Source organism: Paenibacillus sp. NEAU-GSW1 (genome assembly GCF_009737085.1).
Lineage (GTDB): Bacteria > Bacillota > Bacilli > Paenibacillales > Paenibacillaceae > Pristimantibacillus.
Window position 1 is genome coordinate 1 of sequence record NZ_WOVL01000029.1, and the last position, 56,805, is coordinate 56,805.

At 46.8% G+C, this 56,805-nt stretch carries 60 protein-coding genes and 2 pseudogenes (1 of these 62 only partly in view); 13 read left to right on the top strand and 49 right to left on the bottom strand.

The genetic code is table 11. The features are described from left to right. The 5 genes from GOM71_RS19430 to GOM71_RS19450 form a co-directional block, all read right to left on the bottom strand. Positions 1–268: transposase (locus GOM71_RS19430; RefSeq protein WP_173275832.1), on the bottom strand; the 268-nt coding region annotated here is incomplete at its 3' end. 327 nt (positions 269–595) lie between these two features. After that, entirely contained in the window at positions 596–1,039 is a 444-nt protein-coding gene (locus GOM71_RS19435; protein WP_156284059.1) for a cell wall hydrolase, read from the bottom strand. A 54-nt stretch (positions 1,040–1,093) separates the two neighbouring features. Further along, a complete protein-coding gene (locus GOM71_RS19440) occupies positions 1,094–1,594 on the bottom strand; it encodes a DUF3600 domain-containing protein (RefSeq protein WP_156284061.1) in 501 nt (166 codons plus the stop codon). Further along, the gene (locus tag GOM71_RS19445; protein ID WP_156284063.1) at positions 1,584–2,147 is read right to left on the bottom strand and encodes a sigma-70 family RNA polymerase sigma factor; all 564 of its coding nucleotides are present in this window, start codon (positions 2,145–2,147) and stop codon (positions 1,584–1,586) included. The genes GOM71_RS19440 and GOM71_RS19445 overlap by 11 nt, the downstream gene beginning before the upstream one ends. Positions 2,148–2,382: 235 nt before the next feature. Continuing rightward, complete coding sequence (locus GOM71_RS19450) at positions 2,383–2,922, bottom strand: DUF4269 domain-containing protein (protein ID WP_367649715.1); 540 nt, start codon at positions 2,920–2,922, stop codon at positions 2,383–2,385. Between the two features lie 154 nt (positions 2,923–3,076). Here GOM71_RS19450 and GOM71_RS19455 point away from each other — a divergent pair, with 154 nt between their 5' ends. After that, positions 3,077–3,286 carry an H-type small acid-soluble spore protein gene (locus tag GOM71_RS19455; RefSeq protein WP_367649710.1) on the top strand — a complete coding sequence of 70 codons (210 nt, stop codon included), beginning with the start codon at positions 3,077–3,079 and terminating at the stop codon, positions 3,284–3,286. Positions 3,287–3,936: 650 nt separating this feature from the next. Here GOM71_RS19455 and GOM71_RS19460 read toward each other — a convergent pair. After that, positions 3,937–4,653, bottom strand: a complete 717-nt coding sequence (locus tag GOM71_RS19460) for a 3-ketoacyl-ACP reductase (protein WP_156284067.1) — start codon at positions 4,651–4,653, stop codon at positions 3,937–3,939. Positions 4,654–4,833: 180 nt separating this feature from the next. Here GOM71_RS19460 and GOM71_RS19465 point away from each other — a divergent pair, with 180 nt between their 5' ends. Further along, entirely contained in the window at positions 4,834–5,196 is a 363-nt protein-coding gene (locus GOM71_RS19465) for a winged helix-turn-helix transcriptional regulator (protein WP_156284068.1), read from the top strand. Between the two features lie 11 nt (positions 5,197–5,207). Here the strand turns inward: GOM71_RS19465 and GOM71_RS19470 are convergent, their stop codons facing one another. Together GOM71_RS19470 and GOM71_RS19475 are read right to left on the bottom strand one after the other, a co-directional pair. Then, entirely contained in the window at positions 5,208–5,600 is a 393-nt protein-coding gene (locus GOM71_RS19470; RefSeq protein ID WP_156284070.1) for a DUF302 domain-containing protein, read from the bottom strand. 123 nt (positions 5,601–5,723) lie between these two features. Then, positions 5,724–7,067, bottom strand: coding sequence for an FAD-binding oxidoreductase (locus GOM71_RS19475; protein WP_367649711.1), 1,344 nt, complete (start codon positions 7,065–7,067; stop codon positions 5,724–5,726). A 238-nt stretch (positions 7,068–7,305) separates the two neighbouring features. Between GOM71_RS19475 and GOM71_RS19480 the strand changes: the two genes are divergently transcribed. Continuing rightward, positions 7,306–7,737 carry a hypothetical protein gene (locus tag GOM71_RS19480; RefSeq protein WP_173275834.1) on the top strand — a complete coding sequence of 144 codons (432 nt, stop codon included), beginning with the start codon at positions 7,306–7,308 and terminating at the stop codon, positions 7,735–7,737. A 190-nt stretch (positions 7,738–7,927) separates the two neighbouring features. Here the strand turns inward: GOM71_RS19480 and GOM71_RS19485 are convergent, their stop codons facing one another. Next, positions 7,928–8,599: a hypothetical protein gene (locus tag GOM71_RS19485; protein ID WP_156284074.1), complete on the bottom strand. Its 672-nt coding sequence runs from the start codon at positions 8,597–8,599 to the stop codon at positions 7,928–7,930. 445 nt (positions 8,600–9,044) lie between these two features. On the opposite strand from GOM71_RS19485, the pseudogene GOM71_RS25180 reads away from it, so the two are divergent. Then, a pseudogene (locus tag GOM71_RS25180) lies at positions 9,045–9,262 on the top strand (IS1380 family transposase); the annotation flags it as partial. 139 nt (positions 9,263–9,401) lie between these two features. On the opposite strand, the gene GOM71_RS19490 reads toward GOM71_RS25180, so the two are convergent. The 15 genes from GOM71_RS19490 to GOM71_RS19555 form a co-directional block, all read right to left on the bottom strand. Next, on the bottom strand, positions 9,402–9,983 hold the full coding sequence (locus tag GOM71_RS19490; protein WP_156284076.1) for an LOG family protein: 582 nt from the start codon (positions 9,981–9,983) through the stop codon (positions 9,402–9,404). Between the two features lie 26 nt (positions 9,984–10,009). Beyond that, complete coding sequence (locus GOM71_RS19495) at positions 10,010–11,287, bottom strand: FAD-binding protein (protein WP_156284079.1); 1,278 nt, start codon at positions 11,285–11,287, stop codon at positions 10,010–10,012. A 250-nt stretch (positions 11,288–11,537) separates the two neighbouring features. Then, positions 11,538–11,975: a DUF6376 family protein gene (locus GOM71_RS19500; RefSeq protein WP_156284081.1), complete on the bottom strand. Its 438-nt coding sequence runs from the start codon at positions 11,973–11,975 to the stop codon at positions 11,538–11,540. 204 nt (positions 11,976–12,179) lie between these two features. Beyond that, the gene (locus GOM71_RS19505) at positions 12,180–12,908 is read right to left on the bottom strand and encodes a sugar phosphate nucleotidyltransferase (protein ID WP_156284084.1); all 729 of its coding nucleotides are present in this window, start codon (positions 12,906–12,908) and stop codon (positions 12,180–12,182) included. A 155-nt stretch (positions 12,909–13,063) separates the two neighbouring features. Further along, a complete protein-coding gene (locus GOM71_RS19510) occupies positions 13,064–13,606 on the bottom strand; it encodes a hypothetical protein (RefSeq protein ID WP_156284086.1) in 543 nt (180 codons plus the stop codon). A gap of 228 nt (positions 13,607–13,834) precedes the next feature. Then, the gene (locus tag GOM71_RS19515; protein WP_156284088.1) at positions 13,835–15,010 is read right to left on the bottom strand and encodes a serine hydrolase domain-containing protein; all 1,176 of its coding nucleotides are present in this window, start codon (positions 15,008–15,010) and stop codon (positions 13,835–13,837) included. Between the two features lie 95 nt (positions 15,011–15,105). Beyond that, positions 15,106–15,243, bottom strand: coding sequence for an avidin-fold protein (locus GOM71_RS25185; RefSeq protein ID WP_483311056.1), 138 nt, complete (start codon positions 15,241–15,243; stop codon positions 15,106–15,108). A 30-nt stretch (positions 15,244–15,273) separates the two neighbouring features. Continuing rightward, positions 15,274–15,528, bottom strand: coding sequence for a YolD-like family protein (locus GOM71_RS19520; RefSeq protein ID WP_156284090.1), 255 nt, complete (start codon positions 15,526–15,528; stop codon positions 15,274–15,276). 259 nt (positions 15,529–15,787) lie between these two features. Continuing rightward, positions 15,788–16,006: a MarR family transcriptional regulator gene (locus GOM71_RS19525; RefSeq protein ID WP_156284092.1), complete on the bottom strand. Its 219-nt coding sequence runs from the start codon at positions 16,004–16,006 to the stop codon at positions 15,788–15,790. A 139-nt stretch (positions 16,007–16,145) separates the two neighbouring features. Further along, positions 16,146–16,862, bottom strand: coding sequence for an MFS transporter (locus GOM71_RS19530; RefSeq protein WP_156284094.1), 717 nt, complete (start codon positions 16,860–16,862; stop codon positions 16,146–16,148). 374 nt (positions 16,863–17,236) lie between these two features. Then, entirely contained in the window at positions 17,237–17,707 is a 471-nt protein-coding gene (locus tag GOM71_RS19535; protein WP_156284096.1) for a GNAT family N-acetyltransferase, read from the bottom strand. A gap of 153 nt (positions 17,708–17,860) precedes the next feature. Next, positions 17,861–18,238 carry a hypothetical protein gene (locus GOM71_RS19540; protein ID WP_156284100.1) on the bottom strand — a complete coding sequence of 126 codons (378 nt, stop codon included), beginning with the start codon at positions 18,236–18,238 and terminating at the stop codon, positions 17,861–17,863. 185 nt (positions 18,239–18,423) lie between these two features. Next, positions 18,424–18,669: a hypothetical protein gene (locus GOM71_RS19545; protein WP_156284102.1), complete on the bottom strand. Its 246-nt coding sequence runs from the start codon at positions 18,667–18,669 to the stop codon at positions 18,424–18,426. A 188-nt stretch (positions 18,670–18,857) separates the two neighbouring features. Beyond that, positions 18,858–19,046, bottom strand: coding sequence for a hypothetical protein (locus tag GOM71_RS19550; protein ID WP_156284104.1), 189 nt, complete (start codon positions 19,044–19,046; stop codon positions 18,858–18,860). Further along, positions 19,043–20,074, bottom strand: coding sequence for a TIR domain-containing protein (locus GOM71_RS19555; protein WP_253944935.1), 1,032 nt, complete (start codon positions 20,072–20,074; stop codon positions 19,043–19,045). Before GOM71_RS19555 ends, GOM71_RS19550 begins: the two co-directional genes overlap by 4 nt. A 185-nt stretch (positions 20,075–20,259) precedes the next feature. Between GOM71_RS19555 and wsfD the strand changes: the two genes are divergently transcribed. Beyond that, positions 20,260–22,311, top strand: coding sequence for a glycan biosynthesis hexose transferase WsfD (gene wsfD / locus GOM71_RS19560; RefSeq protein WP_156284108.1), 2,052 nt, complete (start codon positions 20,260–20,262; stop codon positions 22,309–22,311). Positions 22,312–22,397: 86 nt separating this feature from the next. Here the strand turns inward: wsfD and GOM71_RS19565 are convergent, their stop codons facing one another. The 4 genes from GOM71_RS19565 to GOM71_RS19575 form a co-directional block, all read right to left on the bottom strand. Further along, positions 22,398–23,018, bottom strand: coding sequence for a hypothetical protein (locus GOM71_RS19565; RefSeq protein WP_156284114.1), 621 nt, complete (start codon positions 23,016–23,018; stop codon positions 22,398–22,400). A 579-nt stretch (positions 23,019–23,597) separates the two neighbouring features. Continuing rightward, positions 23,598–23,720: a hypothetical protein gene (locus tag GOM71_RS24755; protein WP_301539651.1), complete on the bottom strand. Its 123-nt coding sequence runs from the start codon at positions 23,718–23,720 to the stop codon at positions 23,598–23,600. Further along, positions 23,713–24,246 carry a GNAT family N-acetyltransferase gene (locus GOM71_RS19570; RefSeq protein ID WP_156284115.1) on the bottom strand — a complete coding sequence of 178 codons (534 nt, stop codon included), beginning with the start codon at positions 24,244–24,246 and terminating at the stop codon, positions 23,713–23,715. The genes GOM71_RS24755 and GOM71_RS19570 overlap by 8 nt, the downstream gene beginning before the upstream one ends. A 107-nt stretch (positions 24,247–24,353) precedes the next feature. Then, a complete protein-coding gene (locus GOM71_RS19575; protein ID WP_156284117.1) occupies positions 24,354–26,456 on the bottom strand; it encodes a transglycosylase domain-containing protein in 2,103 nt (700 codons plus the stop codon). Between the two features lie 204 nt (positions 26,457–26,660). Between GOM71_RS19575 and spoVB the strand changes: the two genes are divergently transcribed. Then, complete coding sequence (gene spoVB, locus GOM71_RS19580; protein ID WP_156284119.1) at positions 26,661–28,208, top strand: stage V sporulation protein B; 1,548 nt, start codon at positions 26,661–26,663, stop codon at positions 28,206–28,208. A 66-nt stretch (positions 28,209–28,274) separates the two neighbouring features. On the opposite strand, the gene GOM71_RS19585 is transcribed toward spoVB, so the two are convergent. Genes GOM71_RS19585 through GOM71_RS19605 form a run of 5 tightly spaced genes read right to left on the bottom strand, consistent with a single transcriptional unit; the run spans position 28,275 to position 36,166 of the window. Beyond that, the gene (locus GOM71_RS19585; RefSeq protein ID WP_156284121.1) at positions 28,275–29,504 is read right to left on the bottom strand and encodes a VWA domain-containing protein; all 1,230 of its coding nucleotides are present in this window, start codon (positions 29,502–29,504) and stop codon (positions 28,275–28,277) included. A gap of 3 nt (positions 29,505–29,507) precedes the next feature. Further along, the gene (locus tag GOM71_RS19590) at positions 29,508–31,856 is read right to left on the bottom strand and encodes a DUF5682 family protein (protein ID WP_156284123.1); all 2,349 of its coding nucleotides are present in this window, start codon (positions 31,854–31,856) and stop codon (positions 29,508–29,510) included. After that, on the bottom strand, positions 31,814–32,908 hold the full coding sequence (locus GOM71_RS19595; protein WP_156284124.1) for an ATP-binding protein: 1,095 nt from the start codon (positions 32,906–32,908) through the stop codon (positions 31,814–31,816). Before GOM71_RS19595 ends, GOM71_RS19590 begins: the two co-directional genes overlap by 43 nt. Next, positions 32,884–34,701, bottom strand: coding sequence for a HEAT repeat domain-containing protein (locus tag GOM71_RS19600; RefSeq protein ID WP_156284125.1), 1,818 nt, complete (start codon positions 34,699–34,701; stop codon positions 32,884–32,886). Before GOM71_RS19600 ends, GOM71_RS19595 begins: the two co-directional genes overlap by 25 nt. Positions 34,702–34,714: 13 nt before the next feature. Next, positions 34,715–36,166: an SWIM zinc finger family protein gene (locus GOM71_RS19605; RefSeq protein WP_156284126.1), complete on the bottom strand. Its 1,452-nt coding sequence runs from the start codon at positions 36,164–36,166 to the stop codon at positions 34,715–34,717. A gap of 270 nt (positions 36,167–36,436) precedes the next feature. On the opposite strand from GOM71_RS19605, the gene GOM71_RS19610 reads away from it, so the two are divergent. Then, the gene (locus GOM71_RS19610) at positions 36,437–37,171 is read left to right on the top strand and encodes an EcsC family protein (protein WP_156284128.1); all 735 of its coding nucleotides are present in this window, start codon (positions 36,437–36,439) and stop codon (positions 37,169–37,171) included. A gap of 90 nt (positions 37,172–37,261) precedes the next feature. Here GOM71_RS19610 and GOM71_RS24160 read toward each other — a convergent pair whose 3' ends face one another. The 6 genes from GOM71_RS24160 to GOM71_RS19640 all read right to left on the bottom strand — a co-directional run bounded on the left by GOM71_RS24160 (position 37,262) and on the right by GOM71_RS19640 (position 41,985). Beyond that, positions 37,262–37,630 (bottom strand): hypothetical protein, encoded by a 369-nt coding sequence (locus GOM71_RS24160; protein ID WP_216651785.1) that lies wholly within the window; start codon positions 37,628–37,630, stop codon positions 37,262–37,264. A gap of 311 nt (positions 37,631–37,941) precedes the next feature. Beyond that, positions 37,942–38,430, bottom strand: coding sequence for a hypothetical protein (locus GOM71_RS19620; RefSeq protein WP_216651786.1), 489 nt, complete (start codon positions 38,428–38,430; stop codon positions 37,942–37,944). Positions 38,431–38,695: 265 nt separating this feature from the next. Next, a complete protein-coding gene (locus GOM71_RS19625) occupies positions 38,696–39,091 on the bottom strand; it encodes a hypothetical protein (RefSeq protein ID WP_156284133.1) in 396 nt (131 codons plus the stop codon). 75 nt (positions 39,092–39,166) lie between these two features. Continuing rightward, positions 39,167–40,375 (bottom strand): MFS transporter, encoded by a 1,209-nt coding sequence (locus tag GOM71_RS19630; RefSeq protein ID WP_253944936.1) that lies wholly within the window; start codon positions 40,373–40,375, stop codon positions 39,167–39,169. Between the two features lie 27 nt (positions 40,376–40,402). Beyond that, positions 40,403–40,948, bottom strand: coding sequence for an OsmC family protein (locus GOM71_RS19635; protein WP_156284135.1), 546 nt, complete (start codon positions 40,946–40,948; stop codon positions 40,403–40,405). Between the two features lie 158 nt (positions 40,949–41,106). Continuing rightward, positions 41,107–41,985 (bottom strand): LysR family transcriptional regulator, encoded by an 879-nt coding sequence (locus tag GOM71_RS19640; RefSeq protein ID WP_156284137.1) that lies wholly within the window; start codon positions 41,983–41,985, stop codon positions 41,107–41,109. Between the two features lie 112 nt (positions 41,986–42,097). Between GOM71_RS19640 and GOM71_RS19645 the strand changes: the two genes are divergently transcribed. Continuing rightward, positions 42,098–43,483 carry an MFS transporter gene (locus tag GOM71_RS19645; RefSeq protein ID WP_156284139.1) on the top strand — a complete coding sequence of 462 codons (1,386 nt, stop codon included), beginning with the start codon at positions 42,098–42,100 and terminating at the stop codon, positions 43,481–43,483. A 12-nt stretch (positions 43,484–43,495) separates the two neighbouring features. On the opposite strand, the gene GOM71_RS19650 is transcribed toward GOM71_RS19645, so the two are convergent. The 4 genes and pseudogenes from GOM71_RS19650 to GOM71_RS19665 all read right to left on the bottom strand — a co-directional run bounded on the left by GOM71_RS19650 (position 43,496) and on the right by GOM71_RS19665 (position 47,004). Beyond that, positions 43,496–43,744 carry a glutaredoxin family protein gene (locus tag GOM71_RS19650; RefSeq protein ID WP_253944937.1) on the bottom strand — a complete coding sequence of 83 codons (249 nt, stop codon included), beginning with the start codon at positions 43,742–43,744 and terminating at the stop codon, positions 43,496–43,498. Positions 43,745–43,893: 149 nt separating this feature from the next. Continuing rightward, positions 43,894–44,921 (bottom strand): annotated as a pseudogene (locus tag GOM71_RS25190) (transposase); the annotation flags it as partial. Between the two features lie 447 nt (positions 44,922–45,368). Further along, entirely contained in the window at positions 45,369–45,605 is a 237-nt protein-coding gene (locus tag GOM71_RS19660; RefSeq protein ID WP_156284141.1) for a ferredoxin, read from the bottom strand. 127 nt (positions 45,606–45,732) lie between these two features. Beyond that, positions 45,733–47,004 (bottom strand): DNA polymerase IV, encoded by a 1,272-nt coding sequence (locus GOM71_RS19665; protein WP_483311057.1) that lies wholly within the window; start codon positions 47,002–47,004, stop codon positions 45,733–45,735. A gap of 197 nt (positions 47,005–47,201) precedes the next feature. Here GOM71_RS19665 and cimA point away from each other — a divergent pair, with 197 nt between their 5' ends. Further along, a complete protein-coding gene (gene cimA / locus GOM71_RS19670; protein WP_156284143.1) occupies positions 47,202–48,818 on the top strand; it encodes a citramalate synthase in 1,617 nt (538 codons plus the stop codon). A gap of 46 nt (positions 48,819–48,864) precedes the next feature. Here the strand turns inward: cimA and GOM71_RS19675 are convergent, their stop codons facing one another. Further along, entirely contained in the window at positions 48,865–49,395 is a 531-nt protein-coding gene (locus tag GOM71_RS19675; protein WP_156284145.1) for a TlpA family protein disulfide reductase, read from the bottom strand. A gap of 118 nt (positions 49,396–49,513) precedes the next feature. Between GOM71_RS19675 and GOM71_RS19680 the strand changes: the two genes are divergently transcribed. Beyond that, positions 49,514–49,969, top strand: a complete 456-nt coding sequence (locus GOM71_RS19680; RefSeq protein ID WP_173275840.1) for a M67 family metallopeptidase — start codon at positions 49,514–49,516, stop codon at positions 49,967–49,969. On the opposite strand, the gene GOM71_RS19685 is transcribed toward GOM71_RS19680, so the two are convergent. From GOM71_RS19685 to GOM71_RS19695, 3 genes are read right to left on the bottom strand one after another with little or no spacing between them, the layout of a single operon-like run. After that, on the bottom strand, positions 49,955–50,689 hold the full coding sequence (locus GOM71_RS19685; RefSeq protein ID WP_156284149.1) for a 3'-5' exonuclease: 735 nt from the start codon (positions 50,687–50,689) through the stop codon (positions 49,955–49,957). The two genes, GOM71_RS19680 and GOM71_RS19685, sit on opposite strands and share 15 nt — an antisense overlap. A 17-nt stretch (positions 50,690–50,706) precedes the next feature. Further along, on the bottom strand, positions 50,707–51,774 hold the full coding sequence (locus GOM71_RS19690) for a DUF294 nucleotidyltransferase-like domain-containing protein (RefSeq protein ID WP_156284150.1): 1,068 nt from the start codon (positions 51,772–51,774) through the stop codon (positions 50,707–50,709). A 48-nt stretch (positions 51,775–51,822) separates the two neighbouring features. Further along, entirely contained in the window at positions 51,823–53,181 is a 1,359-nt protein-coding gene (locus GOM71_RS19695) for an ammonium transporter (protein ID WP_367649713.1), read from the bottom strand. Between the two features lie 428 nt (positions 53,182–53,609). Between GOM71_RS19695 and GOM71_RS19700 the strand changes: the two genes are divergently transcribed. Next, a complete protein-coding gene (locus GOM71_RS19700; RefSeq protein WP_156284151.1) occupies positions 53,610–54,041 on the top strand; it encodes a MerR family transcriptional regulator in 432 nt (143 codons plus the stop codon). Between the two features lie 57 nt (positions 54,042–54,098). After that, positions 54,099–54,782: a zinc metallopeptidase gene (locus GOM71_RS19705; protein WP_156284152.1), complete on the top strand. Its 684-nt coding sequence runs from the start codon at positions 54,099–54,101 to the stop codon at positions 54,780–54,782. 65 nt (positions 54,783–54,847) lie between these two features. On the opposite strand, the gene gltC is transcribed toward GOM71_RS19705, so the two are convergent. Then, on the bottom strand, positions 54,848–55,747 hold the full coding sequence (gene gltC / locus GOM71_RS19710) for a glutamate biosynthesis transcriptional regulator GltC (protein ID WP_156284155.1): 900 nt from the start codon (positions 55,745–55,747) through the stop codon (positions 54,848–54,850). Between the two features lie 88 nt (positions 55,748–55,835). Beyond that, positions 55,836–56,477, bottom strand: a complete 642-nt coding sequence (locus GOM71_RS19715; RefSeq protein ID WP_156284157.1) for a rhomboid family intramembrane serine protease — start codon at positions 56,475–56,477, stop codon at positions 55,836–55,838. A gap of 95 nt (positions 56,478–56,572) precedes the next feature. Here GOM71_RS19715 and tpx point away from each other — a divergent pair, with 95 nt between their 5' ends. Continuing rightward, positions 56,573–56,805, top strand: the beginning of a protein-coding gene (gene tpx, locus GOM71_RS19720) for a thiol peroxidase (RefSeq protein ID WP_156284159.1). It continues 265 nt past the right edge of the window; 233 of the gene's 498 nt are visible here — the first part of the coding sequence; its start codon is at positions 56,573–56,575; its stop codon lies off the right edge, out of view.

Consider the following 56,805-nt stretch of genomic DNA (forward strand, 5'->3'; position numbering starts at 1 on the left):
CAAGCCACATGAACATGATGTTTTCACGAACCGCTTTCGCGATTTGGCGAGAAGAGTAAATGCGCTGTGTGTAGGCATAGATGATGACTTTCATGAGCATCTTGGGGTGATAGCTATCCCGGCCACCCCCGGGATAAGCTTTCGTGAAGAGATTCATATCTAAACGATTGACTTCGTCGTTGATGACGCGAACGAGATGATTTTCGGGGATATCTTCCTGCAAGTCCATTGGCCAGGACAGCTGATCCATGGTATATTCTTTATACATAAGAAGCCTCTCTTTACTTAGAATGGGTGGGTGGTACCTCCATTTTAACAAGGGTTGGCTTCTTTTTGTTTGAGCAATTTATGAACAGGTTAAGGGTAGACGGAGCATTTAAATGATTCTGGAGAAGCGTCAGCGTTCGTTTTTGTGAAGGGATCCCAACCTTACCTCGTTGATTCAAAGGAATCCCTGAGCAATGGCGATCGGAAGAACATTTAAATGAGCAGTTTACTGTTTAACCCAGATAAAAAAAGGGGTATCCCATCGTCATTTTCATGACTTATGGGACAGCCCCTCCTTGGAATAGATTCTAATGTCGTTTGACAGCTGTTAAAACGTATTGTAGATATTGTCACATTCTCCCGCGATCGGTTCATAAAAGCAGTGCTTTTTCCACCGTCCTACAAACGGCTGATTATACCAAGTTGGCGGACATGGCCCGGGATTTTCAAACGATCCTGGACGGAAATACCATAGGGAGAATTTGGCTGGCCAATTCCTCTCCCCATTAACAGCCCGTTGCGCCAGACGGCGTTCCCTCTCTCTTGCGTTCTGATAGTACATACCATGCTGCAACGCTTCGAACGCATGCGGTTGGTTGATCATTTGGGGAATGGTTCGGATATCCTTAAAGTCGGAGCAATTCCCTCTTATTCGGTTAATGCCAACATTTCCAACAAGGAGCATGCCCATTTCGCCTTCGGTCTCAGCTTCTGCTCGGAGCAACCTTGCCAACATGTCAACATCCTGTTTCCTGGCCTTTACGACTCCCATCGGCTCACCTCTTTAGATTTCTAGACTCATCATATTGTAGGTGAAGCGGAAGTGTTACTTTGCGGTTCCGTTGATCTTCTCGAAGTACGGAGCCAGCTTGGAGGCGAGTTGCTCAAACTGCTGCTGTTCTTCTGTGGTCAGCTTCTCCTCATGAATGACCCCATTTTCATCGGTTTTCTTCAGCTTTAATTGCATCAACTGCTTGGTCAGCTCCGTATACGCTTTAAATTCATCCTCCGTGAGCTTGCCTTTTGCTGATTGAAGCATTCCCTCAATTTCTTGGTAATCTTCCTTTGTACCGCCATGCTGTTCAATGATTGCAACAGAACCGAATAGATCATCGGCTAGATAGGAAGATGCAAATACGGCAGACGGGATTAATATTGCTACTGCGGCAATACCTGCGAGCATACGTTTTTTCATTGGGGATCTACCTCTCTTTTCATTCAAATAGTGTTGATAGGACTGTCGTACACGTCCGTGCAAATCCGCTGGGTATTCCATCGAATCTGCCACCTGGCGAAGTTCTTCACGCAATTCTTTGTCAATTGACATACGCGTCTCCTCCCGTCATTTCGAATCGTTTCCGAAGTTCTTTCAGTGCCAGATGATGCCTTGATTTCACTGTACCTGAAGGGATCTGCAAAATGTCTGCGATTTCATCCAAAGCATAGTCGTGAAAATAGCGCAGGATGACGACCACACGTAGTTTGTACGACAACTGGCGGACAAGGTTAAACAGCTCATGCTGCATTTCGGACTGCAGGACAGCTTTGTCGGTCCAGTCGAACTGTTCGCAACTCATCTGGCGGTTTCGTTCAAAGAGGCGAATTCGCCGCCAGGCCTTTCTCTTCCAATCCTGGACAAGACGGACTGTGATCCCATGCAACCAAAACCGAAACGGCCGGTTTGAGTCGTAATTATGAAACGACCGCCACAGGTGCATATAAACTTCATTCACGATATCCTCAATGTCCTGTTTGTTGTAGACGAGAAAAGCAACCGTCCGATAGATATCTTGGTATGTTGCCTGATAGACATGCTGAAAGGCTGACTCGTCGCCCGACGTCGCTTTTTCAAGCCATTGAAGTAACTCTTTATCATTCATGGGGGCCCTCCTGAACGTGTTACAACCCTTTATTCGCTCTCATATGGAAAAAGGTTCAGTAAGAAGAGAATAAACTTTGATTCACATAAACATAAAGAGGTAAGGGGAAATCCCCTTACCTCTTCCCAGGCGTACGGCTTCAACTTATATGCTTCCTCATGGTTCCCCATGCTTCGCCAGTCACTGGATCGAGAATCAAGGCTCTAAACTCCAACGAACGAACCACCCTGTTGCATTATGTATACTTAATTACACCTAAATGAGTTCCATGGATTAGAAGCTCATCGTACGGGTCGCCAACTAAACCAAGTACCTGGGCAAAAGCCGGCTCAGTCTTTACACCTTGTTCTTTTAGACGAACAATATCTTTTTTTAAGTGAGGATTCGTCATTAGAATATGTTGTTCGACTATCATATGACGATATGCATTTTGTTTTTCAACTGCAACAGGCTGCGCAAATATTTCAAAATCAAAACCTTTAAACCTGAAATTTGAAATGATTGTAGGTACATTTCTGACGGTCATCTCTGCCAATACAAAACCGTCTAAGTTTTCATATCGTAACTTTACTTCATCCTTAAAAAGCTTGAAATCATGAACTTCCATAATAATGTCTAGGTCGGAACCTTTAATGTCAATCGAGATTGGAATGGTTCCACATAAGGTAGGCTGATATTTAGCAAAGTCATTAAGGATGTTTAATTCATTAATAATTTTGTAAGCACGACGCTGAATTTCATTTCCTGATTTCAAGTATGTGATGGAACGAAAGATAAGTCTCACTCCTAACCAATATATGTATATTCGCCAGCTTAATCATTTTACCAGATCCTAGCTTGAAAACATGCGAAAAAAAACGATGTCGCTTCGTTAGCTCGCGGATAAACAATGGGATCTCTGTAAACACTTTACACGAGGTGATGACATCGTGGAAGCGTACAGAGCGAAAGAGATCGCCGATTCTCCGGATATGATAACCGTATCGTACTTCGGCGTTCCTGTGTTTATCGAACATGTCAACTTGGGAGCCGGCACCGCGAGAATTCATTCGTTGGACAGACCAGACGAGGAGCAAACGGTACCGGTCGAGGTATTAGAAGAAGAATTCAACGACGAATTTGATACCCCGTTCATTTAAGATGCCTCCGGAACTAAAAAGAACAATGTACCCTTCTATTCGATTGGGACATTGTTCTTTTCTCGATACGGGCTTATTCTACTGGGGCATTGACATTTTCCTGCCCGTTGCTTCAAATTCCCGCTCCAATTCCTTGTAATAATCGATTTTCTCGTTAATGGCCTCCAAGTTTGCGAAAAGCAGATCGATCTGCTTTCGGATCAATTGCTTATGGTTCTAGAGCAGTCGTCTGCGCTCAGCGACCGTCTCGTCACCAACATAGCGCAGCTCGGCGAAATGCAGCATACTGGATCATCCAAAGGTCATGATTCATTCATATAACTTCGTGTCCCCGGATTCTCTCCAAATACAGAAAGTGACATCCTCTTTGGTTAACGCCTTGTCACTGAGATACTTTAACAATGTGGCGGGAACTTGCTCGTAAATACCTGGCCATGGTTCGTAATCATCCCTGGCATGTGGACTCATTTTCGAGAGAGGATCGAACCCTTTTGCTATGACACCTTCAGGAACAATTCCTATCCCTTTCTCAAATTTTATCAAAATATTATACCTATCGAAAGATACGACACAATTATTGTTGCAAAAAAAATAAAAGCCCGATTTCTCGGAGCTTTTATTAATGGATGGCATTATTTTGCTTTGGTTATTTATGGGTTTGTCGACCAAAGTCCTGCATGTTTCAATAAAACGCGAGGATGCAGCTTCAGTTGCGCTACGATTAAATCCGCCAAGTCTTCCGGCTGCATCACTTTTTCTGGGTTGCCGTCCGTTAGTTTGAGATTTACCGCCATATCCGTTGCGACCGTACTTGGAGTCAATGTACTTACACGAATGTTTTTCTTACGAACCTCAAGCATTAAGGACTCGCTGAGACCGATAACGGCTGCTTTCGATGCGGTATACGCGCTAGTAAGAGGCGCTCCTCTTTGACCAGCCGTAGACGCAATGTTTATAATGTCACCCGCGTTGCGTTCCATCATCTCTGGCAATACTGCGCGAGTCGCGTAATACACGCCCTTCACGTTGACGTCGATGATATTCGTCCACTCTTCGGGCGTCAGCTCCATGAAGCCGCCGAATTTGCCGATCCCAGCATTGTTGACTAGAATATCAATGGCACCCAGTTCGTCTCGAATGGAGTCAACGGCTGCAGTAATTGACGCAAGATCTGCCACGTCGGCTGTTGCAATGGCAACTTTCACACCGTACGGTTTTAGTTCTTCCGCTACCTTTTGCAAATTTTCAACTGTCCGCCCTATAAGACCTACATGAATTCCTTCTTGTGCAAACGCGATGGAAATAGCTCGTCCGATGCCGCGTCCTGCTCCAGTAATGATCGCTACTTTGCCTGTTACGGGTTGCATCCTGTTTCTCGCTCCTTTAATTTCTTAATCAATATTTGTTACAATGTTGAAGTGCAACAGGAACAAATAGGAATGATTGCTTCACTCCATTCTACTTGTGATCGTTTCAATTGAAAAGTATGCACTTTTTAGAGCGTAAGTTACCGCTAAGTTACTTACGTAGAAAAGGAGAAAAAATAAATGTCCGATACATTGCGAAAAGAAATAAAAGAGCGAATACTCAAACAAGATTATCACTGCGAAAAAGAGCTTACATTATCGGTCTTAAGCGGTAAATGGAAGGTCGTTATCCTGTGGCATCTCGGCGTGGAAGGCCCTCACCGGTTCAGCGAACTTCAAAGGCTGTTTCCGAAAATATCCCACAAAATGCTCACCAATCAGTTGCGCGAACTGATGGAGGATGAGATTGTTGAACGTGAAGTATTTCCTGAAGTTCCGCCGAAGGTTGTATATTCCATGACTGAGCTCGGGATGACAATATTGCCGATCGTTGAGATGATGTACGATTGGGGTAAAAAAAGAATGGAACAGCTCAAACCATAGAGTTAACACGCTCAGATGCTCTTATCAATGCACATAATCAAGCGTCGCTCGACGTCTAATGCGATATCCCGCAGCGCAGCAGCCGATTCTTCTCCGACCATTCCAATCAAATGCGACGGCTTCGGCAATCCGATATTCGTCAGACCTCCATGCTCATACACCGTAATCTTACAGGGTAAAAAATAACCATTTAATACATTTTCGCTTAACACTTTTTTCGCCTCGAATGGATTGCACACCTCAAGCACTTCATAACGTTGGTTAAACTCAATTCCTTTTTCATTTAACTTATCTTGAATGCTAAATCTCCAGAGAACCCCGAATTGTTCTTCCTTCAATGAAAGTTCCAGTGAATGGATGGCCTCATCGACAGATTTACGCGTTTGAACGGTGTAGTGGAACATTTGGATCCTCCTGAGATATTAATGATAAGCATTGTGCTTCCTAAGTAGGATTACCTACGCTCTAAAAAATATGAAAAAGAGTCCCTCAATGTAAGGGACTCCAATTATTAATTCAGCATTTTGTTAAGCTGGCGGAATGCTTTGCGGGTTGTTAAACACATTTGTCGGATCATATTTTGCTTTTACTCTGCGCAGCCTTGGGTAGTTCTTTCCATAATAAACGGGTCCAGAACATTTTATTCCCTGATCCGGTACGTTTATATATGACCCTACGATATAGGGCTGCAGCTTCGTTCTCGTGTTCCGCGCTAAGGCTATATTTCTAGCCGCATTCGATTTTTTTACCCATGAGCTGTTCCACTCCACATAATACTGCGGATCACGCCAGTAGAAAGCAGTAGCTCTAGGTGCGATACGTTTTATAGCTCCACCCCAGTTAAGGAAGTAGAAGCCTGCTGGCGTGCCTCCCTCCGCTTTTTCCAGAAATTCGCGCATATATTTAAAAGCTTTATCCGGGAATGGACGTCTGCCGAAACCGCTGGAGAACTGGTTGCTAAACTTTTGAGTAAGGACTGGATCGGGAGCCAGCAGAAATTTCGTCGCCTGCAAGTATGGGAGATACCGAATGTCTTTCTTAGTTGTCGTTCCGACACTCGTAATAGGCTCTAATAGACGGAGCGCTTCTTTTTTTGATCCAAGGTATACTCCCAGCATACTGACGTTGCCGCCTTTTTTGGGACCGACGGATAACTCGCTGCCCAGTTTATTACTTGTGAAAGGAGCCCATCGCTGCCATGCTTTAACGACTTTTTCGAACTGGCTCCAAGGCCAAGTGATGCTGAAAACAGTAGCCTTGACTGGAGCTTTCCTTACCTTGAATTTGTATTTGGTGTAGATGCCGAAGTTGCCGCCTCCGCCTCCTCGGGAAGCCCATAACAAATCGGAGTTGCGCTTTTTACTGGCGCGAATGATTCTCCCTTTTGCGTCGACCATTTCGAGCGCAAGAAGATTGTCGCTTATAAGTCCAGTCGTCCGTTGGAGCGGTCCAATCCCGCCACCGGGTGTAATTCCGCCAATACCGACCGACGGACTGTCGCCAAATGGAGCCATAAATCCTTGCCGAGCAAGTGTGTCAACAATCCTCCCTACGCGGTTGCCCGTTCCTACAACAGCTGTACTGCATTTTTTATTCAGCTTAATGCTCTTTAGTTCGCTAACATCAATAACAATGCCTCCGTTGACTTGAGAAAGATTCGTCTCTAGCGCATGACGTCCGCTTCTCGCTCGAATAGGCACGTTGTTTTTACGGGCCCATCGAATAGCGTTTGCCACATCCATCGTTTTTTGGGCAAAAACAAATACTTTAGGAAAACGATTCGTATGAGGATCCCAGTTTTTACGAGCCGCCTCATATCCCGGATCCCCCTTAAAAACCACTCGGCCTGTAAGCTTAACTTTTGAATTCACATATTCAACTCCTTATGAGTAAATGTGCATTTCATCGAATAAAGTAGGCAGATTCCATATAACGTATGAAAAGGTACTGCTGCTTGTATGGGCTGGCGCTGAGATCGGAATTATTTTTGAAAAGACCAAAAAAACCGTTATCATTTGACAACAGTCATTCATACTGGAGTATTTTTTGAGTCCTCTTTATCCGTCCTAGGCAAAATGCTATTGTAGTAAACCGTTTACGCCATCAGCATTGTATGTTAGCAGCACAAGTGAGCAATCCATAACTTCCGGCCCTGCCGGGGGCGGGGAAGGCGGCGCAGTACAGTTTAATAACGCTCCCGTTCTTGCAGGCACAGCGTTGTCTTTCACGGCTCCTTCGACAATCAATATTTTAGAATCCGGGCTGTACAGTATTGAATGGGAGGTGTTCCCTCTGCCTCCGGCTGAGCCTGGAATTAGCGTGTTTGCTTTATTCGCAGATTCAGTATTAGTAGCGGGAAGCAATTACGGAAGTCGAGACGACACGAATCCATATACAGGTCAAGTGCTTGCATCATTATCGGCTGGAGTAGCTTTAACGTTAAATCGATTTGATGATACAGGCGGCGGAGTTACATTAAACCCAACCATTATAGGAAATCCAATTATCAATGCTTCAGTTCTGATTGTTAAAATAGGATAATACTTTAACAATGAACTAAAATAGCAGCTGCCGACGGCACGCTGCTCCTCGTGTTGTTTTCCTGTTAACCTCTTCCCCCACGTATTCCCCCAAGCTCGAAGTGTAAACATTTTCTGTTAAATTGCTTTTTATAAATCCTAAACGTTCGTAGCAGCGAATAGCAAATTTAATTGCGAAAAGCCAATTTCGGTCAGTAGGATCCTTCTCCTTCAATCCCATACTTACTACATAAACCGATTTTAATATCGTAACATTTCTCAACTAGCCCCTCAGATGTTAGACGGTATTTTACTAACTCTTCGGAACCTTTTGTTAGTACGATGTAATATAAACTACCCCCCGTATCAGGTAGCCAATTAAATAGTTTTATTAAATTAACCTTACTCAAGCTTTCCGTATCAGCTAACTGGAAATAGAGTACGTAAGCTCCATTTATTTCACTCGTTCCTAAAATACTCTTCTCTACATTAAGCTCAAATGGCAAATTACTACTTTTAAAAGAAACTGAAAGTCCATTAATATATCTCTCTTCTCTCTCATACTCAATAAGCTTCTCGGTATCATCCTGCCGATTTTCAATAATTTGGCTAATGATTATTGGTGAAAAAAAAGCTAAAATGAAGAGAACAATACTGACAGAAAACAGTATTGCCTTCTGCTTTCTCAGCTTCATTAACAACCATACATAACTAGCACTAATTGCTACTAGAAGAATTCCCGAGAAAATTGATTCCGCCACATTCCCTGTTTCAATCCAGACCCCATTAGAAGGCAATTGGAAAATGAGCATAAGCAGTAAATAATAAAACGCCACTCCTGATATAATGCTTAGTACGATAATCAAGATACTTTTTAACCTCACTTAAATCCCCCTCAAAAATCCAATTTCTTAAATATTTCCCGCTTTTTTCAGTGAAATAAAAATCCAGTAAGATTTAAAAAAGTTATTAAATAATATTGATCCTGTTCCCCTCTCATCTATATTGTCAAAATTTGATTATATTCACCATTATACATTTTTCAACTGTCGAATGCTGTCTTATCATACAATCTGAATCCGTGATATAACTATCTGATAACCGTATTATTCTTGAAGAATCCGCCGATTTGCTCAAACGGGCGAAGGCTCCATTAAAATACGGATGATTTCATTGACATGAGCCTTCGATACGCACGGTGCATCACTAACCTGCCGATCCTCGCACGATTAGATGGCGGTAATGATGCTTCTGATAATGTGAATCTACTGCTGGACCAAGAAGCTGACTTTATTATTAAACGGAATCCTCGTAAGGAGTCCGATCTGCCGAGTGACAGAGCGTACCATTGAGCGAGATGGTCAGGCGCTTCTTATTCCTGATGTTGAGTTTTCGCTGAATTGGACAACACTCGAATGCTCAGAGGAACAAGTTGTCGATCTGTACAAAGACCATGCAACAAGTGAGCAGTTCCATAGCGAAATTAAATCTGACTTAACCTCGAACGTCTGCCTTCAGACAAATTCGCAACGAATGACCTCATTTTGCATTCTGGTTCAGAATGGAAGCCAATCCAATGTGCCATGCTGCGATGAATAGTGAGATATCACGGATTCAGGTACGAATAAAAAAAAGCCGCATTTCATGCGACTTCTGCTTTAGACAATTATAGTATATTATTGCAGCTTAAACACGCTGATCATTCAGATACGTTTTGACCGAAGGAGCAACATAATTGGAAAACTGCTCCAGAACACCTGCAGCAGTCGTATCTGTAATGAACATCGAACGATACTTAGACTGCATAAATTGTTCGCGCTGCATCGTTTCAAACATCGAGACAATCGGATCGAAATATTGATTTACATTTAATAAGCCGCACGGTTTTTGATGCAAGCCCAGTTGTCCCCAAGTGAATATTTCAAAATATTCTTCCATCGTTCCGGGACCTCCAGGCAGAGCGATGAAGCCGTCCGCCAATTCCGACATTTTGGCTTTACGTTCGTGCATGGACTCGACCATAATGAGATCGGTAAGACCTTTATGGGCAATTTCGCGGCTTTGGAGGAAGAATGGAAGGATTCCGATCACCTCTCCGCCTTGCTCCAGTACAGCGTCTGCGACAGTTCCCATCAGCCCCACATTCGCTCCGCCATAAATGAGTGTGATCTGACGTTTGGCAAGTTCCTGGCCTAGTTTTACTGCGCTTTCTTTATATATAGGGGAGGCTCCTTCACTGGAGCCGCAGAATACCGCTATTGATTTCATAATCGAATTCTCCAATTCTATTAGCTTTATTGCGCCATCACATAAGTATCCACGAACGAGTTCCGAAACTTCCCTTCAGGATCGTAACGCAGCAGCAGCTGGCGGAAATCAGGCAACCGTTCAAACAGCGATTGCACTCTTCCTGCATCCATTGTGAAAAGCTTCGCCCAGTGAGGGCGCGCTCCGAACGGCTCCAACTCCTTCTCAATAAGCGGAAGAACTTGACGAACGCTCTCCCAATCCTGCTTCCATGTAAAATGGAACCCGACACTGTTTTGCCGGTAGCAAGGACTCATCCAGAAGTTGTCTGCGGCTATTGTACGTACCTCGGAAATAAAAAGATGCGGCGCGATTTGATCGCGCAGTCTGTCGAGAGCGCGCAGTGCCTCATACGCATGCTGCCGTTCCACAAAATACTCGCTTTGCAGCTCATTGCCTGCGCTTGGCGTGAAATCCATGCGAAAATGCGGCAGCCGCTCATGCCATGGACCCGCGACACCTAACTGTTCGCTGCAGTTTACCGCAGATTGACCAGGCACTGGATGGCGTTTTTCCGGAGCGGACAATGCCCCGAAGAAATCGGTTAACGAATCATCTGGATCAGCTGAAAGTTCCCCTCCAGTCTTAACCTTCCGCTTCACCCACACTTGATTAAATGCCGGAGCAGTCCAATCGGTAAACAAACTGACACTGTACGCAGCGGAAAAAATCTCATTCAAACTGCCGTCCAAAGCAGACAATGGAAGCTGGTCGTAAACAGTCTGACTTATATGAAAAGAAGGTACTACGTCGAGCGTAAGCTTCGTTACTACGCCAAGCCCGCCAAGCCCTACAACTGCTCCCTCGAAATCCGGGTCTATTCCGCGTGTAAGAACTACCGCTTCACCGTCGGCTTTCACTAACTCGATAGAACGGACGGCATCTGCCAGTCCGGCGTTCTGATCGCCCGATCCGTGAGTAGCAGTCGCGACTGCGCCGGCCACGCTGATATGCGGCAATGACGCCAAGTTGTGCAGCGCGCAGCCATGTTCGTGTAAATAATGGCACAAATCCCCGTAACGAATACCGCCCTCAACCGTAACTGTCCCTTGCTCCCGATCGAGCTCAATTACCCGATTGAGCTTCCGAAGCGATAACTGGGTGCCGAAGGTGTCGGCGATCCCGTTAAAGGAGTGGCGCGAGCCGAGTACGCGAATGCTTTGGCAACGAACAACGATGTCGCGAACTTCTTCCAGCTTTTCCGGTTCAAGCCATTCCAACGAATTGTAACGGTAATTTCCAGCCCAGTTCAAATTTTGTTCCATATGAGCACCTCCTGTTGTGCGTACGTGGCGGCCAATTCATGTACATCCTGCTCTGCGTAATTTAAACGCATACCTAGAGGTTAATCTATTATGATTAACGTTACAAGGCATAAACTCTCATTAAGCAAAAATAAAAAAGCCGCAAATTATGCGGCTTCTATTGCTGCTTGTCGCTATTTAATAACTTCTGCAACACCTTTTGGGAATGTCTCTTCAAAGCGATTGTTACTTTCGTATATGTCAAACCATGTTATACGCCTAAATTTTCGATTCGATTAATCAAGCTCGTTATGTCGTTGATCGTTGTCAAAATTGGCGAGTTTTCAAGCTGATCCAGTGCAAGATGGCCCTCGGCTAATACTTGGTTAATCTCATCCAACAGCAACTTATTTTTTTCAAGCAATTGTTGATGCAGATCCTTTGCAATTGCCGGCGCTTCGATCAAGTTGAATTGTTCAATCTCCGTTCGTAAAGCAATTAATTGGTCTTCAAGCTTTTGTAACGTATCCGGGTTAGTTGCGGCATCCTGAATCATTTGCGGGGCTTGCTCTGCAAATGCAGTTAAGCTATTAATATGTTCTGTAGCTTGATTCACATAGCCCAACGTGTTATCTGCCTCTTCTATGAACGAGCATGCACTTAATGCCATGGAGGAAACGACAAGTAAGAGGATCATCAATTTTTTCATTTTTTTTATCTTCCTTCCGCTTTGTTTTAAGTTTTTACGTCATTCATGGAAAATGGTTTCCAAATCTCTCCTTCTTTGCGGGGATTGCCACCATAAATCATTCTCGGTCGTTTGCGGAATCTGCTCCAAATCTAGCACTTCTCCTATTTTAGGAATCTTATAAGCGATATTGTGGTTCTCGGCTGCTGCCGAGCCCCTTCTCGCCTAACGTCCTAATGCGTTATTCGTTTTCATCCAATTTTCTTTCGTTCCGGTATCCCAACGTTTTCCTTGATAGGCGATTCCGTATGCTTTTCCTTTTTTCATAACCGTATTTATCGCTTCGGTTAAGTAGATTTCACCGCCATGTTGTTGCAAAGCTTCGATTGCGCTAAATATTTCGTGCGTTGCAACAAATCTTCCGGTCGACGTATATGACGATTCGAAATGGTCGATTGGTTTTTCGATGAATTCATATAATTTGAAAACGGCAGCATTCCATTTTTCTAAAGACAAACAGTTGTATATTTTAAGCTCTTCCTGACCTGCCTCTTCAATCCCCGTCACGATACTTGCATCCATCTGTTCAAAATGTTCAATTAATTGCTTCATGACCGGCACTTTACTTTCGAAAATATCATCTGCATAACAAATACCGAATGGACCTTCCTTCAACGCTTTTTTAGCCAAGTACAAAGCTGGAGCTGTTCCATTTATATTTTCCTGTACGACAAACTGGATATTAGAATTGTCTTTGTAATATTCCTCGATAATTTCTTTCTTGTGTCCAACTACGATAATAATATGATCGATGCCAGATTCCGTCAGCTCCTCGACCACATAATCAATTATCGGTTTGGTTCCGATCGGCAGCATAGGTTTCGGAATTACCTTTGTAATGGGAAGCAGTCTAGTTCCCAAACCTGCGGCTAATATAACAGCTTGTTTAACCATACTTTTTCCTCCGTCGCAATATTCATTTGACCCGCAGCAAGAACGGTCCTACAAAAATAAAAAGCCGCCATCCATGCGACTTTGTGCTAAGCATTGTATTCGCCCTTAGAACAACCGTTCGACTCAAGCCTCTGCAGCCGCTCGGAATCAGGCTTCTATCTAAAGACCTTCCAGTTTAGAATGAGACAGACTAACGCAGCTATATTGAGCGGTTCAAAAATGAGATAAATCGGGCCGTATGTGGCAAGCATAATTAAACCGCCTGCGGCATTTAGTACGGTTAACGTTAAGGCAAAAAAATATGCTTTCATTTTCAACAATTGAATTCCAAGCCAAATACCGCCCGCCATGAAAAGCAAATTTAATAGACCAAAGGAAGTAGAATGAATCGAGATCTGATACATTCCCAGCATACCAGACAATCCTGCTGTAACCAAAATCAGTATGCCAGCAGCTGTCAAAGTTCCAGGCCTTTTATCCGGCATCACATTCGTCTTATCTCTTTCTTTCCCGCCCCAATGATCTTTATTATCCTTATCAACATACGGGGCCCCTCCGATAATAACCGCGGCTAAGACGTTGCCAACCATGCCGGCAAAAAACCAAAGCACAGCATTTTTCCCGCGCCGAGTTGCCATATAAGCGCACATACACGCAACAAAAAATGTTGGTACGATATATTCCCAAATACTATTCATTCAACCTCTGCTTCTCCTTTTGTAGCGGAATCTTTCATGAAACAGGACGAACAGAATTAAGACGCGCCATTCTATACGAGTGAAAAAAACAGCCAATACATATATTATCAAAATATGACATCATATTCTATAGATTGTTTCAAATCAATAGATTCCAATAAAAAAGCCATTCCCCGTAATCTCGGAGAATGACTTGTGCAAGGCTGCAAAGCGAGTGTTTCTTGTGCCTTATAGGGAGCTTACGACAATATTGCGCAGCTTGCGAGTAAGCGAAGTCGTCCCTGCATCTTTTTTCTGGATCATGAACAAAATAGTCAATCCGTCTTGCGGACAATTGCCGAAGTAAGCGCCTAACCAGCCATCCCAGCCATATTCCCCGGGACTTCCGATAATGCCTGCTTTAGTTGTGTCTGTCATAATGCGCATCAGGTTGCCGTAGCTATGCCCGCTGAGCGTATGCCACGACTCATAGCTTTTCTGCTGACGTTCATTTAACGTTGCAGACGTTAAGTACTTAACCGTTCGAGGCCGCAAAATTTGAACGCCGGAAAGGCTTCCGTTATTCATTAACATAGTCGTAAATTTAGCGGAGTCATCAATCGTCGACACCAAACCGGCGCCTCCCGATTCGAATTCAGGGCTGTGATCCATCGGATTATTAATTCCAAGATGATTTCCTGTAAACGCTGTCAAACCGCCCTGACCGTTATCTGCATAGGTCGTAACCAGACGACTTCTTTTATGCTCAGGCAGCCAGAATCCGGTATCCTTCATTTCCAACGGATCAAACAATTCTTTTTGCATAAATTCGCCTAATCGCATGCCGCTTGCGACTTCAATAACCGCACCCAGCACATCGGCCGAGATACCGTATTGCCAGGACGATCCGGGCTGAAAAGAAAGCGGTGCTTCGCCAATCCGGTTCATCGCTTCCAGCGTGCTTAGAGGCGATTCGCCCGATAGGCTCCGATCGATTTCCTTAAGCACTTCCTCAGTTGCTCGGCCGGCTTTGTCGGTGCCGCCATACACCAATCCAGACGTCATGCCAAGCAAGTCATATATATTGACTTCTCTTTCCGCCGGAACCAATTCGCCGTTCTTCTCCACCATTTGGTTTTTGAATCCGGGCAAGAACGTGCTCACCGGATCGAACAAGTCGATTACTCCGCGTTCCAGCAAAATCATCGCGGATACGGCCGTAATTGGCTTTGTCATGGAATATAGTCTAAATATCGAATCTCTCGTAATCGGACGTTCCGTTGCTATGTCAGCCATGCCGTCTTCATGATAGAAAATTTCCTTGCCGTCTTTGATCACCATAAAATTGGCGCCAGCCGCTTCATTGTTGGTAATGCTTGTGCGAAGCGTTGTTTTCAGTTGATGAATGACCGTTGGATCCAACATGATTTAGTTTCCCTTCCTTTCTGCGTCTTATAAACTATCGAATCAAATATTCGATAAAAAATGATAAACTCCTTTGAGCGGTTATGCTAGCGCAACTATATTTCTTCGATTACGGAATATCCTATTGAGCGATCCTTGCAAGTCCATTCCCATTCTTCATGCATTTTCAGTTTACCGTTGTCTAATCGTTCAGGCTTCGATTGTGTTTTGAACGGTTTTAAACACTTTGCCATCGTAATTTAACGAAGTCATAGGTACTCTCCTCAGTATTCCCGCGGATAATTCACACTCATGATATCCATAAACGGTACTTTATTTATTCCTTCCGAGGCTTCTACATGAACCGTGCCCGTTCTAGAATCCATTTTAACGATTTGCCCTTTAACGGGCTCTTCTTTACCCCATACTGACAGTACAATAATGGATTGTTCATGAAATGCTTCTGAAAGCTGATTGCCGATCTCTTCTAATACAAATTCATCTCGTGTCGGTCGTTTTGGAATTTTTGCTTTAGCCATAATCAATTTTTACTCCAATCTCAATAGAAAATGAATGTAGTCGTATACCATTAGAATCTTTACGAACAAACCAACAAGATCATATGTTCGCATGTATCGATAATATAAAAGCCGCTGCAGCCGAACTGTTCAAGCGACTTGATATGGCGCGCGACTCGTTTTCATAAGAAATATCTCTCGGTTTCTCACAGCTATCACCTATTATATCATAAAAATAAAAAAGCAGAGAAACATCGCATGCTTCTCTGCTTTCTACTAATTACTTAGTAGCCGCGATCCACTGTGAGATCCGTTCATAAAAAACGATTTCCTTCTCATTAAGCGCATCGATTATTTTCCGCTGTCCTAATTCAGTGAGAGATAATAATACCCCTCTGTGATCGTTAGGAGACGTTTCTTTTTTCACATATTCCTTCATTTCTAATTGCTTTACAAGGCGGCTGACCGCACTTCGATGCGTAGCAGTTGCTTCTGCCAAAGCAAAGTCTATTGAACCTGTCTCGCCTGGAGGCGATACCGAGGAGTTGTTGAAGAGTAAAGGGGTTTTGACACCTATAAAGGCTTGATCAATTCAATATAAAAAGGACCGCGTATTTGCGCGATCCCTTGCTTTCCTATTATTGTTGGGCGAAAAGTTCATTTAGCATTTTACAAGGATCATGATCATAGTCATTGGAACTACAATATGGTGGCGTATCGGTTGGTTTCTTATTATTAATCGCAAAACTGATATAAGGTTTACCATAGTATTCGGAATCATCTAAACGCTCATAGTCGATGGAGACCCTCACACCATATTTGGCTGGAGGCAGTGCTTTTATTACTTTTTTCAAATCTTCAGCGGAAAGTATATTATCTTGCTTTTGCAACGATATCCTGATTGAATTACTGTCAGCACTCCAATAGCCAAGTGTCTCGGATTTACTCTCCTTCTCATTAAATTCCAATGGAGCGATTTCTTTAGCAAATGTTGAATTCAACTCTCCTATGTAGTCTTGTACATATGGCTTCGCACGATATTTTGAAATGGCATCCATTGTATTAGTCCAGAGCTGAACAGCCGGCATAAACATAAAAGCCGAGACAATGATGATTACAAAAGTTGCTCCAATATAAGTATTTGTTTCAAAGATATAACTGCCTATACGTAAGTAAACGATTAACCCCATTACTGCCAGAACGATGATCCCTGTAATTGTCAGAGCTCGATTCATGCCAAAAAATTTGATTTCATAACTTAAAGCCAAATACAATAAACCAAACAGACATCCGACTCCGATACCTGCCGCGCCAAGCAGGTAAAGGGTTGCCCAAAGTTTTTTTAGATTACGCATAGGCATTCTCCTTATGATGAACTGTAATAAGAACTAACCCCATCATAAGGAGAATTGAATGGTCGTCATAGTTCTAATGTTTCCTAGTACCTTCTGACGTTATTTTTTACTTTTCTTTGAAGCTAACCAGAAAACTAGAATGACTATGGGAATGAAAATGAACCAGGGTATGTTAATCATACTCTGAGTAATAAAGGCAATCACCATCAATCCGATGGCCCCAAGAATGAGCCAGAGACAACCTCTGCCGAACGTTTCCACGCGACAACCATCTCCCTTCTTGACTCCCCTTCTATACCGATATTATGTTCATCGAATTTGATTTATTAAAACAAAACGATTTATTGAAACCAACTCGCTACATGTTTTTCTTGTTATGACACAATGGATAATTCCATAAATATTTCAGCACTATCATTATCGTTGTATTTGGGTATCTCATAAAAGCCGAAGCTTCGAAAAACTGACATCGCTTTATAAGATTGCTTCTCAGTGTCCAACCTCAGCTTTATTAATCCGGCTTGTTTTGCAAATTCTATTATTTGGCTCATCATGCTTTTGCCGTAACCTTTATCTTGATGTTCAGGTAAGACGAAGAACCTCTTTATTTCGCCAATTCTGTTTTCAGAATCAATACCCTTCAAACCTATAGACCCAATAACGCCATACCCTTCCTTCAATAACCAGAATCCGCCTCCAGTCTCAAAATATAGAGGTTCAATACTTCTAATATCTGAATGCGATCCTTCAGGATCAAAGACATATCCTCTGGAAACATACATCGTTTTCATAAACTCTTCCAATTGATACTGGTCTGATCTAACGTATCTCTGCAGCATTGGCATTCCTCTCTCTCGTGGTTAAAAATATTACGCAATCAATGGTTTGGATCATCCATTCGCCAAGTTTATTTTCTCTAAAAGCATAAAACTTTCTCATGTCTTCAACCGTTTTCCAATTGCGAGCTCGTTATAGCTGCCTCAACCGGTTTCGCATTGTCATTTCCGCAAGCTGTCAGGAGGAATAGTGCCGTTATTATGAGCGCTGCAGCATTGAATTTCAACATCAAATCGATCCCTTTTATATGAAGATATCGAATTAGACGGCAACGAAAATGAAATTGTTACAGATTTAAATGCTGTTTTTCTCCAGCCAATATTCATACTCGCCGTCAATGGCGTCGCAATTGTTGCATAGTTCTCCCAAGTATCTTCAACATGATACGGACTCCCTGTGATTAACTCATTATCGTAGAGGACGAATCGATCCGGATTTATAATAGACACATCCGAACGAATGATTTTTCCGTAATACTCCATAATATATACATTTTCAAACTGATTTTTTGCATACTCTAGATTGTTCTCGACCGGCAACTAGTGAAGTTCCCCGGCAACCATTCAGGCACTCTATGTTGGATTAATCCACTAACTTCGGCACATTTGCCCCATTCAGGCGCTCCATGTTGGATTTATCCACTAACTTCGGCACATTTGCCCCATTCAGGCGCTCTATATTGGATTAATCCACTAACTTCGGGCGCCAGCAACAGCTGGCAGACTCAATCCAGTTCATACTTCGCAAATCGCAATCCCCACATCGTTCCGAAAAAGTCGCCCTCTGATTTGTTCCAAATTTCTTTAGCAATAATTTGGCTAATGATGGTTTCTCCCCATTGATCCTTCGCTTTGATGCCTTTGGATGATAAATAATCGAGCCCTTCATTTATTCCTTTTACTGCCGATCCCATTGCAACCGAACTCACATCTTCGAAGTGCAAGCTTTCTTTTGATTTATAAAAAAACATCCAAAAACGTATCCTTCTCGACTACAGCAGGATCCGCTTTGATGCATAGCAAACCTAAATTCCAAGTCAATATGAACACCTCATCTATGCATTCTTTACCTACGGAATTCGACAACAATCTCCCAATGCCTACCAACAAAACAAAAAAACCGCTGAGGCCAGAGCAGCCAGAGCGGTTATCCTTATTGTTAAGCAAACGACGGTTTCTTATCGGTTACCTTGCCGCTATAAACTTTAATATACTCGTTGTCAGTACCTTCAACGGATGGGCCGGTGAATACAACGCCGATCCCGGAATCTTGTTTCAGTACGCCGAACCTGCGCCCCCGCGATACTTCAGCCGATTCGGTCGTATGTTTCTTTCCGCTGTTTCTCATAGAGAGTCCCCTCCAACTAAAGCTTTAATCGTTATGAGCAGTTCTTCATTATTGGAAATGATCTTCTTAAAATCAAAAGCGGTTAACGTATATTTACCGGAAATGTGCACCGATAGAACATGTTCTTTATCTAAAGGATAGCACAAGATATAGGTCTCTTCAATCGCGCGGCGCAAGAAAAATTCATACCTTCCGGTCTTGAAGGCGTCCACCACGTAGATCTTTTGCTCTTCTCGCGCGTCTGCCTCTGCGTCATCCAGTTTATAGATTCTGCCGCGGCCGACATTTCCGCCAACCTGTTGAATATGCTCTTGATCGATCCGCTTCCAGATAGCGGCTCCCGTAGTCGTGAAGCCTCCAGGCTGCAAGAATGAGTTTCGAATCGCTTCCGAAAAAGCGTTGTATCTTTCCATCTTATTCGCGACTGTAATATTTCGAGTATATTCCCAAAAGAAGCGCAGCAGACTTTGTTTCCGGTCGATCAATGCATCTTTCTCTTCCAGCATTGCTGCAGGATCCTGAAACAGCTGCTCCCTTTTAATGACGCTCAGAATCTCGCCGCAAGCGGTATCGACCGCAGCTGCATATTTGCCATCGTCGCGAATACCGTATGTAAGCAAAGTGAGGCCGTTTAAGTCCGAAAGCAAATGAAACTCATCGATCTTTTCTTCTGCAAGCAGAGCATTTCGCTCTTCCACTTCGCGAGGTATGATGCAGAAAACACGGCGTCTGCCCAATCTTCCCCAAAACAACCCTGCTTCAAACAACGTATTGTCTCTCGTAATAAAAACAGGTTTATTGCGGATGATTGCCACATCGTCGGCTGCAAACACGAATATGCCAAAATCATTGGCGCTCAGCTCTTTTTCAAGCGCTTCCACCGTATAATCGTTGGCGCCAAACGTACCGGCATACCAAGGATTAATTTGCGCCGTGTATTCAAGTTGGGCAGCAACCGCACGGGCGTAAGGAATCGCTTCCCGCGAGCAGCCGATAAACACGTTTGGCTTTCGATTGGTTATTTTCAAGCCTCTATTCTCCTTTAGCATCTAATCATTTCCAGTATTTATAAGTATACAAGCATCTTTTCCTTCCGAAAAGGTCTATTCGAACGAGTTTCAGCTGAACAGGCATCTGTATGTAATGAACTTTTTTGGGGAAAAGTTTGGATTAACAACTTTCATTTAAAGGATATGATTGGATGCCTATACGGATGTTGACACTTTTTCTTTTTATTGCGGCAGCCATATTTTTGTTGATTTATGTTCCGACGCCGATCGGACTTGCCGATAATTCCGATTTTGACAGAACAATAAGGGCGTTTGACCTTACTCCTATCCATCACTTGAAATATTTAACGATGAAAGATACGTATCATATTTCAAATCCGGCCCGAATCTCGCATTACTTTATTCGGATTTTCCTGCCGGTTCAAGACAATCCGGCGAAATACTATTCGACACAATTTATATTTATTAAAATCGCGTTATTTTTCAACGCGATAGCGAACAAGCTGCTCGGCCGCGATCGTACGTTGTTTAACCTGTCATTTCAAACGGCGCAATATATTCTGTTTTATGCTGCCGCGTTGTTCTTATTTATAAAAGAAAACTGGAAACGCCGCCGAGTCGAGGACATCGCCGTTAAAATAGCGTTTGCCTTCATTTTTATGGACTGCGGCTATCTGGTTTATTTCCATTCGTTTTACGGTGAATCAACGACACTTATCTTTTTGCTTTTATCGTTCGTGCTGCTTTTGTATTTAGGCAACAATAATAGCAGTTATTTAGTATATGCCGGATTATTGCTGTCGCTATTTATGTTTTCCGGCTCCAAACCGGCCAACTTCCCTTCCGCATTGCTGCTCTCTGTACCGATCGCCTATTATGCGATCACTCATGAACGATTAAAAAAGAAAATCATCGTTTGCACATCAATCGTTGTCATGCTGCTCGCTTCTTTTCAATACGCGATACAAGCGCCCGAATGGATGGAAAAAGCGACTACGTTTCAATCCGTATTTTTTGGCGTTCTGTACAATAACCCTGCGCCGGAGCAATCAACGAAGGAACTGGGCCTGCCGCCGGAACTGTCCAAACTGGAATCGATTAACGCCTATGCAAGGGCACCCTTGAATCCATACGACATTTACGATTCAAAATTTGAACAATTGTTTTTTGACCGGACAAGCAAAATTAATGTACTTAACTATTATGTATCCCATCCTGCGTTTTTTGCTGAGAAGCTGGATGTAAGCGCCGAAGCGGCTTTGCCTCTAAGGCCTACTTATTTAACAAACGTCGAATTGTCTCGTGAGCAAGCAGATTTACGGTTCGAATTTCGGCTGAATGTATGGGAAAGCGTCAGAAAGCATTTTTCCGGCTTTGCAGCGATATTTATAGCCGTCGTATTTGCTTTGTCTCTTGTGAACATCATCATTAAAATTAGAAAAAAGAACAGTTTGTACACGATCTTATTGAGATTTGCGCTATTGGGAGCTGCTGCGGGACAATTTATCGTACCCATTGTCAGCAACGGAAACGCCGATTTGCAAAAACATATGTTTCTGTTCAATGTACATTTGGATATGCTGATCATCGTGCTGCTGTTGGATAATCTTCAGTTTAAAAACCGAACCTTTCGAGCTGTTGGCTTTACTGCCGTTGCGATATTGGCAGTTTTAAGCTTTTACCAGGGAAAACCGGAAACAATGACGGTTGGCAACATACAGGGAAACCCGATCAAATGGATTGTGATTGAGAAAAAAGACGGCATGATAAAAGTAATCGCCGAAGATGTGTTATTCCGTAGCGCGTTCGATGAAGGCTCTAATGATTATGCGCAAGCGAGCATCCGGCAGCAATTGAATGCCCGCCTGGGGATTTGGTTTACACGGGATGAACGGGAACGCATTCAGAAGGCTCAATACCCTTCCTATTGCAATGAAGAGAACTGGCGGAATGCCGCAAGCGGAGACCGGCCCCTTTACTGGTTCTCACCGATCAAATATGCGTCACAGAATAGTGAACGGGCATATAGGAATCATTATACCGACTATTTAACGCTGCCGACATTAGAGGATGTGGAACAGCTATTTCATTCCTCTAAAACGTCTGCTGTTCTGACAACTGATTATTGGCTCTCTCTCCCTTACTACGGCAGTACAGATAAAGCTCGCATCGTATCTTCCGATTATCAGGCATATCATCGCAAGGTGGATACGAAACTCGGCATACGTCCGGTCATGTGGATTAGTGAAAAATAGAATTGATTTAAAAAAGCGTCGGCAGCCCGACGCTTTTTTAAACGATTTGCGTTAGTGTGATGCGGAACATGATTGACTAGCGGCAATCATAACGGTTCTCCTTTCATTTCTTCAAGTAAACGGACGGTTTCGGTTACGGAATTGCCGATATACGCTAATATCTGTTGTACATCGTAAATCTCTAATGCTGCCGAAGTCACTTCTTCCTCTACTTTGAAGTCATCATTCAATTGCTGCGCTATGAAAGGAATATATTCCGGATACAGCCCTTCAATCGTAACATCATCAATAGCGGGAATTTGTTCAAGCGGCGTTAACGCATAATGGGCAAGCAATCGACTATTTAATCTGTGAAAATCACGATAGCCTTTCTCCACTGCGCTTGTTCTTTCGTATTCAGGCAATGGCTTAATCAGCTTCAAATACATCGTCTCGTACCATAGATTGTCGGCGACAAGATGGCTTAAATAACCGGTAAAAAACGGATCGTCAAAATGCGGCTTGTACGTTTGAATGAACCCCCTGCAATCGATTCGCTTCTTCCCTTCGCTATTGATTTGAACGAAATGCGTTGTATGCTTTGGCGCATAAACGGGATGCGTTAAATCAGGAGCGAGTCCACCCAAATGCAGCCGGATTTCATTAGAACTGTACAGTTGCTTATTCAGCTCATTCGTAATACAGAAATGCATCACTCTAGACCCCATAATTGATCTCTCCCCCCTGATGATTCGAATTCGAACTCCAGCAGCCCCGCAACTAGCAATCGCTTACAATTTCGCCAAGCAATCTCACTTCCCTTCAAGATTCACGTAAAAAGCATAGCTTTCTTAGTCGACTCCCTTGTCGAATGAGAGAGTATATTAGCTTCTGTTCCTTCAATTGGATTTAATTATTGACATTAATAGTTATGGTTATTAACAATCTAAACTTTCGATGGCAACATTTCGACTGCGTGAATACCATGCCGCAAGAAGGCGTAATCTTTGACTCCATTTCGACAAAGGTCAAGGTTCGAGTGATTATATAAATTCAATCCGCTTCCATTTACCTTCTTCAAGCAATTCATAACTATGTTCCTGCCGCATACGAATTGGCCTTATGAGATCCGGTCACAACCATCAAGAGGATCATCCAATGTAATCCAATCTTGTTATCCTCGGCAAAAACTATCAACGAATGATCGGTAAAAATAAAAAGCCAGCCCAAAGGCCGGCTTCACAAGCATACAATTATTTCGCTCCATTTCCCAACAAAATTTGCTCAATCTCTTTATACCCCATTTTTCACCGATTCGTAATCGTCGTGTCCGCGTCCGCATCAATCGTCAGCTTTAACACTTCCAAATAGCATTCGGCACCCGCATATAAAACGGGAACTTTCGCGCGGCCGGAAAGTTTTTTAAGCATCAGCCAAACTCATTTTATTATTCTCTAAAAAGGACTCCCGCTCCACTTGATATAAATCATAGACCGTTTCCTTCTCATTAATCCTCCGATAGATCGACAAGTTATGTTCATTTGCCAGTTTGGCATACGGCAGCTTCTCCATCGCTTTTTTCGATCGAATATTGTGTTTGCGAATTTTCACGTAGACGGTTTCCATCTCATGCTCAAGAAACAATTCCGTAAAAAAAGCTTCCTTCGCTCGTTGGTTATGACCTTTACCAAAGTAAGGCAGCCCAATCCATGTGGCCAAAAAGCCTGTTTTATTCTCAATATCGTATAAATCAATCGTACCTATAGGGTGTCCGGCCTCACTAAGAATCGTTCGGGAAATACATGCCCCTTGCTCCTCTTGGATCATCAATTGTTTCGTAATGAATACATAGTGGTCATAACTTTGGGACTTATAACGTACGTAAGGAAAAATATCCGGATCGCTCATTAACAGATACAGGGAATGGCATTCATGCAAATCCCGTTTTTTTAACATCGTATCTACCACCCTAGTCCTTTTGATTCGCTATTAAGAAAGCAAATTTAGTATATAAAAGGACGTATGGTTTTAGATAAAATCAGCGTTTTGTTTTTGTAAATCTATCAATCATCCTCCTTATTTTCCTCATCTCTTATGCTCTCTTTCCCTTTTCCCTTCTTCTTGTCATCATCATCATCTTCATCTTCATCTTTATCTTTCTTGTTCAGCTTGTTGTTTTTCTTTTCTTCTTTTGCGGACTTATCCTTTTCAGCGTTTTTGTTCTTGTTTTTGTTTTCCTTCTTTTCTTTTTCTGCTTTATCTTTTTGTTTTCCCGCGCCAGGCGCTCTAGGAAAGGCCATAACCGGTTCCTCTTTAAGCGCCTCGCTCATCAGCTTCTGAAATACAGCAGCAGCGGCTTTAGAGGTCGTCGTCAAATAATGGCTGGCATCCGTATGGTCATAACCAAGCCACACCGCACCGACAAGCTGAGGCGTGTACCCGACAAACCAATTGTCCTTCATCCCTTGTCCGCCGGTTCCCGGCATCTCGGTCGTGCCTGTTTTACCGGCTACTTCCCGTCCGGCAATAGCTGCTAAATCGCCCGTTCCTTCCGAGACGACGCCTTCAAGCATCGAAGTCATCGTTCTCGCAACAGCAGGCTCGGTTACTTTAATCGATTCTAGAGGGGCAGTCTCCCCTAACAGCTCCCCTTCAGCGGTTTCAATCCGAGTAATGGCGTGAGCTTCCATTCGAATGCCGTCATTGGCGAAAACGCCAAACGCTTCAGCCATAGCAAGCGGTGAAACGCCTTCGTGCAGGCCGCCCAGAGCCAGCCCCAGCGTGCGATCGGAATCCGTAAGCTCGATGCCGAAGCGATTAGCCGCTTCCATGCCGGTATCGATGCCGATCTCATTTAACAGCTTAACAGCAGGTACATTATAAGAATGGATGACGGATTCATAAATCGAGACCTCGCCGTGATAGCTTCCGCCGGCATTTCGAGGCTGGTAGCCGTTAAAGTTAACCGGTTCATCGACAATCGTATCCTCCGGCGTGTATCCGCGCTCTAATGCCGGGGTGTATACCGAAATGGGCTTCATTGTCGATCCGGGTTGACGCTTGAGCTGAACGGCACGGTTAAACGAACGAAAAGGCTGTTCACCCCTGCCCCCAATTAACGCTCGTATTCCTCCATCTCGAGGGTCAACCAGAATCGCACCGCTTTGTATGAGTTGATCGGAGCTGCTTTCCGGGAAATTGCTTTCCTGCGCATAAACGCGCTCAGCAGCTTCTTGCATAACGGGATCAAGAGTCGTATAGATCTGAAGCCCGCCGTGGAGTACTTCATTTTGCGTGAGTCCAAATTTCTCCCCAGCTTCTCGGATCATCTGATCCACATAATAAGGATATTTAATCCCGTCGCTTACGGCTGGCTTCGCACTTAAAATTTGAAGCGGCTCATGAACAGCTGCCGTGTAGGCTTCTTGATCAATCTTCCCTTGATCTTGCATCAGCTTCAGTACGACATTTCTGCGAGCTTTCGCTTCTTCCTGGTGCCGGTAGGGCGAAAGCGCAGACGGCGCTTTAACAATTCCAGACAGCAGCGCTGATTGCGCGAGTGAAAGCTCGTCGACCGGAACGCCAAAATAGATTTCGGCTGCTTTCTGAATTCCCCATGCTCCCTCTCCAAAATAAATCTGGTTCAAATAGAACGTCATAATTTGCTGTTTGTCGAAGCTTTTTTCGATTTTTTGAGCGAGCAGAAGCTCCTTCCATTTCCTCGTCCAGGTACGTTCCTGCGTTAGAAAAACATTTTTAGCCAGTTGCTGTGTTATCGTGCTTGCTCCTTGTACCGTTCTGCCGCTCGTCAAATTGGTTAGCAGCGCCCGGCTTATACTTTGCAGATCCGTGCCGCTATGTTCGAAAAAACGCTTATCCTCAACAGCGACAATGGCCTCGACCAGATGTTCCGGCAAGTCGCCGTAACTTACGGCTTCGGATTTTTTAGGCGAAATGCGAATCGCTTCCTCGTTGTTACGATCATAAATAATAGTCGCTGCGGGAAGCGGCTCATCGAGCTGTGAAACATCTTGCCTGGCAACAAGCAAATTGAAACAAACGACACAAACCGCCGCAAGTAAAATACCGCTAATAATGACAACGAGGACAGCCTTATTCCAGACTGGCCCTTTATTTATTTTTCTCCGTTGGGTGAATGATGCCATGCTGCTTCCTCCAAGCCTTATTCCTCATCCTTTTGACTTGTATAATAGTTCGCTCGAAAGGCCCTTTTTCTGTACGTTTGGAAGAAAAGAATAATTTTACAGCCTGCGCGGCGCGCGATGCGCTGACCTGCCGGTCCGGCTTGTTCGCATGCTTTTCCAAACGATGAATACACATAAGTATTCCGTGTTTCTCAGGAGGAAGGTATGAGCCACCCGAAATCTTCATTTATGAAAGGCACGTTAGTGTTGTCGGCTGCCGCATTCATTAACCGTATTCTCGGTTTTATAAGCGGCATGTACATTGCCCGCGCGCTGGGCGCAGAAGGCATTGGCCTGTTGATGATGGCGCACCCGCTCGTTCCGCTCGTCATTACGATTACCGAATTGGGGTTGCCCGTTGCAATCTCCAAACTAGTCGCCGAAGCGAATGAACAAGGCAATCGCGAAAAAATCCGCAGGATTCTGCATGTTTCTCTCGCGATCACATCTGTCTTAAGCATTACGCTCACAACCTTTTCGCTGCTGTTCTCGGAATGGATTGCCTCCATTCTGCTTAGTGATCAGCGGGCCTATTATGCGATGCTGGCTATTACGCCAATTGCACCGATCGTAGCGATATCCGCGGTGCTAAAAGGCTACTTCCGGGGCATGCAGCAAATGAAGGCAATTGCCGCTTCGGATGTGCTTGAGCATACGGTGCAAATCGCTTGCGTTCTAGCTCTAGTGCATCTGCTCCTCCCATACGGCGTCGCTTATGCAGCCGCTGGAGCGATGGCGGCTTCTGTCGTTAGCGAAATGATCAGTCTGCTTTTCTTAGCTGCCAGCTATAAGCTCTACGGTGAGCGAAGAGCTGCTGGCGAGACATGGAAAAGCCATTTGAAGCATGGAAGAAGCACATTAGGCGAGCTGCTGCATCTTGGATTGCCTAATGCCGGTCAAGGCGTCATTCATTCGTTGTACAGCGCCTTCCAGCCGCTTCTGATTACAACCAGCTTAGCACTCGCCGGAATCGGAACAGCCATGGCGACCAAGCAATTTGGTTTACTGGCCGGCTATACATTCCCGCTGCTGTTTATGCCAAGCTTCATTACGAACTCCTTGTCTACCGCTCTTGTCCCGGCCATCAGCGAAGCCGCCGCCAGCAAAAACAGCCTGCTCATTCATGAGCGAATGAATCAAGCGATGATCGCCGGCCTGCTGATCGGAGCACCGGCTACCGTTATCTTGTTTCAGTGGGCAACGCCGCTGACATCCATCATTTACAATGCGCCGGAAGCAGGCTTGCTGCTCCAAATTTTAGCTCCGATGTTTTTCTTCCATTACTTCGATGCTCCGCTTCACGCCATACTTTTCGGACTTGGCCGGACCAATGCGGTCATGTGGAATTTTGTGTTATCGACTGCCTTTAAGGCGGTATCGATTTTCGTATTCGGCAGCCAATTCGGCATCGTCGGCGTGGCGTTCGGCATCGGCTTTGGCATGGTGCTGCAAATGCTGCTTAACTTTTTCTCAATCTCTAGCTCAATCGGTTTTTATTTCCGGTTAGAGCCTTATGTAAAAGTAGGCTTAAGCATGATCTTGATGGCGCTGTGCGGACGATGGACGATGAATTATTTGATCGATCAGGGCTGGACGATGGTTTGGAGTACGGTCGCTTCCATTGTAGTTTCGATGCTGTTTTACTTCAGCTTGCTCCTGCTGACGAATACGATTAATTGGAGAAGCTTTCGCCGGATCATTCCGGCCGCTTAATTCACAACGACAAAAAGGGGCAAAAGATGCAATGCTGCAATCTTTTGCCCCTTTTACTATTGCGAACTAACCCTTCCCTTTCTGCCCCATCCGTTCAGCCAGCTGCAGCAAATCCATCCCTTTGAGCGCACCTTCGATGAGCTCCGGAAGCCGGTCCGGCGTACATCCGAAGCAAGGGATCCCATAATGAGCCAGCTTTTTAGCGACCGATTCATCATAAGACGGGACGCCGTCATCGGATAAGGCGAGCAGGCAAATCGTTTTGACGCCCGATTCATGCATCTCTCTTAACCGACGGATCATTTCGGTCCGATTGCCGCCCTCATAAAGATCGGAGACGAGAATAAAGATCGATTTCTTCGGTTCCGTGATGAACGGCTCACAGTAAATAAGCGATTTATTAATGTCCGTACCGCCGCCAAGCTGAATGCCAAACAGCATATCGACTGGATCATCGGCGCACTGCTCGCTCAAATCGACTACCTCGGTATCGAACGCAATCACTCGTGTTTCTAGTGAGGGCATACTCGCAAAGATCGAGCCGACAAGCGAGGCATAAATGACAGAGCTGGCCATCGAGCCGCTCTGATCAATATCGAGAATAACCGTCCATTCCTTGCTTTTGCGGGCTTTATCGAAAAAGTATACCTTCTCCGGAATGATGAGGTTGCGGTCACGATCGTAATGCTTCAAGTTTTTGCGAATGGTCGTGCCCCAATCCAGTCCGCTTATGGAAGGCAATGGCGAATGCTGTCTGCGGTTCAAGGCGCCGGTAACCGCTCGGGTCAGATCCTGTTCAAGCCGCTTCATCATTTCGTCCACGACTTCACGGACAAGCACCCTTGCCGTCTCTTTCGTCCGTTCCGGAATTTGTCCACGCAGCGACATTAAGGTTGCGACCATGCCGATATCCGGCTTCACCTGCGACAGAAGCTCCGGCTCGAACAACAGCTGGGTAAGCCCTTTTCGTTCCACCGCATCGGATTGAATGACCGATACGATATCCGGCGGGAAGAAGCTCCTCACATCCCCCAGCCATTTAGCCAGCTTTGGCGAAGAGGAGCCCAGCCCAGCCGATTTCCCTTTTGACAGATTAGGGCTGCTTTTGCTTGCCGCACCTGCCCCGCCGCCTTCGGTTCCATCATAAATCGCAGCCAATGCCTCATCCATCAGCCGATCCGCATCGCTTAATTGTAAACCGCCTTGAATTCCGCCTGCGCCATGCAGGTTTTGCTCGGCAGCGGCTCCCAATATAAGCCTCCATCTTCTGAGTTGCTCCTGATCGATCGTCGTCATAGGCTATAAATCTCCAAAATCGAAGTCGTTAAGCTCATTCAGCCGCTCCTTCTCTTCATCGTTTAGCGGCCGCTGCAGCGCTTCGCCTGCTGTCTCTGCGCCTGCGCCCCATAAATCGCCAAGCAGCTCGGCAATCGCCGCTTTCTCACGAGGTTCAAACCCGCCGAAAGCCCGCCGCAAAAAGACGAGCGACCGTTTGAACGGCTCTTCCTCAAGCGAATGCACGTAAGCATCAAGCTGCCGCCATAAGTAGTTCCGCGATAGAAGCGCGTAACGGTTGCGCATCGACATCCCTTCAAACCAGCCCGCGCCGATATCGGCAGGAATGCCGGGCGAAAGACGCCGCGACACTTCACGCGCGCATTCGTCTTCGCCAGCTTCATTTTTCTCCAGCATAATCGAAAATGCGTAGCCCGAAAGCTTGGCGTTCCGATCGTCGCGTTCAGCAAGTTCCTTCAGCTTAGCCGTCCACAGCTGCTCATCTAACTGTTCGTAGTGCTGCTCGGCCGCTGTATTCATCATGTGAATAGCAGTAATCATCGCGGCAGCCGCATCGTCGTTGCAGCCAGCCGCATTCTGCAGCATTAGTGTCCCGTGTAAAAACAGCTGCTGCATAATCGGTACCAGCTCATCCGTATCGATGTTTCGGATCGAGCCGTACTGCAGCAGCACAGACAGCTCTTGAATCGTTTCCGCGATTTGCTCAAAGCTGCCCGCATCTACAGCGAGACGTTGAAGAGCGCTCGTTGCCTGCCCCATCACCTGCGGCAGCCCGCACTCGCATGATTTGCGGATCAGCTTGGCTGCATCCGTAATATTATCGCATGCGAGCAGCTCCTCATGAATGGCATAAGCGGCCGCAAGCTCAACGGTCTCCCCTTTTAAGGTCGACTCTACCGTTTCGATCTCCGCTTCCGGCGACCATTGCAGCACCCAATGCTCCGCCCATGTCGCATCCGCCTGGCTGACGCGCTGCTTGCGCGCAAAACGAATGCCCAACGCCTCTAAGCGGTGCAAAAAGACGGAACGGTTTAAGTCCAAAAAAGCGGCTTCCTCGGATTTGACTCTTCGGTTTTCCCTCAAATCAAGCTCCAATCCGGTCGCGACAAGCGTTTTGTATTTTTCAAGCTTTAGTCGTTTCAGTTCACGATTCAAATCATCTTGAACGGGCGTTTGGCTGACGCCCTCAGGAAGGCTGCCGATTGCGGTGCCGATATCCACTCGGGCAAGCGCTTCGGCCACAGTTGAAAGCTCCCCGAAGCCGAATAGCACAGTCGCCGCATCCCGCAAGTCTTTCCAAGTCGGCTGTACGCCTCCATGCATCGATGCCAGCGCCTCCGCCAGCCGAACGGCCTCAATAACAGACGCGGTTGAACGCCATGTGCCTTGCTCGCGCATACAGGCAGCGACAGAAGACAAATATAAGGCCGGCAGCTCGCTCATTTCCCCCTGCTTCATGCACTGCCATAGCAGCGTAAAGTACGCTGGCGCTTGATTTCCTGCCCCGTAGCCGGAGTGGGACGACAATTTATAATAGGAATAAGGCATCAGCGTCATTTTCGCCGGCACTCTCGGCAGCTTCTTCAGCTCGGCGTCTGTCATTACCGGCAGGTGTAACGAAAGCGCCGCAGTATGATGGGCGCCGCTTACGACGACGATTTTATCCGCTGCATGGCCTGAATGAATCGTCTCTTTTATTTTCCGGCGCATATAAGCTTCGCGAATTTCATTGTACGCAAATGCCCTTGGCGTCAGCCTTTGCTCATCATCCTCCGTCAATAACCGCATCTCCGCCGCATAATGGTAAATGCTGCTGCGATACGTGTCCGAATGCAGATGATGCTCAAAATGGCGTTCCCAATACGCTTCATAATCCGGTTCTCCGGACAGTTCGGCAATCCGCGAATACAAGTCTGTCGGCTTCTCCGCTTCCTTTGTATCGCCTTCCAGGCTGACAGACTGCCAGTCATACCTCGAGTCCGCCAGCGCCAACGATACTTCGGTCGGCAAGTCGATAAACTCTGCATGGCTGCCATTCCATCTAGCCCATTGAAGCGCTTGATATTCAGGCGAATAGTCGGCAAACGGGTACAAAACGGTGCGTACAGGAAGCCGGTCGGTGTAGGCAAGCATCGCAATCGGCGGCACAACGCCGCGTGCTGTCAGCTGTTCCGCCAGAATGCCGGCATCGCTGGGACCTTCAATCAATACCGCCGTCGGCTTTATATCCTCAAGCAGCGCCAGCAGATGATAGGAGCCTGCCGGAGACAAATGCCTGACGCCGAAATAATGAGGCCTGCGGTCATCGGTCAACCGTTCATCTCCTTGCAAGCGTTGTATAGGCTTCGCCATGACGCCCCCCGTTTTTTCATAATATTGTCGAGATACTCCTTCCACACCTGCTGGTCCTTCGTATCGTCTTTCACAATCGCGCCCTGCAGTCCTGCCGCAATATCTTCATCGGTCAGCTGGCCGCTGCCAAAGCTGCCGGCAAGCGCCATGCTGCCGGTAAGCAGCGAGATCGCCTCTGCCGTTGAGATGACGCCGCTAGGCGATTTCAGCTTTTCTTTGCCGTCCAGCGTCAAGCCGCTGCGCAGCTCGCGGAAGATCGTCACCACTTTAGCAATGGCTTCGTCATCCGGCTGTGATGCCTGAAGCTCATATCTGGCTGAGATTTCACTTACCCGCCGGCGCACAATGTCCACTTCCGTTTCAAGACTTGAAGGGGCTGGAAGAACGAGAATATTAAACCGGCGCTTCAATGCGGCGGACATTTCATTAACGCCGCGGTCACGCGTGTTGGCCGTCGCAATGATCGAGAAGCCCCGTTCAGCGGGTACTTCCCGTCCCAGCTCCGGAATTGAGATCGTCTTCTCGGACAATATCGAAATAAGCGCATCCTGCACCTCGGAGGCACAGCGCGATATTTCTTCAAAGCGCGCAATGCCCCCTCCTTCCATCGCGCGAAGAATCGGGCTGCGAATGAGCGCCTGATCGGAAGGCCCTTGCGCCAGCAGCAGCGCATAGTTCCACGAGTAGCGGACATGCTCTTCGCTAGTGCCGGCTGTCCCTTGAACAACCTTGGATGAATCGCCATGTATCGCGGCCGTCAAATTTTCGGAAAGCCACGATTTCGCTGTTCCCGGTTCGCCAATCAAGAGGAGCGCCCGATCCGTCAGCAAAGTGGCTATAGCCATTTCAACCAGCCGCTTATTTCCGATATATTTCGGAGTAATATCCATCCTACCCGCTTTGCCTCCGGTAATGAATGTAAGCACGGCTTTCGGAGACAGCTGCCAGCCGGAAGGCTTGGCATTGTCCTTGTCGCTTGCTTTTAACGCTTCCAGCTCACGCGCATACAACTGCTCCGCTGGCAGCCTTAGTACATTTTGTTTTTGATCCATGACCATACTCCTTTTGCACCCTCCTCAGCCGGTTCGTCCGGCAAAGCTTCCAGCGCCTCGACGATTTCCAGCAGCTCATTTTTTACCGTTTCGTTACTGACCGTTTCTGCAAATGCGCGCAGCCGCGGCGCGTATGTTTTTGGCAACGATGCGAACACGGTTCTCATCCGCCAATCGATGTAATAGAACGAGCGGGAAAATTTCTGTTCCAGCAGTCCCATAAACAATTCAGGAGCATCCTTATATCCGATTCGGAATAAGGTCAGCAGCACATTTTGCGTTTGATATTCGTTCACCCGAGAGCCGGTTTTCAGCTTGGAGACAAGATATGCCGTTATACTGCGGTCATCCTGCTGCGTGAAAGAACAAACCAGATCGGTTAAATCCTGCTCCGCAAAAACGTTCGTCCACCGCGAATCCCAAGCATCAGCGGGCACAACAGCGGTGTAATCGTCATTGTCATCGGCATCCGCCAGCTGCTCATGGACGATTTGCCGCAGAGCGGCCTGAAGCCGCTTTGCCGCACCGTTCCTTCCTTTTAGCGCACCTGCATATCGGTCATACAGCTCAGGAGGCGACAAGCGTTTAAAGGCAGACCGGAAGCTATAGCCGATGAACTTGCCTTTGTACGCGGAATGAAGGCCGATGGCGAAACGGTCGGCCGGCTCTGAGTTTAGCTCCAGCAGCATCTCTGCTGCTGTCTCTTGCACTGCTTCCGTTTCCGAAGCCATAAATTCATCCGTCGACAGCAGCCTGCCGAGCAAGGCGAAGGCTTCTTCAGCAAGCGGCTCTCCTTTCTCTCTTAAACAGCGGAGGTCATTGTGCAGCTGCTGCAGCGCACTCGCCTTCTCCTTGCCCTCGCTATTCAAATAGCAGTTCAGTTGTTGTTCCGCATGTTCGATGATCCGTTTATGCAGGTTAAGCTCCTTGCACTTCCGAATCGGATCGATAACGAGCTCAGCATCCTTGGATAGGACTGCCTCAAATAAACGTTCAACGCATAACGGAGTAGCCAAGCGTGAAAGCGCATAATACGCGGCTTCTCGTATTTCTTTTCTTTTCTCGCGGCTCTGTTCCAGCAAAAAGGGTTCCTGTCCGTCATAGCCGCCAAGCAGTTCAATAGCTGCCGCCTTAAGATCAGGCGAGCCGGAGGATCCTGCTTCAATTAACAGCTCAAGCGCATTCTCTCCTAGACAGCTATGAAGAAACTGCAGTCTTCTCGCAGCGCCCTTTCCGCCTTGAAGATCGAGCTGCCCGCGAACGGCTGGAACCGCAGCAGGCCCGAACTCGGGAAGCAGTTTATGCTGTACAAAATCCTGAATTTCGGAGTATACGTCATCAAGCGCGCGGCAAATGGCGGGCAGCGCCCGGAGATCCAAGAAGCTTCGATCTTCATAAGCCTGCCTGATTTGCTCTAACCGGCCGGCGCCTTTTGTCGTCAGCGCTTCCAGCAGCGGATGAAGTCTCCGGTATGTAACCTCTGTTGATAATCCGGAGTTCAAGCTGTCCAGCTTCTGCTGCTCGCCGGAAACGTCTGTTTTGCCTTGCGTATGAAGGATCGCGCTAAGAAGCGTTGAAAGCTCCAGTAGCTTTATGGCGCTATCCGTACGAGGCGCCGTTAGGAGTCCTTCTGCCGAGTCTGCCAGTCGGCTGAAAATCGGTGCAGCTTCTCCCGCTTTTCGCAACGAAGGCAGCAGCTTCGAGAGCCGCAAATCGCCTTCAGCCAAAGCGCTGCCGGCGACAAACAAACGGCGAACCTCCCGCTGTAAATCCAGCAATAACTCTACGCTCATAGGTGTCCCCCCTCTAATACAGCAGCCGGACAATCCGGCTGTCCGTAATGATGCTCATCGGCTGGACGGAAAGTCTTCCGCTGTCTGCATCATGCTGAAACATGACCAGTGCAGCTTGATTTTCCAGTTCTTCTGCAGGCAATAGCGGAAATAAGGACTCTGCCCGGACCGGCGTCTCGATAACATTGGCCGACACAGGAAGCGGCTTGCCCTGCGCATCCCGGAATACGAGGCCGTCTCCTGCCCGTTCGAGCGCTGTAAATGCAATAAGAACAACGGGATTGCGGTCGGCAAGCGGATTTTTTATGACGGTTTTTACCTGTTTAATGACATCCGGGTATGATGCGGCTGCGAACTGTTTCACCGTCTTGTAGTCCTGGCTGTTTGGGTCTCGGTAACTGTTTTTTTCCCAGCGCACTCTAGCATTAAGTTCACCCGGGTATTGGAAAAGTTCTTCCGTTTGAACGACCGCATGAACGGTATCCTCTTCCTTGATCGCCTTTGCGGCTCGAAACGGCCGCAGATGACGGGTCGCATGTATGGTGCCGTCCTGTAGATCCGCCCACCAGCCGGCATCTGCATATTCTCCCTTTGCTTGATCCGTATAGGATAAGAAGGATAGCTGCAGAAGCTCCGCCGATGGCTTCGTTCGGCCATACTCTTTCAGCTCCGCCAGCTGCCAAGCATGTCCTAGCAGCTCCTCTAACGCCGTTTCCGTTTCCATCGGCATATCGGGATCGGCAATGCGCCGTTCAAGATAGCTTCTGCCCTTCTTCACTAGCGAGTGAAGTCGAATCAATTGCTGAATCGCTTGTGTATAGACCTCTTCTTTGTTCTCCTCTTCGTTCAGCAGTCCGATAAGCCGCCTTAATTCCGCCTGTACGCCTGGAATATAATAATTGCCAAGCTCTTTCGCCTGTTCTTCAAACAGCTGAACAGATTTTTTGTTCAGGCTGCCAAGTCCGGACTGTACCGTCTGCAGCACCAGCTTCTCCAGCAGGGTAAGGCCATCCAGCTGCGCTTTCATTTTCTTCGTAAGCGTTGATCTATTAACCTTCCGTTTCGCCGGACTTGCACCGTTGGCCGCAGCCGCCTCCGCTTCCTTCTTCTTCTCTTCCCGCTTCTCCGATTTATCCCGCTTCTCTGCGATGTCGGGAGGCATTTCAGCCTGCTCAAACGGCTTGCCCATCGCGCATGCGTACATTAAGCCAAGCGTGTGCTTACAGGGAAACTGCCGGCTTGGACAGGAACAGCGTGACAATGGACTATTCGGCTGAATAAAATCGACCGAACAGCGATAAGGGTCCTTGCCGCTGCCCTTGCATTCGCCAAACAGCAAGGTTCCGTCTGCCGTTATGCGAAGGACAGGAAAGCTGTTCTTTTTGACCAAATCCCGGCCGTTTTTCATCGCTCCCGCATTAGGAGCCAAACTATCAATATATGATTCCGTTAAGGAAATCACCATCTGTCTCAAAATCTCCTTCCGTTAAAATTTCACCATTCTATCTTTATGAACACAAAGGAACATTCATGTTCAAAAAGCAAATACAGCCAACTATGACGACGAATGCAGTATTTGGACGAATCCGCTGACAACGGTAGGTCTCGTCCAAGAATGATCCGAATGAACGATCATCCTCGACCATGGTCGAGTGCTGTCACCTGCCGAAGTCGGTACCGGATCGCTGCGCTTTTCGATACAATGAAACAAAGTGTGCTGGAGGAGCGATTGGCCATGAGTTACGAACAGATTGTCATCCAAGAAATTTACATATGGGAGCGCCGGTTACTTAAGCCGCCCGGATTTATCGAGCGAACATCCAAGACGATTGGGACAAAAATCAATAACATTATCCCTCAAAAAATGCATGACGCCATTACAGCAACCATCAAATCGATCGTGCAAACTGCATTGTTTGGTGCAGAGTATACCCCTCTGAGACCGGTACAGACGCTTCCGCTCGAGCTTGCCGATCAAGATGCGAAACGGTTGATGTCTTTATATCAAAAAATCGCGACTGCCGAGGGAGCAGGAACCGGCGCAGGCGGAATTGTGCTAAACCTCGTAGACTTCCCCGCTCTAATCGCGATTAAAATGAAATTTTTGTTTGAGCTGGCTCATCAATACGGGTATGACACAAAGCGCTTTTCCGAGCGTGTTTTCATCCTTAACGTATTCCAACTTGCATTCTCAAGCAATGATAAGCGTACTAAGCTATTAGATACCATGAAGCGCTGGGATGCTGAGATGGAACTGTGGAGCTCGGATGCCGAGTACTCCAAGCATATCGACTGGGAAACCTTTCAGAAGGAATATCGCGATGCGATCGACTTTCGGAAAATGCTGCAGATGGTCCCGGGCATTGGAGCGGTGGCTGGCGCTTGGGCCAATTACACCATTCTCGAGGAGCTGGGTGAAACCGCATGCAACGCTTATCGTTTGCGAAGATTGAATGATAGAAGATTGTGAATATTGAAGAAAACCGCTCCCTTTGATTGAGGGAACGGTTTGATGCGCGTCTCTTTATGCAGTTTTCTTTAGAAAGTTAGAGTTGAAAAATCATCCTATTCTCCGCACTGTAAACGCGGCGTTGGATACGTCGACTTCTTGACCTACGAACAAGCTGGACATACGGACGTCAAGGACATCGTTCGCTGATAGATTCAAAATATACGTTCCTGAAATACTGACAAAGAAGGTTGAAAAGCCGGTATCCGCAGACACAACTGACGTGTCGGTTTGTGTAATAAATTCTGGCGAATTGTTAATATATAGAATGCTTTCCCCAATGCGATTACGATCCACAGCAATTTCATAACTAATTGATATTTTGTACACACCGTCCTGCGAAATCGTAATCGAATCGTTCGCAAGATCTACACTGGCGTTGATCGCAGTCCCTGGCGTGGTGAAATCAATTTTTGTCACAACGCTACCAATAGCCTGGCTAAAACTCGAATTATACAACGATGCAATCACAAGCACCAAGCTTGGTCCGGCATTACCTGTCGGCCCTCTTTCTCCAGTTGGCCCTGCGGTTCCTATCGGACCAGGAGGGCCTGTTAATCCTGTCAGTCCTGTTGGCCCTGTCGGTCCGGTCGGTCCTGTAAGCCCGGTCGGCCCAATCGGTCCAGCCGGCCCAGCAAGCCCGGTCGGTCCTGTAAGCCCGGTGTATCCCGTAATCCCAAGTCCATCCATAAGCAACACTCCCTCTGCTGCCGTTTTTCTGCAACATTGGATTAACCGATCCGGTTAATCGTAAATGCTGAATTGAATACCTCTATCGTTCGATTCAAAGAGTTGCATCTCACACGGGCATCGATTACATCATTTGCCTCCAAACTAAGCTGAATCGTCTTGGATGCATTAAAGATGAGCGTGATAGATGTCCCGACGACTACTGAAGTTGCCAATTCGATTATAGAACTGTCTACGCGGCTGTTATTTAAAAAGATAGAGCCAATTCCAACCTCTCCCCCCTCCGTTTGAAACTCGATGCTTAAAGAGAGTTCATAAATGCCGGTTTGATTAATCGTTATTGTATCATTGGCTGAGTCTATTACCGTATCCACAGCAGGCCCGTCAATGTCAAACGTGAGTATAGAATCCACTACGGAAAACGGCACGACCTGCAATGTGTTTTTGTACATCGCGCCAAATGCCGGCGTTACTCCTGTTCCAACCGGCCCCGTTAATCCCATTGGGCCCGTTAGTCCCATAGGACCCATCGGCCCTGGTGGTCCTGTTAATCCCGTCAGTCCTCTTGGACCTGTAGGTCCCGTCGGACCAGTGAGGCCGGTTGCCCCAATTGGCCCTACTGGGCCTGTGGGGCCGGTTGGTCCTGTAGGACCTGTAATGCCAGTAAATCCAGTTTCCCCCATCGCTGTATTGCTCCTTTCTATGTGACAAGCTCTCTCTACAAATATATGAGAAGGAGACGTGAAAGGCGCAGCTGAAAGAACCCATCTTTTCCTACAGCAGTTTCATGTTCGTTCATTGATGATGAACAGAGTGGCTGCGAGTGACACTGATGATGCTTTGATATAATTCTGAACCTTTGTTGTATGCTATTACAACAAAATGATCATGAATCGATTCCTTTTCATTGTAGCTCCAGACACAAGCCCAATTATTTTTTAATCCAGAATGATCGCAAATGAGCTTGCGTTCGGACCACTGCTGCGTCCCTGTCGGTACTCGCCACACTTTAACTCTATCGGCATTCGTTGTCGTAATCCGAATTATCATTTCACCCTTTCCCTCCGGAATATACGTCCAATTCCCTTTGGAGGCAGGTATCGTTTCAATTGTAAAGCTCGGCTCATCGAACGTGGTCGAAGACAAAATCGAACTAAGCAATACAATAAAACGAAATAGGTGTCTTATCATTCGTACCCCTCCTAGTCGTAATATGCCCCAATTGCATCTATCAAGCACCTTTATTCCAATAAAAAAAAGCCGCAGTTACGCGACTCTTCTTGCGCCATTTGGCTTGTCGATAATATTGCCCTTCACATACCATGCTGCGCCTAGCAGCACGATGCCCGTCAGGAGAAAAACGAACGGAATGCCGGTCCATCCGCCAAGGAAGCCGCCGAGCAGCGGTCCGACAACGATCCCAAATTGACTCGCTGATTGGCTGAGACTGACCGCCCTGCCTCGAAAATTCGGATCTGCGTATTTGATAATTAGCGCATTTAGCGCAGGGTATACCGCAGCGAAAAACAAACCGTAACTGAACCGCAAAATGCCAAATACTGCGAGATTATATGCAACCAGCTGCAGCAGATTGCCAATGCCGCCGCCCAGCAAACCGATAAGCAGCGTTTTTTCGTAGCCGATCCGCCCGCCGATTTTCCCCCAACGCGGCCCCATAATCACCGTTGCGATTCCGATCGCTGAGAATACGATGCCTGAGCTTAACGCCGCCGTTTTCACCGCGCCGCCTAACTGGACGACATAGATCGTTAACAGCGGTTCAATAATTAGTACGGAAGTCGACACGAGCAGAATCAGACCGTATAGCGGCAATAGCCTCGGATTCGAACCGGCTTTTTTGATGTCATTTAATAGGCTTGAATTCGATTCCGGCTTACGCTCAAGCACTTCTTTGACGCCAAATACGATCGCGGCCGAGATCAGCGTAATGATGCCGGAAGCGATGAAACACCCGCGCAATCCGACCCACTGGCTCAATATGCCGCCGGCAAGCGGACCCAGAATACCTCCGGCCGCTGTCGAAGTTGAAATGACGCCAAGCGCGTATCCGACATGTTTCTCCGGCGTATTGGCGCCAACCAGCGTGATGGCAGCCGGGCTGAAGCCTGCCATAAATCCTTGAAAAATCCGAACAGCCATAAAAGTGAACGGGTCTTGTACAAAATAATTGAGAAAATGCGCCGCGGCAAGTCCCGCGCCTGAGCGGATCAGCATCAGCTTGCTGCCGTATTTGTCGGACAGAGAACCCCAAAAAGGAGCGCAAAGTCCGCTTATGAGAAAGCTGATAGAAATGGAAATGCCGGACCATGCTTCCAATCCGTTCTCAATCCCTAAATCATTGTTCAGAAACAAAGGGAAAAACGGAACCGAAAGCGTAAATGCCATATGGTTAAAAAATAAACCGAGCCAAACAATATACAGATTTCGCTTCCAATGCAGCATGGTGTCATTCATAGCCGGAACCGGTTCAGCTCCCTGTTCCTAAGAGGTTTGAGCTGCTGAGCGGCTGGTCACCAATAGTCCCTCTATTTGCTGAGGGTTTTTCAACAGATTGAAAATCGGGCAAACCCGTTCAATCGCTTCATGAAGCTCTTGCAGCGCTTCCTCGGATTCATCCGAGTCAATAATTAGCTTATAACGAATGTTGTGAGGATAAAGGGGCACCTCCTCGTAGCCTGGTCGGCCAGCCAGCGTGTGCATCTCACCTTCTACCTCTACTTCCAGCGACCGGATTGAAAGTTGCCTGTCTGCCGCCTGAATCAAAGCGATATGCGTAATGCAGCTGCCGAGCACGCCGAGCTGCAGCTCTGGCGACGATGGACCTAGATTATAGCCTGCATAGTCCGGCGGACTGTCGCTAATAACTTGAAAATCACGTATACGAATTTCCCGTACGCCGCTGCGCCCAGCTGCTTTAACTTTCGCTCCTAATTTTGTTCTGGCTTGGTCTGGATTTGTATTCGCTTTAGCAATTCGGTCATGCAGCGACTCCCGCTTCTGTTGTAAATATTCGTTTAAGTTACCCATATATCGTTTGTCTCCTTCCAATATGCCGGATCAAATTCGATAAATCCCATGTATGAAGTGGGTTATCAATACTATAGGGTACTTAAACGATGCTGCATAATAGAAATCATCAATATAAACATTCAATATTTGTATATGCAAAACTGAATCGAATAGCATTAAACCGGATACGATTCGAAATAGTCGATAACAACATTTCTGAAATGATGCGCCGCCTGCGATAAGTACCGGCTTTTATTCCACAACAACGCGATCTCCCTCTCCAGCTTGCAATCCTCCACTTGGATATAATGAATACGGTCACGCGAGTTTCGCGCCGTGCTTGGTATAAATGCGATACCAATGCCAGCTTCCGCCAGCGCGCTAAGCCTTGCAGGCTCGTCGCCCTCATATACATACTGAGGTTCGAAGCCGGCGGATTGACACAAAAAATCGATTAAATCGCGAGTGCCGTAGCCCTTCTTTACGCCAACAAACAATTCATCTTTCAGCTCGATCAAGGTTACTTTCTTTCGCTTTGCCAGTCGATGATTTGCTGATACTGCGACCAGGATAGGATCGGTATAGACGATTTGACATTCAATATCTTCTCCTTGAAGCGGAGGAGATGATAAACAGAAATCGACCTCTCCTCTTTGCAAAAGCGACTTCATTTCTATAGTCGTCAGCATTTGGACGTGATATTGGACATTCGGCATTGCTTGCTGAAACGCTCTAAGAATACCCGGCAACGTACTTGCGGTCGTCACTGCCAATTCAAGAGTGCGATTCTCCATGCTGGCTAGATCCTTTATTTCCTGCTTTCCTTGCTCCAATTCAAACAAAGCCTTCTCCGCACGGCGAAGAAACCGGCTTCCAAACCCGTTAAGCCGAAGATTCCTTCCCGACCGATCGAATAAAGGGGCTCCCAGATCCTCTTCCAGACGCTGAATCGTTTTGCTCAGCGACGATTGCGTAACGTGGAGGCTACGTGCAGCCTCGGTCACATGCTCCAATCTCGCTACCTCTATAAAATATCGCAATTGAAGAAGCTCCATTTACACACCTCATTCATTCCTTTAAATCTATGAAATCATAACATAAAATGCGTTGGAATACATATTGAATTTCGATTACGCTTTGATTAAATCAAATTAGGGGGACTCGAAAATGAATGCGCGTAATTGGCGGCTGTTAATATCGGTAGGTCTTGGGATCCTTTTAAACCCGCTGAATTCATCCATGGTTTCTGTTGCGCTTCCAAGTCTGCAGCAAGTGTTTCAGATCGACTTTACTGTCGTATCATGGATTATTTTTTCCTTCTACATAGCTAGCGCTGTTGCCCAGCCCGTAATGGGCAAAGCCAGCGACTTATTCGGGCGCAAGAAAATATTTGTCACCGGGCTGCTTGTCGCCTTTGCCGCTTCACTGTTAGCTCCACTATCGCCTAACTTTGGATGGCTGATCGTCTTTCGGATTGTTCAATCAATCGGAACGAGCATGATGGTTGCAGTCGGAATGGCTATTGTGCGCATTCATATTACGGAAAAGCAAGGAGCTGCGCTGTCTATTTTGTCGATTTTTCTATCAGGCGCAGCGGCGATCGGTCCATTCATAGGCGGGATTTTAATACATTGGCTGGATTGGCAAGCGATCTTTCTCGTCAATATTCCATTTGCGGCGGCTGGATTTCTGTTAGCTTGGAAGATGATTCCGAAGGACGAACCGCAACGATCCAAAGCAAGTGCGATGTCCTTCCGAAAAGGGGTAAGCCGGATCGATGCGGCGGGCATCCTGCTGTTTACATCAGGTTTGGTCCTTCTGCTTGTCGGTTTATTGTCTGCCAAATCATCCGGTCAGATCACCCTCTTCAATGCAGGGATCGAATTGACGGGATTGCTGCTGCTTTCGGCTTTCATACGGCATGAATTAAAAGCCGAGTCGCCATTTATACCGTTGCATACATTCGCCCGCTATCCAGTATTGATAAAAGTCAATGTAGAATTCATGCTCGTTAATCTGGTTTTTTACTCTATCTTTTTTGGATTGCCTTCCTATCTGCAGCTGGTGCGTCATTATAGTGAATATCATACCGGCATTCTCATGTTGAGCTTAGGTTTAAGCTCACTCGTTGTTTCACCGGTTGCGGGACGATGGATAGATAAATCGGGCCCTCGGCCGGCATTGCTGGCATCCGCTATTATAATGCTCGCAGGCTCAATCGGAATTGCCGCTATGAATCAAACATCTCCGGTCAGTAGCGTAAGTTTCGCCTTAGCTGCTTTCGGAATAAGCAATGGATTGAACAATGTCGGTATGCAGGCCGCCCTGTTCCAGCATTCGCCGAAAGAAATGATCGGCGTATCATCCGGGTTATTTAGCACCTCAAGATATATAGGGACCATTCTCTCTTCCTTGCTGATTGCCATTGTCATGGGAGACAATTTCAGCTTCGGCGGATTCCGAATGTTGGCAATCATTCTCGCGATAATCGCTTTGTCTCTCGTGATCATAAACCGGCGTCGCGTGAAGCCGGGGCAAATGCAAGCATCTTAAAGACCGAAGCCATTACTGCTTATTCAGCAGCTCGCTTATTTCACTTACGTTTTCCGCGAATCCAACAAATACCTGATCGTTTATTACAATCGTCGGCACGATTTGCTTTCCCGTTAATCGATAAACTTCTTTTGGATACTCCGCATTTTCTTCACAGTTCAAATCCGTATAAGGAACGTCGTGTTCTTTAAAATATCGTTTGGCAAAATTGCAGTCGCTGCACGTCGGGATCGTATAAATTTTGACCGGTTCATTCATCATTGCACAGAATTCCTCCATTTTTTCCGATATGTAAATCGTATCCATCTAAAACTATCATACTATTAAGCAGATATGAAGTCCTGCTCCCGTACATTAGTTTCAGGCTGTAATTTCGGCAGCTTCGACGAAAAGGGGCCGTCTCAAAAGAGGTGCATGCGTCGAACCGATAATGCATATCCATCCTCGCTCTTTAATTGCTCCCTCGCTTGTCGTTTGAGGCGAAGATATTCCATGCTAACCTTTATTTCACGCTCGCCTTGTGCCTTCGTACATCGTTCCTTCAGCGGGCAGCCTTCACAGGAAAGGCTGCGATAATGGCGAGTGGTAATTTCATAACCACTTTCCGTGGTACTTCTGCTTTCATAACGGAATAGAAGTTTCTGTCCTGCTGCGCATGTCCTCGTGTCTTCTTTCTCGTCATACAACCAATGCTCGAATTTGCTAATGTCTTGCTTCCACGCTTTGGTATTTTCTTTGTGATAGGTATTGTATTTAACAAGTGCCCGTTGTTCCTCAGACTCCAGGTAAGCATAGTTTTCTTCACTTCCATAACCTGCGTCTGCAATGATGGTTCCCGGCAATTGACCAAGCGATGCTTTCACTTTGTCCAGGTGTGTCCATTTCGCATGTGATCTTCCTTCATGCGCATAAACGTGGCATCGGTGTCGGTTTTGCTAAAGCTGTTGCGGCTTCCGAGCGTTTCTTGCTGATCTTCATATTTCTGCAGACGTGGGAGGAGGTCTTTACGCACTAAGCGAATGGCTTTCTTTAGTGGCTTGTCCTTTGGCTTTTCTTGAAGCTTGTTTTCCAGCTGCTGAACAGCCTGCTCCAGCTTTTCACTTGTAATGGTCGATGCTTCTCCAAGTTCAGGGAGATCTACGTCGTTCATAGCTTGCTCTTCTTGTCTTTCTGCCTGTACAATGGCAGCCAGCCACATGAACATGATGTTTTCGCGTACTGCTTTCGCGATTTGGCGAGAAGAGTAAATGCGCTGCGTGTAAGCGTAGATGATGACCTTCATGAGCATTCTGGGGTGGTAGCTGTCCCGGCCACCTCCGGGATAAGCTTTGGTGAAGAGATTGATATCTAAACGATTGACCGCATCGTTGATGACGCGAACGAGATGGTTTTCGGGGATATCTTCTTGCAAGTCCATTGGCAAGGACAGCTGATCCATGGTCTATTCTTTGTACATAAAGAGGCCTCTCTTTCTAGAATGGTTGGTGGTACTCCTATTCTAACAAGGAGATGGCTTCTTTTTGTTTGTATTTCAAGCAATTAATTGACAGGTTAATGGCAAACGGAACATTTAAATGACTCTGGAGAAGCGTCAGCGTTCGTTTTTGTGAAGGGATTCCCACTTTACCTCGTTGATTCAAAGGAATCCCTGAGCAATGGCGATCGGAAGAACATTTAAATGTGCAGTTTGCTGTTTTACCCAAATAAAACAGGGGGGGATCCCATCGTCATTTTAATGACTTATGGGACACCCCCCCCTGGTGTCCGTTAGAGAAACTGGCCCAAAAAATTCGGCGCTGCACAAAAGTCGATGCTTATCGAAATAAAAAAACATCCCGCTTCCGGAGAAGCGGGATGTTTTTTCGTTCGTATGAACGAAATGCCATTACATATTAAACGGTTCGTCCGCGATTTTAATCGAATCCGTCGGGCAGCCGTCGCACGCGTCTTGCAGATCGTCAAACAGATCCTCAGGAATTTCTTTCGTGCCGGTATTACCGTCGTTGTTATAGATGACTTCCGCAATTCCTTCGTCATCGTAGTCATAAATATCAGGCGCTGTTGCGCCGCATGCGCCGCAAGCTATGCAGGTGTCTTTCTCTACCCATGTAAACTTTGCCATCGATTTCCCTCCCACGGAATGTTCATAATTTAACTTATGCTTGTCTTCCGCTTACTTATGAATAGTTTAAACCTTCACTCATCAATATATAACAAACAAGCGCGATTTGGCAATAACGTCCGCCTATTTACGGCTCTAATTCGTCCCGTTGCAATGAGGTTCCGCGGATTTTTTTGTTACGGATCAGCGTCGACGGATCATCGCCGAGCATCCCTGCTGTCAGTACAGCATCCTCGCCGAATTTATCGCGCAGCATATCCATCGCTTTCGTTAACGCTTCTTTGCGCGGCTGCTGCTCATAGTCGAATAAATCGAGCTGAACGGCCGTCTCCGACTGCGGCGTAAGGTTCTGCAGCGTCACGCCAAGAAGCCTGACGGGATCATTACTGGGCCAATGTTCATCAAACAGCCGGCAAGCCTCACGGTAAAAATCATCGCTCGAATTTGAAGGCGAACGCAGCGTACATGATCGGGTAATAGTTGTCATATCCGGCCGGCGAATCGTAATCTGCACGGTGCTCGCCATGAGGTGCTGCCTGCGGAGACGACGGCCTGTCTGGTCCGCCAAATTCAGCATGATGCGGTGCGCATCCGCTTTCTCTGTCACATCTTGAGGCAGCGTCGTCGTATGCCCGATCGATTTGTTGCTGCCGCGCTCCGGCACCACTTCGGAATGATCGATGCCATGTGCCGCCGCTTTCATCCATGATCCCATCACGCCGAATTGTTTCGTCAAAAACAGTTCATCCGCAGCCGCTAATTGCCCAATCGTATGAATATGAAGCCTGCCCAGCTTTTCTGCGGTTTTTCGCCCGATGCCAAATAACACTTCGCACGGCTTCTCCCATAGTATGCCCGGAACATCACGAAGCCGCAAAACGGTCATGCCGTTCGGTTTTTTCATATCGGAGGCCATCTTTGCCAGCAGTTTATTGGGCGCAATCCCTATTGAACATGGAATCCGCCATTCTTTGCGAATGCGTTCCTGTATGGCCCCAGCAATTTCTAGCGGACTGCCGAACAGCTTAGAGCCTGTAATATCCAAGTAACACTCATCGATCGACACCGCTTCAACCAATGGCGTATAGGACCGCGCAATCGCCATAAAGCCTCGAGAATATTTGCGATAAAGATGGAAGTCGGGCTGAATGAGCATGAGATCCGGACAAAGCCTGGTCGCCTGCTTGACCGTCATTCCCGTTTTTACTCCCTTAGCCCGGGCCGTGTAAGAACAAGTAACGACGATGCCTTTTCGAAGCTCAACGCTCCCCGCTACAGCCGTCGACTTTCCTTTATATAGCTCGGGACTTTCCGCCTCATGCACGGAACAATAAAAAGCGTTCATATCTATATGAAGGATGACTCGTCCTTTGGCTGGATAATTACGCCGGGCATCCAAAGCGAATCGCACCCCCTTTACCGATCATTTGTTCCCTTCTCTGAGCATACAATTTAAGAATAGAGCGAGTCAACTAAGCTTATTCCGTTCTTCGGCGTTAAATTTATTGCCAAGAACTCTCTACATTCGTTTGAACAAGTGATATAATAATACATTATGACTTGAAAAGGCTATCAGTAAAGGAGGCGTCCCAAACAATGACCACATCTATATCGATCTTTGATACGACGCTGCGTGACGGTACACAAGGCGAAGGGATCAGCCTGTCAGCGGATGATAAATTAAAAATTGCGAAGAAACTCGACGCATTGGGCGTTCATTATATTGAAGGCGGCAATCCTGGCAGCAACAGTAAAGATATCGAGTTTTTCCAACGTGTAAAAAGCTTAAATCTGCAAGCAAAGCTGACCGCTTTCGGCAGCACTCGCCGTAAGTTCAGCATAGCGGAGCAAGATGCAAGCCTCGTTCGCATTGTCGAGTCCGGCGTTCCGGCAGCGACACTTGTAGGCAAATCATGGGATTTCCACGTACACACTGCCCTGCAAACGACGCTTGAAGAAAACTTAGCGATGATCTATGATTCCTTCGCTTTTCTAAAGCAAAAAGGGCTCGAAGCAATGTACGATGCCGAGCATTTTTTCGACGGCTACAAAAACAATCCGGAATATGCGCTTGCAGCACTTCGCAAGGCGCAAGACGCCGGCGCTGACTGGCTCGTTCTTTGCGACACGAACGGCGGTACGCTGCCGGGCGAAATTTATGAGATCGTCTCTCGCGTCCGCCAAGAGCTAAGCGCTCCAATCGGCATTCATACGCATAACGACTGCGAGCTGGCCGTCGCCAATACGCTTTCCGCGGTTCAAGCCGGGGCGCGTCAGGTGCAGGGTACGATTAACGGTTATGGCGAGCGCTGCGGCAACGCAAACCTTTGCTCGATCATCCCCAATCTGCAGTTGAAAATGAACTATTCCTGCCTTCCGGACGAGAAGCTTCGTACATTGACGGGAACGGCAAGATATATTAGCGAAATCGCCAATGTCAGCATGCCAGTCGGACAGGCGTATGTTGGCAACGCAGCATTCGCTCATAAAGGCGGCATTCACGTATCCGCTATTATGAAGGATTCCAAAACTTACGAGCATATCGCGCCTGAGCTTGTCGGCAACAAACAGCGGATTCTCGTTTCCGAGCTTGCCGGCCAAAGCAACATCATCTCCAAAGCGCAGGAGCTTGGTCTTGATGTGAATGCCAACAACGATAAAACGAAAGAAATTATGGACCGGATCAAAGACCTTGAGCATCAAGGCTACCAGTTCGAAGGCGCTGACGCTTCGCTTGAGCTGCTCCTCCGTGAAGCATTCGGCGAAACGAATGAAAGCATTAAAGTCGAATCGTTTAAAATGCTTATGGAGAGCTCGAAAGGAAATATGATGTCGGAGGCTATCGTGAAGCTGAGCGTTGACGGACAGCCCGTCTACACTGCAGCGGAAGGAAACGGTCCGGTCAATGCCCTCGACAACGCGCTTCGCAAAGCGCTCATTCCGTTCTATCCGAAGCTGGAGGAAATTCACCTCTCCGACTATAAAGTTCGCGTATTCGACGAGAAGGATGCTACTGCGGCTAAAGTTCGCGTATTGATTGAATCAACCAATTCAGACAATACGTGGAGCACAGTCGGCGTTTCGAGCAATGTCATCGAAGCGAGCTGGGAAGCGCTCATCGACAGCCTGCGGTACGCATTGCTCGGTATGCGGAAGTCGAACAATAATGTTCCTTCCGACAGCCTGGATCGCATCGGTTTAGTCAATCATTAAAACAAGCAAAAACGCCCGAAGAGTTTCCTGCTCTTCGGGCGTTCCTTTATTTATATTTCTCGATTAGTCGTTCCCATTCATCAATCGTAATGACGCCGTTGATCCTCTCTCGGATCACGCCGTCAGAATCGATTAGAAAGCTTGTCGGAAAGGTGCTGACCTTGTATTGCTTCGTCACATCGCCAGAGCGGTCCATCAAAATCGGGAATGTAAACTCATGCTCATTTACAAATTCGCGAGCCGCCCGTTCTTTATCAAAAGTAGTCGAGTTTACGCCGTATAAATTAATCTCTTTGCCGTATTTCTCTTGCAACGTCTGCAAATCCGGAGCTTCAAGCTCGCACGGCCCGCACCAGGACGCCCAGAAGTTTACGAACGTCAGCTTGTCTTGCTTGCCCCCAACCTTATACGACTGCTCATCAAGACCAGGCAATTCAAACGATGCTGCAACTGAGCCTGCCTTTGGCTTGAAATCTGCTGCCGCTGCAGTAGTTTCTGTGTCTTTCGACACATATTGGTAGATGGCCAAGCCTGCCAATACAAATGCTACAATAAATAACGCTGAAGCGCGCTTCATCTCGTCCCTTCTTTCCGTAAACGAACTGCAATCATGTTAACACTTCATTAAGTGTAACTCAAGTTTCGGTTAAAATGTCCGCTGTCATTCAAAATTCACATTTGCCATGAGGTGCCGTATGGATCGGATTTCGCAACGCAGCATTTATATTACGCAAGAAGCCCGCAACAGACTTATCGGCGTCTGCAAAGAAGCGTTGCCGGCCGAGGCATGCGGCATACTTACATGCAACTTAGCAAAACACATAAACAGCGCAAATAAACCGGTCGTAGACGGCATCCGGGCAATTGTGAATAATCATCCCAATGCTCGAAGGTCGTTTTCCTTCGATCCGGCAGATTGGACAGCTGCATTTTTTGAAGCGCAAAAAAACCGACAGCAGATTGTCGGTTTCTTCCACTCCCATCCTTCCGCGAATGCCGCTCCTTCTCTCCAAGATGAGCTGGGCTTCGTGTCCGGCGATGAGACATTCTCTTATTGGATTGTGTCGTTCGAAAAAGGAAACTCTCCCTCTATCCAGCCCTACGTTCGCGTGCGGGATTCTTTTTATCCGCTATCGCTAGTGCTTGCTTAAATACGCATATAAATCGCCCAGCGTATTAATATTGCGTTCTAAAATACGAGATAAATAAGATTGCCACAACTTCGCTGTCATGATCGAATCCTGCAGCGCATGATGCCGCTCCGTTATCGGGATGTTGGCATCCTCAAGCAGATCATCAAGCGCGTAGGATGGCTGCTTCGGATCAAGCCATTTAGCGACGAGCATCGTGTCAAGCACGCGATGATTCAAATTGATTTTCGAAGTGCGCCACAGCGCTGCATTCAAAAACTGCTTGTCGTGTCCGGAAGCATGCGCAATCAGCAGCCGCTTGCCAATAAATTCCATAAAATCATGGAGCACCTGCATCAAATCCGGCGCATCCTGTACCATTTCATTCGTGATGCCTGTCAGTTCAACTATGGATGCAGGAATTCGCCTTTTCGGATTGACGAGACTGTAGAACGATTCCGTCTCATACAACTCAGCTCCGCGCATGAGCACTGCGCCAAAGGAAATAATTTCATCGCCGTTTGTCGGATAAAAGCCCGTTGTCTCCAGATCGAAGACGACGACTTCAAGCTCTCTTAGCGGCATATCCAGCATCGACTGTTTGCGCTGCTCTTTGTTGACGGAACGAATAAACGCCATCTGCTGCGCATTTTGCGACCCAAGCATTGAGGCGATTGCAGGCGTAAACCCGCCCATTTTATATAGGTTCCACATCCGGCCGACGCCTTTAGGTTCCTTCATAATCCATTACCACCGCCTTACGTGAGCCTTCCCATGGTTTGCTTATAAACCTTCCGTTGAAGCTTTTTCCCGATGCGGAGTGCATGCTTCAGCTCCTCCGTCATTTCCTTCGTCAGCTTCTTGCTCGGAAGCTTGCCATTGTTCGCAAACAGACCACCCTCATACTTCTCGGTTGTCATCAGCCTAAGCTTAAGAAACAATCGAAACGCGTGCTCATATGCCGCCGCTTCCTTCGAAACAAGCTGATCTGCTTCAACCAGTCTTCGAATGCGTTTAATCGTCGATGTGTCGCGAATTCCGGCTTGAACAGCTAGAAGGCGGATCGCATTGACCATCGGAATATAAGCTCCGTATTTAATATCGAGACTGCCTGAGTCTTCGCCATACCGTTCCTTAAGCAAGTGGCCGAAAAATCCGAGAAGCACCTTATGACGCATCGTATTGTCCAGCATTCGCTTGACAATAATCGGATGATCGAGCATGTCGCTGAAGAAGTGATCCTTTAACGCTCCGATCAACGAATTGTCGCCATAGACAGCCCTGCCATCCGCCATAATAAGCAAATAGCGGACCGCTTCCCAAGCCGGCTCTTGAAACCAGTTGTTCAATACGGCCTTCCATTCCGTTAACGACTTGCACCATTCCGGATTTTCGCTTAATACGTTCCCTTCGCAACGGGGGTAGCCGTTAAGTTCCAGCAATTTTACGATAATCGAAGATAATTGCTTAAAATATTGCTGAGTTGCTGCCGGATCTGTCACTGGATCCTGATAGACAATTCCGCTGTCCTGATCGCTGGACAACGTCTGCTCTTCCCGCCCTCCGCTGCCGAACAATAAATATGCGTAAGGCACGGGGGGAGAACCCATCCCCAACCGTGCCATTTCCGCTTCGGCAAGAACGATTGCGCGACGAATAATCGCATCGTGCATCTCGTTCAGTTGCCCATTAAATTGTTCGACTGGACTCGCCCAGAGAAGAGCTTCCATCTGCTCGTGCACTTGATCCCGCAGCCCGCGCAGCGTATCCGCATTATCGGCGCTGCCGATTTGCTTCAAAAGCTGCGTTCGGACCGGATCGGCCATCTTTGTCCTCTCCCCTCGGTCAGTCCATTCGCTTATTGATAAGATTGATTAACCTTGAATATTTTGTTGGCCAGCTTTTTTCAGTTGCTCAGGATAACCATAAGCGCCATGCTCGCTCAGGTCAAGACCGATAATTTCTTGCTCTTCCGTAACGCGGAAGCCGATGATCAATTTCATTACGCCAAGCACAAGGAACGATACGGCAAGAACGAATGCGCCAACAACAGCAACGGATTCCAATTGTACGAGGAATTGGTGCCAGCTGCCTGTATCGATAATGCCGCCTTGACCAACGTTAACTTTTTCAGCCAACTCTTGCGTTGCGAAGATACCGTTCGCAAGCGTACCCCAGATACCAGCAACACCGTGTACAGACAATGCGAAGATCGGATCGTCAACTTTAATTTTCTCGAAGAACTTCGCGCTGAAGAATACGAGCACGCCTGCTACCAGACCGATAACAACTGCAGCCCAAGGCTCAACGAATGCACAAGATGCAGTAATCGCTACGAGACCTGCAAGCGTACCGTTTAACGTTGTTGTAATGTCTGCTTTGCCAAGAATCGCCCACGAAATAAGAAGCGCTGCGAATGCGCCGGCGCCAGCGCCGAGCATCGTTGTGAATGCGACATAACCGAAGAAACCGTCGCCGATTGCAAGCGTGCTGCCTGCGTTGAAACCGAACCAGCCAACCCAAAGGAGCAATACGGACAATGCAGTAAATACTTGGTTGTGGCCCGAAATTTCATTAGCGGAACCGTCTTTGTTGAATTTGCCGATACGCGGTTTCAGCAATACCGTAGCTGCAAAAGCCGCAAGTGCGCCGGACAAGTGAACGACTGTGGAGCCTGCAAAGTCTTGCGCGCCATCTTCAGCGAGCCAGCCGCCGCCCCAGATCCAGTGAGCAACTACAGGATAGATGAATGCTGTAAATACGATTGTGAAGATCAAGTACGAGGACAATTTAGCGCGTTCTGCGAATCCGCCCCATGCGATCGACAGCGATACGGCTGCGAATGCAAGCTGGAACAGGAAGAAGACCGATTTCGGAATGCCTTCGCCATCGCCGGCATAACCAGGATTAAAGAAGAAATCGCCCCAGCCGAGAAAACCGTTGCCCTCGCCGCCAAAAGAGATGCCATATCCGAATGCCCAATAAATGATTGCTGCAAGACCTACTGTAAAAATAGTTTTGCCTGCTACGTGCCCGGCGTTTTTCATCCGAGTGGAACCTGTTTCGAGCAGGATGAAACCGCCTTGCATGAGAAGCACGAGCACAAAAGCTACGATTACCCAAAGCGAGTTGATTCCGATATCCAACGTCTTGCCCGATGGATCATCGGCAAATGCCATTGCCGGGAATACCAAACTGAGTGCACCTAATGTTACCAATAATTTCTTGACCACGACGACCACTCCCTCAGCGTTATGTTTCCTTACATGATAGGAAAGACTTAATGCCATTATAGTCAGAAGTACTCAGTTTGACAATACTATTTATTTCGTTTTTCAAAAAAAATCTAACGTTCGGGTCTCGAAACAAATCAAATGTTAAGTTTTTTCACAAAACGAGCGGAGTATTGCTCCTCACCCGTTTAAATTCTTCGCGTTTTATACTTTTATATAGTTCATTTGTGACTCTATAACTCTTCTCCAAACCATATAACCAACCATTTACATCGTCATGTAATACGTTTGACTGTATGGTTCATTTCCGATTATCATATTCATATAAGAAGAACGCCTATCGCATTGCATAGAAATGACGAACAAAGTTAAACGGCAGTTTTTCATAACGAACGAGGAAAGCAGGTGAATGCATTGGGGATATGAATATGAAGAGATATCGAATCGGCGAATTGGCAAAGCTAGCAAATATCAGTCCTCGAACGATTGACTTTTACACCTCCATGGGACTCATCGAACCGACGGAACGTTCCGCCAAAAATTATCGCTTATATAATGACGAAACATTGCAGCGTTTAGAACGTATAGAGCAATTGAAAAAGGAAAAATATACGCTTGATGAAATAAAGAATGCTCTGGCCGCTTGGGAGAAGGTAACGAACGAGGAACAAGTATCTCAGAAGCTGATGAACTTGCAGCAGCATTTGAGCCAGTTGGAGCGCGATGTCAAAGAACTCGAGCCGGTTCTAAAGCAATTGAAGCCTCGCCAGGCAAACAAGCTGTACACTCGTTTAATGCCGCAAACGGCAGCATGTATTGAAGCCTTAATGCTGCTGATCAATAAGGGGAACTTTATGTAAGACGCATACCGGCAAGCAGAGAAACATACATCATGAAACGGAGAGTGATCGTTCACCATGCTCTTTCATCCAATGTACTTCCTAATTTTAATCGCCTTCGCTATCTCTATCTGGGCTCAGTTCCGAGTAAAAGGGACATTTAACAAATGGGCCGTAGTACCCGCTATGAGCTGCTTGACAGGCTACCAAGCAGCAAGACGGATGCTCGACAATAACGGCTTGCATGATGTTCCGATCGAACCGGTACGCGGACGGCTGACAGACCACTACGACCCGATCCATCGCGTTGTAAGGCTTTCCGAGCCTGTCTACTATGAGAACTCAATTGCCGCGTTGTCCGTCGCTTGCCACGAGGTCGGTCACGCTATCCAACACAAAGAAAGCTACCCGATGCTCGTGCTGAGACACCGCATTTTCCCAATCGTTAACATCGCTTCCGGCATTGCGCCATTTCTGCTCATCGGAGGCTTCCTGTTCAACGCACTTGGCTTGATCGGCCTTGGCATCATCTTCTTCTCTGTTGCAGTCGCATTCCAACTCATTACGCTGCCGGTTGAATTTAACGCCAGCAACAGAGCGCGCGACATTATGGTCTCAGAAGGATTTATCGCCAACGACGAAGAGCGCGGCGTTGCCAAAGTGCTGAATGCGGCTGCGTTAACGTACGTAGCAGCAGCGCTTATCTCTCTACTGGAGCTTGTTAAGTATATTATGATCTTTACAAGCAATGATGACGACTAATATACAAGCAGGACGAAAATAAAAGAAATGGCGGTACAGGATTCGATCCTGTACCGCCATTTCTTTTATTGTTTATGAAGATCGTTGAAATATCGAAGAAGAAAACCATGGAATACCTTCGCCACTAATGGCAGTTTTTCGCCGCTGCGATGTATGATGCCGATGTTTCGAGTAACAACAGGATTGTTGACACGGACCTTTGCAGGCTGCAACAAGCCGCTATGATGGAGCGCCATCTCCGGCAGCAAGCTAACGCCCATCCCTGCCGCAACGAGCCCGCGAATCGTCTCGGTCTCCTCGCCTTCAAAGCCGATTTTTGGCGTAAATCCAGCTTCCTGGCATGCCTCCCAGACAATCGGCCTTAAAGAGTACCCTTCGCTGAACATGACGAAAATATCATCCTTCAGTTGAAGCAGGTCGATGCTTTCCTCACCGGCAAGCGGATGGGCCGGCGGCAATATGGCATACAGTTCCTCTGTCAACAGCACCTCGCCGCACACATGCTCATGCTCGTCGGGAAATGGCGAAATGAACGCAAGGTCAATTTCACCCTTTATCATATCGCGTATTAGCGACGGATACATCCCTTGCTTGAATCTGAACTTAACGTTCGGATGCAGCTTGCGGAAAGAAGCAACGACTTGCGGTATAAGCGATACTCCCAAGCTGTGCGGGAAGCCGAGCCGAATCTCCCCTTTCTCCGGGTCAAGAAATTCGTGGATTTCAACGACAGCACGCTCCAAATCTCCAAGAATAACTTCCGCCCGTTTCAAAAAAAGCTGTCCAACCGGGGTCAATTGCAAATTGCGTCCTTTCTGCAGAAACAGCTTTACCCCAAGCTCCTCCTCCAGCTGATGAATTTGCCGGCTAACCGCCGACTGTGCGACATGCAGCTCCTCAGCCGCTTGCGTCACATGTTCCTTTTTCGCTACTTTGACAAAGTAGTAAAGCTGACGAAGTTCCATAGTTTCTCCAATCTCTCCATCTCTAGTTCAAGTTCAAAAAGTCCGGTTTTCAGCACAGCGGACTTTTTGAATTACCAAGTTCAACACGTTAATTGATTCGGTTTCTTCGAACCATGGCGCGATCAAAACTGCTGTATAGCAGAAATCCTGCCAGCAATCCTCCGACATGACCCCATAGGCTGATCGCAGGTGTAATAATCGAATAGATCAAGCCCACCCCTAAAATCAAATAAACCGTTTTTCGCGAGCCTTCATCGAGCCAGCGCTTGCGGAAAAGCGCGATATAGAGAAATGCGCCGTAAACGCCATAAATCGCACCAGAGGCGCCGACTGTATGAATGCCTGGTTCATTTAGCAGCAAAGCCATCAAAGCGCCCACAACGTTCGACAGGACGCCGCAGAGCAAATAGAACGCCAAGTACTTTACATGGCGAAGCAGCCGTTCCAGTGGCGGAGCGAATACGAGCAGCGCAAACATATTATATAGCAAGTGCATGATATCCGAGTGCATAAAAATCGAAGTAATGTAGCGCCAAGGCTGCTCTAGTCCGAATGTATCCACGCCAACAATGGTATAGAACGATCCAAACCGTAACAGTTTTTCTCCATCGCTTGTGCCGCCGTTCAAAGCAACAACAATAAAATATACGATATTCAAAGCGATAAGTGTCGCTGTAACGGGGTATGCCCTCAAATAGCCGCGGAAGCTTTCATATCTCATAAAAATCATTGCGGAATTCACCTCTCTTTAATTGGACAATGCCGTTTCATTACGATTATAATAAATTTGGTATTGACCATACAAATCAAGGAGGAAATAATGACATGGCTACATTTAAAGGCAACCCCATTACACTGGTTGGTCCTACACTGAATAAAGGAGATCAGGCTCCTGACTTCGTCATCAACAAATCGCTCGTCGAGGAAGTATCCTTGAAGGACTTTGCAGGAAAAGTGAAACTGATCAGCGTCGTACCGTCGATCGACACTGGCGTTTGCGACGCGCAAACACGCCGTTTCAATGAAGAAGCCGCCAATCTTGGCGACAACGTTATTAT

Coding starts and splice junctions, on each gene's coding strand:
- GOM71_RS19435 (WP_156284059.1), bottom strand. CDS start 1,039: ATGGGAGTCGTAAAGGCCAGGAAACAGGATGTTGACATGTTGGCAAGG.
- GOM71_RS19440 (WP_156284061.1), bottom strand. CDS start 1,594: ATGTCAATTGACAAAGAATTGCGTGAAGAACTTCGCCAGGTGGCAGAT.
- GOM71_RS19445 (WP_156284063.1), bottom strand. CDS start 2,147: ATGAATGATAAAGAGTTACTTCAATGGCTTGAAAAAGCGACGTCGGGC.
- GOM71_RS19460 (WP_156284067.1), bottom strand. CDS start 4,653: ATGCAACCCGTAACAGGCAAAGTAGCGATCATTACTGGAGCAGGACGC.
- GOM71_RS19465 (WP_156284068.1), top strand. CDS start 4,834: ATGTCCGATACATTGCGAAAAGAAATAAAAGAGCGAATACTCAAACAA.
- GOM71_RS19470 (WP_156284070.1), bottom strand. CDS start 5,600: ATGTTCCACTACACCGTTCAAACGCGTAAATCTGTCGATGAGGCCATC.
- GOM71_RS19490 (WP_156284076.1), bottom strand. CDS start 9,983: ATGAAATCAATAGCGGTATTCTGCGGCTCCAGTGAAGGAGCCTCCCCT.
- GOM71_RS19495 (WP_156284079.1), bottom strand. CDS start 11,287: ATGGAACAAAATTTGAACTGGGCTGGAAATTACCGTTACAATTCGTTG.
- GOM71_RS19500 (WP_156284081.1), bottom strand. CDS start 11,975: ATGAAAAAATTGATGATCCTCTTACTTGTCGTTTCCTCCATGGCATTA.
- GOM71_RS19505 (WP_156284084.1), bottom strand. CDS start 12,908: ATGGTTAAACAAGCTGTTATATTAGCCGCAGGTTTGGGAACTAGACTG.
- GOM71_RS19510 (WP_156284086.1), bottom strand. CDS start 13,606: ATGAATAGTATTTGGGAATATATCGTACCAACATTTTTTGTTGCGTGT.
- GOM71_RS19515 (WP_156284088.1), bottom strand. CDS start 15,010: ATGTTGGATCCAACGGTCATTCATCAACTGAAAACAACGCTTCGCACA.
- GOM71_RS25185 (WP_483311056.1), bottom strand. CDS start 15,243: ATGGCAAAGTGTTTAAAACCGTTCAAAACACAATCGAAGCCTGAACGA.
- GOM71_RS19520 (WP_156284090.1), bottom strand. CDS start 15,528: ATGGCTAAAGCAAAAATTCCAAAACGACCGACACGAGATGAATTTGTA.
- GOM71_RS19530 (WP_156284094.1), bottom strand. CDS start 16,862: ATGCGTAATCTAAAAAAACTTTGGGCAACCCTTTACCTGCTTGGCGCG.
- GOM71_RS19535 (WP_156284096.1), bottom strand. CDS start 17,707: ATGCCAATGCTGCAGAGATACGTTAGATCAGACCAGTATCAATTGGAA.
- GOM71_RS19545 (WP_156284102.1), bottom strand. CDS start 18,669: ATGTTTTTTTATAAATCAAAAGAAAGCTTGCACTTCGAAGATGTGAGT.
- GOM71_RS19550 (WP_156284104.1), bottom strand. CDS start 19,046: ATGAGAAACAGCGGAAAGAAACATACGACCGAATCGGCTGAAGTATCG.
- wsfD (WP_156284108.1), top strand. CDS start 20,260: ATGTTGACACTTTTTCTTTTTATTGCGGCAGCCATATTTTTGTTGATT.
- GOM71_RS19565 (WP_156284114.1), bottom strand. CDS start 23,018: ATGGGGTCTAGAGTGATGCATTTCTGTATTACGAATGAGCTGAATAAG.
- GOM71_RS24755 (WP_301539651.1), bottom strand. CDS start 23,720: ATGCTTAAAAAACTTTCCGGCCGCGCGAAAGTTCCCGTTTTATATGCG.
- GOM71_RS19570 (WP_156284115.1), bottom strand. CDS start 24,246: ATGTTAAAAAAACGGGATTTGCATGAATGCCATTCCCTGTATCTGTTA.
- GOM71_RS19575 (WP_156284117.1), bottom strand. CDS start 26,456: ATGGCATCATTCACCCAACGGAGAAAAATAAATAAAGGGCCAGTCTGG.
- spoVB (WP_156284119.1), top strand. CDS start 26,661: ATGAGCCACCCGAAATCTTCATTTATGAAAGGCACGTTAGTGTTGTCG.
- GOM71_RS19585 (WP_156284121.1), bottom strand. CDS start 29,504: ATGACGACGATCGATCAGGAGCAACTCAGAAGATGGAGGCTTATATTG.
- GOM71_RS19590 (WP_156284123.1), bottom strand. CDS start 31,856: ATGGCGAAGCCTATACAACGCTTGCAAGGAGATGAACGGTTGACCGAT.
- GOM71_RS19595 (WP_156284124.1), bottom strand. CDS start 32,908: ATGGATCAAAAACAAAATGTACTAAGGCTGCCAGCGGAGCAGTTGTAT.
- GOM71_RS19600 (WP_156284125.1), bottom strand. CDS start 34,701: ATGAGCGTAGAGTTATTGCTGGATTTACAGCGGGAGGTTCGCCGTTTG.
- GOM71_RS19605 (WP_156284126.1), bottom strand. CDS start 36,166: ATGGTGATTTCCTTAACGGAATCATATATTGATAGTTTGGCTCCTAAT.
- GOM71_RS19610 (WP_156284128.1), top strand. CDS start 36,437: ATGAGTTACGAACAGATTGTCATCCAAGAAATTTACATATGGGAGCGC.
- GOM71_RS19620 (WP_216651786.1), bottom strand. CDS start 38,430: ATGGGTCCTATGGGACTAACGGGCCCAATGGGATTAACGGGGCCGGTT.
- GOM71_RS19625 (WP_156284133.1), bottom strand. CDS start 39,091: ATGATAAGACACCTATTTCGTTTTATTGTATTGCTTAGTTCGATTTTG.
- GOM71_RS19630 (WP_253944936.1), bottom strand. CDS start 40,375: ATGAATGACACCATGCTGCATTGGAAGCGAAATCTGTATATTGTTTGG.
- GOM71_RS19635 (WP_156284135.1), bottom strand. CDS start 40,948: ATGGGTAACTTAAACGAATATTTACAACAGAAGCGGGAGTCGCTGCAT.
- GOM71_RS19640 (WP_156284137.1), bottom strand. CDS start 41,985: ATGGAGCTTCTTCAATTGCGATATTTTATAGAGGTAGCGAGATTGGAG.
- GOM71_RS19645 (WP_156284139.1), top strand. CDS start 42,098: ATGAATGCGCGTAATTGGCGGCTGTTAATATCGGTAGGTCTTGGGATC.
- GOM71_RS19650 (WP_253944937.1), bottom strand. CDS start 43,744: ATGATGAATGAACCGGTCAAAATTTATACGATCCCGACGTGCAGCGAC.
- GOM71_RS19660 (WP_156284141.1), bottom strand. CDS start 45,605: ATGGCAAAGTTTACATGGGTAGAGAAAGACACCTGCATAGCTTGCGGC.
- cimA (WP_156284143.1), top strand. CDS start 47,202: ATGACCACATCTATATCGATCTTTGATACGACGCTGCGTGACGGTACA.
- GOM71_RS19675 (WP_156284145.1), bottom strand. CDS start 49,395: ATGAAGCGCGCTTCAGCGTTATTTATTGTAGCATTTGTATTGGCAGGC.
- GOM71_RS19680 (WP_173275840.1), top strand. CDS start 49,514: ATGGATCGGATTTCGCAACGCAGCATTTATATTACGCAAGAAGCCCGC.
- GOM71_RS19685 (WP_156284149.1), bottom strand. CDS start 50,689: ATGAAGGAACCTAAAGGCGTCGGCCGGATGTGGAACCTATATAAAATG.
- GOM71_RS19690 (WP_156284150.1), bottom strand. CDS start 51,774: ATGGCCGATCCGGTCCGAACGCAGCTTTTGAAGCAAATCGGCAGCGCC.
- GOM71_RS19700 (WP_156284151.1), top strand. CDS start 53,610: ATGAAGAGATATCGAATCGGCGAATTGGCAAAGCTAGCAAATATCAGT.
- GOM71_RS19705 (WP_156284152.1), top strand. CDS start 54,099: ATGCTCTTTCATCCAATGTACTTCCTAATTTTAATCGCCTTCGCTATC.
- gltC (WP_156284155.1), bottom strand. CDS start 55,747: ATGGAACTTCGTCAGCTTTACTACTTTGTCAAAGTAGCGAAAAAGGAA.
- GOM71_RS19715 (WP_156284157.1), bottom strand. CDS start 56,477: ATGATTTTTATGAGATATGAAAGCTTCCGCGGCTATTTGAGGGCATAC.